This is a genomic window from Bordetella muralis (assembly GCF_965139205.1).
Lineage (GTDB): Bacteria > Pseudomonadota > Gammaproteobacteria > Burkholderiales > Burkholderiaceae_B > Bordetella_A > Bordetella_A muralis.
The window spans coordinates 1-57,671 of sequence record NZ_CBCSIU010000012.1; the positions used below are offsets into that span (position 1 = coordinate 1).

46 protein-coding genes and 3 pseudogenes (1 of these 49 running past the window's edge) are annotated in these 57,671 nt (G+C 58.1%); 29 read left to right on the forward strand and 20 right to left on the reverse strand.

Annotation, left to right across the window (positions count from 1 at the left end):
- Nucleotides 1–156: 156 nt before the first annotated feature.
- A complete protein-coding gene (locus tag ACNA0I_RS17035; RefSeq protein WP_415807192.1) occupies nucleotides 157–756 on the reverse strand; it encodes an RBBP9/YdeN family alpha/beta hydrolase in 600 nt (199 codons plus the stop codon).
- A gap of 330 nt (nucleotides 757–1,086) precedes the next feature.
- On the opposite strand from ACNA0I_RS17035, the gene ACNA0I_RS17040 reads away from it, so the two are divergent.
- The 3 genes from ACNA0I_RS17040 (at nucleotide 1,087) to ACNA0I_RS17050 (ending at nucleotide 11,919) form a co-directional block, all read left to right on the forward strand.
- A complete protein-coding gene (locus ACNA0I_RS17040; protein WP_415807193.1) occupies nucleotides 1,087–2,214 on the forward strand; it encodes a branched-chain amino acid ABC transporter substrate-binding protein in 1,128 nt (375 codons plus the stop codon).
- Between the two features lie 703 nt (nucleotides 2,215–2,917).
- A complete protein-coding gene (locus ACNA0I_RS17045) occupies nucleotides 2,918–10,558 on the forward strand; it encodes an SDR family NAD(P)-dependent oxidoreductase (RefSeq protein WP_415807194.1) in 7,641 nt (2,546 codons plus the stop codon).
- 2 nt (nucleotides 10,559–10,560) lie between these two features.
- Nucleotides 10,561–11,919 (forward strand): aminotransferase class I/II-fold pyridoxal phosphate-dependent enzyme, encoded by a 1,359-nt coding sequence (locus ACNA0I_RS17050; RefSeq protein ID WP_415807195.1) that lies wholly within the window; start codon nucleotides 10,561–10,563, stop codon nucleotides 11,917–11,919.
- Nucleotides 11,920–11,946: 27 nt separating this feature from the next.
- On the opposite strand, the gene ACNA0I_RS17055 is transcribed toward ACNA0I_RS17050, so the two are convergent.
- Nucleotides 11,947–12,849, reverse strand: coding sequence for a LysR family transcriptional regulator (locus ACNA0I_RS17055; protein WP_415807196.1), 903 nt, complete (start codon nucleotides 12,847–12,849; stop codon nucleotides 11,947–11,949).
- Nucleotides 12,850–12,982: 133 nt separating this feature from the next.
- Between ACNA0I_RS17055 and ACNA0I_RS17060 the strand changes: the two genes are divergently transcribed.
- The 12 genes and pseudogenes from ACNA0I_RS17060 to ACNA0I_RS17115 all read left to right on the forward strand — a co-directional run bounded on the left by ACNA0I_RS17060 (nucleotide 12,983) and on the right by ACNA0I_RS17115 (nucleotide 22,240).
- Nucleotides 12,983–13,714, forward strand: a complete 732-nt coding sequence (locus tag ACNA0I_RS17060) for a maleate cis-trans isomerase family protein (RefSeq protein WP_415807197.1) — start codon at nucleotides 12,983–12,985, stop codon at nucleotides 13,712–13,714.
- Nucleotides 13,711–14,526 carry a putative hydro-lyase gene (locus tag ACNA0I_RS17065; RefSeq protein ID WP_415807198.1) on the forward strand — a complete coding sequence of 272 codons (816 nt, stop codon included), beginning with the start codon at nucleotides 13,711–13,713 and terminating at the stop codon, nucleotides 14,524–14,526. The genes ACNA0I_RS17060 and ACNA0I_RS17065 overlap by 4 nt, the downstream gene beginning before the upstream one ends.
- Nucleotides 14,527–14,615: 89 nt before the next feature.
- Entirely contained in the window at nucleotides 14,616–15,734 is a 1,119-nt protein-coding gene (gene dctP / locus ACNA0I_RS17070) for a TRAP transporter substrate-binding protein DctP (RefSeq protein ID WP_415807199.1), read from the forward strand.
- Nucleotides 15,735–15,800: 66 nt separating this feature from the next.
- Nucleotides 15,801–15,951: hypothetical protein (locus tag ACNA0I_RS17075; protein ID WP_415807332.1), on the forward strand; the 151-nt coding region annotated here is incomplete at its 3' end.
- A 1-nt stretch (nucleotide 15,952) separates the two neighbouring features.
- Nucleotides 15,953–16,361 (forward strand): annotated as a pseudogene (locus tag ACNA0I_RS17080) (TRAP transporter small permease subunit); the annotation flags it as partial.
- On the forward strand, nucleotides 16,358–17,632 hold the full coding sequence (locus ACNA0I_RS17085) for a TRAP transporter large permease (protein ID WP_415807200.1): 1,275 nt from the start codon (nucleotides 16,358–16,360) through the stop codon (nucleotides 17,630–17,632). The pseudogene ACNA0I_RS17080 and the gene ACNA0I_RS17085, both read left to right, overlap by 4 nt.
- A 69-nt stretch (nucleotides 17,633–17,701) precedes the next feature.
- Nucleotides 17,702–18,370, forward strand: coding sequence for an RraA family protein (locus tag ACNA0I_RS17090; protein WP_415807201.1), 669 nt, complete (start codon nucleotides 17,702–17,704; stop codon nucleotides 18,368–18,370).
- Nucleotides 18,371–18,386: 16 nt separating this feature from the next.
- Nucleotides 18,387–18,674 (forward strand): amidase family protein (locus ACNA0I_RS17095; protein WP_415807202.1); only part of this gene is annotated, 288 nt, incomplete at its 3' end.
- A 1-nt stretch (nucleotide 18,675) separates the two neighbouring features.
- Nucleotides 18,676–19,787: pseudogene (locus ACNA0I_RS17100) on the forward strand (amidase); the annotation flags it as partial.
- Nucleotides 19,784–20,461 (forward strand): 5-oxoprolinase subunit PxpB, encoded by a 678-nt coding sequence (gene pxpB / locus ACNA0I_RS17105; RefSeq protein ID WP_415807203.1) that lies wholly within the window; start codon nucleotides 19,784–19,786, stop codon nucleotides 20,459–20,461. The pseudogene ACNA0I_RS17100 and the gene pxpB, both read left to right, overlap by 4 nt.
- Nucleotides 20,458–21,471 (forward strand): 5-oxoprolinase subunit C family protein, encoded by a 1,014-nt coding sequence (locus ACNA0I_RS17110; protein ID WP_415807205.1) that lies wholly within the window; start codon nucleotides 20,458–20,460, stop codon nucleotides 21,469–21,471. Before pxpB ends, ACNA0I_RS17110 begins: the two co-directional genes overlap by 4 nt.
- Before the next feature lie 10 nt (nucleotides 21,472–21,481).
- A complete protein-coding gene (locus ACNA0I_RS17115) occupies nucleotides 21,482–22,240 on the forward strand; it encodes a LamB/YcsF family protein (protein ID WP_415807206.1) in 759 nt (252 codons plus the stop codon).
- A 62-nt stretch (nucleotides 22,241–22,302) separates the two neighbouring features.
- Here the strand turns inward: ACNA0I_RS17115 and ACNA0I_RS17120 are convergent, their stop codons facing one another.
- The 4 genes from ACNA0I_RS17120 to ACNA0I_RS17135 all read right to left on the reverse strand — a co-directional run bounded on the left by ACNA0I_RS17120 (nucleotide 22,303) and on the right by ACNA0I_RS17135 (nucleotide 27,197).
- On the reverse strand, nucleotides 22,303–23,910 hold the full coding sequence (locus ACNA0I_RS17120; RefSeq protein ID WP_415807207.1) for an MFS transporter: 1,608 nt from the start codon (nucleotides 23,908–23,910) through the stop codon (nucleotides 22,303–22,305).
- Nucleotides 23,907–24,350 (reverse strand): DoxX family protein, encoded by a 444-nt coding sequence (locus tag ACNA0I_RS17125; protein ID WP_415807208.1) that lies wholly within the window; start codon nucleotides 24,348–24,350, stop codon nucleotides 23,907–23,909. Before ACNA0I_RS17125 ends, ACNA0I_RS17120 begins: the two co-directional genes overlap by 4 nt.
- Nucleotides 24,351–24,370: 20 nt before the next feature.
- The gene (locus ACNA0I_RS17130; RefSeq protein WP_415807333.1) at nucleotides 24,371–26,275 is read right to left on the reverse strand and encodes an amidohydrolase; all 1,905 of its coding nucleotides are present in this window, start codon (nucleotides 26,273–26,275) and stop codon (nucleotides 24,371–24,373) included.
- 232 nt (nucleotides 26,276–26,507) lie between these two features.
- On the reverse strand, nucleotides 26,508–27,197 hold the full coding sequence (locus tag ACNA0I_RS17135; protein ID WP_415807209.1) for a hydrolase: 690 nt from the start codon (nucleotides 27,195–27,197) through the stop codon (nucleotides 26,508–26,510).
- A gap of 280 nt (nucleotides 27,198–27,477) precedes the next feature.
- Here ACNA0I_RS17135 and ACNA0I_RS17140 point away from each other — a divergent pair, with 280 nt between their 5' ends.
- Complete coding sequence (locus tag ACNA0I_RS17140) at nucleotides 27,478–28,404, forward strand: LysR family transcriptional regulator (RefSeq protein WP_415807210.1); 927 nt, start codon at nucleotides 27,478–27,480, stop codon at nucleotides 28,402–28,404.
- Nucleotides 28,405–28,454: 50 nt separating this feature from the next.
- Here ACNA0I_RS17140 and ACNA0I_RS17145 read toward each other — a convergent pair whose 3' ends face one another.
- The 5 genes from ACNA0I_RS17145 to ACNA0I_RS17165 all read right to left on the reverse strand — a co-directional run bounded on the left by ACNA0I_RS17145 (nucleotide 28,455) and on the right by ACNA0I_RS17165 (nucleotide 33,664).
- Nucleotides 28,455–28,742 carry a helix-turn-helix domain-containing protein gene (locus ACNA0I_RS17145; RefSeq protein WP_415807211.1) on the reverse strand — a complete coding sequence of 96 codons (288 nt, stop codon included), beginning with the start codon at nucleotides 28,740–28,742 and terminating at the stop codon, nucleotides 28,455–28,457.
- Nucleotides 28,739–29,098, reverse strand: a complete 360-nt coding sequence (locus ACNA0I_RS17150; RefSeq protein ID WP_415807212.1) for a type II toxin-antitoxin system RelE/ParE family toxin — start codon at nucleotides 29,096–29,098, stop codon at nucleotides 28,739–28,741. The genes ACNA0I_RS17145 and ACNA0I_RS17150 overlap by 4 nt, the downstream gene beginning before the upstream one ends.
- Nucleotides 29,099–29,222: 124 nt before the next feature.
- A complete protein-coding gene (locus ACNA0I_RS17155; RefSeq protein ID WP_415807213.1) occupies nucleotides 29,223–30,176 on the reverse strand; it encodes a tripartite tricarboxylate transporter substrate binding protein in 954 nt (317 codons plus the stop codon).
- A 10-nt stretch (nucleotides 30,177–30,186) separates the two neighbouring features.
- The gene (locus ACNA0I_RS17160) at nucleotides 30,187–31,563 is read right to left on the reverse strand and encodes an MmgE/PrpD family protein (protein WP_415807214.1); all 1,377 of its coding nucleotides are present in this window, start codon (nucleotides 31,561–31,563) and stop codon (nucleotides 30,187–30,189) included.
- A gap of 4 nt (nucleotides 31,564–31,567) precedes the next feature.
- A complete protein-coding gene (locus ACNA0I_RS17165; protein ID WP_415807215.1) occupies nucleotides 31,568–33,664 on the reverse strand; it encodes a TRAP transporter large permease subunit in 2,097 nt (698 codons plus the stop codon).
- 150 nt (nucleotides 33,665–33,814) lie between these two features.
- On the opposite strand from ACNA0I_RS17165, the gene ACNA0I_RS17170 reads away from it, so the two are divergent.
- Nucleotides 33,815–34,852, forward strand: a complete 1,038-nt coding sequence (locus ACNA0I_RS17170) for a TRAP transporter substrate-binding protein (RefSeq protein WP_415807216.1) — start codon at nucleotides 33,815–33,817, stop codon at nucleotides 34,850–34,852.
- Between the two features lie 68 nt (nucleotides 34,853–34,920).
- On the forward strand, nucleotides 34,921–35,628 hold the full coding sequence (locus ACNA0I_RS17175) for a GntR family transcriptional regulator (protein ID WP_415807217.1): 708 nt from the start codon (nucleotides 34,921–34,923) through the stop codon (nucleotides 35,626–35,628).
- 76 nt (nucleotides 35,629–35,704) lie between these two features.
- Here ACNA0I_RS17175 and yihU read toward each other — a convergent pair.
- Together yihU and pcaC are read right to left on the reverse strand one after the other, a co-directional pair.
- A pseudogene (gene yihU / locus ACNA0I_RS17180) lies at nucleotides 35,705–36,654 on the reverse strand (sulfolactaldehyde 3-reductase); the annotation flags it as partial.
- Between the two features lie 84 nt (nucleotides 36,655–36,738).
- Entirely contained in the window at nucleotides 36,739–37,149 is a 411-nt protein-coding gene (pcaC, locus tag ACNA0I_RS17185; protein WP_415807219.1) for a 4-carboxymuconolactone decarboxylase, read from the reverse strand.
- 127 nt (nucleotides 37,150–37,276) lie between these two features.
- On the opposite strand from pcaC, the gene ACNA0I_RS17190 reads away from it, so the two are divergent.
- From ACNA0I_RS17190 to ACNA0I_RS17210, 5 genes are all read left to right on the forward strand, one after another.
- Nucleotides 37,277–37,453, forward strand: a complete 177-nt coding sequence (locus tag ACNA0I_RS17190) for a hypothetical protein (protein WP_415807220.1) — start codon at nucleotides 37,277–37,279, stop codon at nucleotides 37,451–37,453.
- A complete protein-coding gene (locus tag ACNA0I_RS17195) occupies nucleotides 37,450–38,241 on the forward strand; it encodes an SDR family oxidoreductase (protein WP_415807221.1) in 792 nt (263 codons plus the stop codon). Before ACNA0I_RS17190 ends, ACNA0I_RS17195 begins: the two co-directional genes overlap by 4 nt.
- A gap of 36 nt (nucleotides 38,242–38,277) precedes the next feature.
- Nucleotides 38,278–39,195 carry an NAD(P)-dependent oxidoreductase gene (locus ACNA0I_RS17200; RefSeq protein ID WP_415807222.1) on the forward strand — a complete coding sequence of 306 codons (918 nt, stop codon included), beginning with the start codon at nucleotides 38,278–38,280 and terminating at the stop codon, nucleotides 39,193–39,195.
- Between the two features lie 90 nt (nucleotides 39,196–39,285).
- Entirely contained in the window at nucleotides 39,286–40,263 is a 978-nt protein-coding gene (locus ACNA0I_RS17205; RefSeq protein ID WP_415807223.1) for a Bug family tripartite tricarboxylate transporter substrate binding protein, read from the forward strand.
- 203 nt (nucleotides 40,264–40,466) lie between these two features.
- The gene (locus ACNA0I_RS17210) at nucleotides 40,467–41,261 is read left to right on the forward strand and encodes an aminoglycoside 6-adenylyltransferase (RefSeq protein ID WP_415807224.1); all 795 of its coding nucleotides are present in this window, start codon (nucleotides 40,467–40,469) and stop codon (nucleotides 41,259–41,261) included.
- Nucleotides 41,262–41,292: 31 nt separating this feature from the next.
- Here ACNA0I_RS17210 and ACNA0I_RS17215 read toward each other — a convergent pair whose 3' ends face one another.
- Nucleotides 41,293–41,907 carry a hypothetical protein gene (locus ACNA0I_RS17215; protein ID WP_415807225.1) on the reverse strand — a complete coding sequence of 205 codons (615 nt, stop codon included), beginning with the start codon at nucleotides 41,905–41,907 and terminating at the stop codon, nucleotides 41,293–41,295.
- A gap of 162 nt (nucleotides 41,908–42,069) precedes the next feature.
- On the reverse strand, nucleotides 42,070–42,522 hold the full coding sequence (locus tag ACNA0I_RS17220; protein WP_415807226.1) for a glycoside hydrolase family 19 protein: 453 nt from the start codon (nucleotides 42,520–42,522) through the stop codon (nucleotides 42,070–42,072).
- 298 nt (nucleotides 42,523–42,820) lie between these two features.
- Between ACNA0I_RS17220 and ACNA0I_RS17225 the strand changes: the two genes are divergently transcribed.
- The gene (locus tag ACNA0I_RS17225; protein ID WP_415807227.1) at nucleotides 42,821–44,644 is read left to right on the forward strand and encodes a hypothetical protein; all 1,824 of its coding nucleotides are present in this window, start codon (nucleotides 42,821–42,823) and stop codon (nucleotides 44,642–44,644) included.
- A 157-nt stretch (nucleotides 44,645–44,801) separates the two neighbouring features.
- Here the strand turns inward: ACNA0I_RS17225 and ACNA0I_RS17230 are convergent, their stop codons facing one another.
- The 3 genes from ACNA0I_RS17230 to ACNA0I_RS17240 form a co-directional block, all read right to left on the reverse strand.
- On the reverse strand, nucleotides 44,802–46,313 hold the full coding sequence (locus ACNA0I_RS17230) for a hypothetical protein (protein ID WP_415807228.1): 1,512 nt from the start codon (nucleotides 46,311–46,313) through the stop codon (nucleotides 44,802–44,804).
- Entirely contained in the window at nucleotides 46,282–46,668 is a 387-nt protein-coding gene (locus tag ACNA0I_RS17235) for a hypothetical protein (RefSeq protein WP_415807229.1), read from the reverse strand. The genes ACNA0I_RS17230 and ACNA0I_RS17235 overlap by 32 nt, the downstream gene beginning before the upstream one ends.
- A gap of 245 nt (nucleotides 46,669–46,913) precedes the next feature.
- Nucleotides 46,914–47,183, reverse strand: a complete 270-nt coding sequence (locus ACNA0I_RS17240) for a hypothetical protein (protein ID WP_415807230.1) — start codon at nucleotides 47,181–47,183, stop codon at nucleotides 46,914–46,916.
- 300 nt (nucleotides 47,184–47,483) lie between these two features.
- Between ACNA0I_RS17240 and ACNA0I_RS17245 the strand changes: the two genes are divergently transcribed.
- From ACNA0I_RS17245 to ACNA0I_RS17260, 4 genes are all read left to right on the forward strand, one after another.
- Entirely contained in the window at nucleotides 47,484–49,094 is a 1,611-nt protein-coding gene (locus ACNA0I_RS17245; RefSeq protein ID WP_415807231.1) for a hypothetical protein, read from the forward strand.
- Nucleotides 49,095–49,509: 415 nt separating this feature from the next.
- Nucleotides 49,510–51,801 carry a glycosyl hydrolase family 28-related protein gene (locus ACNA0I_RS17250; RefSeq protein ID WP_415807232.1) on the forward strand — a complete coding sequence of 764 codons (2,292 nt, stop codon included), beginning with the start codon at nucleotides 49,510–49,512 and terminating at the stop codon, nucleotides 51,799–51,801.
- A 134-nt stretch (nucleotides 51,802–51,935) separates the two neighbouring features.
- The gene (locus ACNA0I_RS17255; RefSeq protein WP_415807233.1) at nucleotides 51,936–52,160 is read left to right on the forward strand and encodes a hypothetical protein; all 225 of its coding nucleotides are present in this window, start codon (nucleotides 51,936–51,938) and stop codon (nucleotides 52,158–52,160) included.
- Between the two features lie 384 nt (nucleotides 52,161–52,544).
- The gene (locus ACNA0I_RS17260) at nucleotides 52,545–53,492 is read left to right on the forward strand and encodes a Hint domain-containing protein (protein WP_415807235.1); all 948 of its coding nucleotides are present in this window, start codon (nucleotides 52,545–52,547) and stop codon (nucleotides 53,490–53,492) included.
- Nucleotides 53,493–53,598: 106 nt separating this feature from the next.
- On the opposite strand, the gene ACNA0I_RS17265 is transcribed toward ACNA0I_RS17260, so the two are convergent.
- A complete protein-coding gene (locus tag ACNA0I_RS17265) occupies nucleotides 53,599–55,020 on the reverse strand; it encodes a glycosyltransferase (protein ID WP_415807236.1) in 1,422 nt (473 codons plus the stop codon).
- A gap of 98 nt (nucleotides 55,021–55,118) precedes the next feature.
- A complete protein-coding gene (locus ACNA0I_RS17270; protein WP_415807237.1) occupies nucleotides 55,119–56,486 on the reverse strand; it encodes a capsule biosynthesis protein in 1,368 nt (455 codons plus the stop codon).
- 376 nt (nucleotides 56,487–56,862) lie between these two features.
- Between ACNA0I_RS17270 and pgi the strand changes: the two genes are divergently transcribed.
- Nucleotides 56,863–57,671, forward strand: the 5' portion of a protein-coding gene (gene pgi, locus ACNA0I_RS17275; protein WP_415807238.1) for a glucose-6-phosphate isomerase. Its footprint extends 808 nt past the window's final position; only the first 809 of its 1,617 coding nucleotides appear in the window; the start codon lies at nucleotides 56,863–56,865; its stop codon lies beyond the right edge, outside the window.

Genomic DNA, 57,671 nt, shown 5'->3' on the forward strand with positions numbered 1-57,671 from the left:
CGGTCACTGCCCCGCCTCGACGTCCAATAGCACTCGATCCCCCATCCTGCCCACACTGCAACGCTCAGCGCCCCCCTTCAGCAGGCCATCCAAACCAGCCACAACTGAAAACCTGAACTACTAAACACACGGTTATTCAAACCCGACTACCCAATATCAAGGCAACGCCACAGACTCCTGCACGCGCGAGACGCGAGGTAGCGGCGCAGCGACACGCCAGATGGCTCGACGGCGCAGCGCGGTGAGCAGCTTCAAACCGTGAGGCCAATCCCCAAAGCCGCTTTCTGTATTGATATGCCCCGCGCCAGAGAGAACCTCGAAACGGCTTCCCCACGCCGACGCAAACTGTCGCGCTCGGTCCAGTCCGCAGTACGGATCATCATCGCTGGCAACAACGACAGATTGGAATGGCAGCGAATGCAGTGGGACCGGGCCAAACACGCGTATGCAATCCGGCACGCTGTAGCGTTCAACATCAGGCGGCGCCACCAGCAGCGCGCCTGCGACCTTGGCTCGCAATGGAACCGGCAGGCTCACAGACGCCAGGCACCCCAGGCTATGGGCGATCAACAGCACAGGACACGCCGCACGGTCGACATACGCAGCCACCGTCGCATGCCAAACTGCCGGATCGGGATTGTCCCAATCAGGCTGCTGCACGCGCTGTGCATGCGGTAAACAATGCGCCCAGCGCGTTTGCCAATGGCCGGGGCCGGAATCTTTCCAGCCCGGAACGATAATCGGTTGGAATCTCATGGCGGATATGATGCCGCGCAGCCTTATGATGGCAAACGAATAAATTGTCTTTTGTATATATGCGGATTTGCATATAGCGCGGCCTTCACCGTCCCTTCATCGTCTTCTGGGCCCAGCGACTTTTTACCGGTACGGTGGTGGAGCGCGAAGCGAATACCGACGGATCGTTTTCGTTGATACGGGATTTCCCTGCCCTGCGCAAGGCGATTTACGCCCCCGTTCTCCCCTCAAACCAGTGCTTGTTTCAGGTATGCTTGCCCTGCACCGAGCGGGTGCATAGACACGATCTGCCCCGCCCGAATACGAAATACGAAGCCAAGGAGATCCCTTATGAAACAAACATTCCGCCTCAGCCCGGTACTGGCTGCGCTGAGCCTCGCGGCAGGCCTCACGGTGTCTGCGGGCGTACAGGCAGAGAACATCAAAATTGGCGTTGTCGGACCGACCACGGGCCCCGTGACCCAATACGGCGCCATGGTGCGCGAGGGGGTCGATACGGCCGTCGAGATGATCAACGCTGCCGGCGGCGTTGATGGCAAGAAATTGGAAACCGTTGTCATCGACGATGGCTGCGAGCCCAAGCAAGGGCCGGTCGCAGCCAACCGCGTTGTCAACGACGAAATCGGTTTTGTTGTTGGCCACGTCTGCTCGGGCGCCACGATCGCAGCGGCCGACGTCTACAACAATGAGGGTGTGGTGATGGTGACGCCCTCGGCCACGGCCCCTGCCCTGACCGACGGTAAAAACTACGAGTTTATTTTCCGCACAATCGGCCGCGACGACCAACAAGGCCCCGCCGCAGCGAAATTCATTCTGAATACGCTCAAACCCAAAACCGTCGCGGTTTTGCACGACAAGCAATCCTACGGCCAGGGTATCGCCACCGCCGTTAAAAACGATCTGGAAAAAGCCGGCACAAAAGTCGCGGTTTTCGAGGGTATTAACGCGGGCGACAGCGACTATTCCGCCGTCATCACCAAACTGAAATCCAATAATGTGGATTTCGTCTATTACGGTGGTTACCACCCCGAAATGGGCCTGCTACTGCGTCAGGCCGCCGAACAAGGCGTCAAAGCCAAATTCATGGGCCCCGAGGGTGTAGGCAATCCCGACATCAACGCTATCGCCGGCCCCGCTGCCGAAGGCATGTTGCTGACCCTGCCCGCCGATTTCACGCAAAATCCGGCCAACGCCGACGTCGTCAAGGCATTCGAGAGCAAAAAGCGCAATGCCAGCGGAGCATTCCAATTGACTGCCTACGCCGCCACTCAGGTCATCGCCGACGCCATCAAAGGCGCGGGCAGCACGGACCCGACCAAGGTCGCGCAGTACCTGCACGCCAATACCTTTCAGACCCCTATCGGCAAAACGTCATGGAACAAACAAGGCGATCTGAATGAATTCGAATTCCAGGTCTTTACCTGGCACAAGGACGGCAGCAAGACGGCCTATAAGTAATGTCGCCTGATCGCTCTTAGGTAACTCAAGCGTTCATTAGTATCAAAACCCGGATATCCGGGTCACATAAACGGGGCTCCAGGAGCCCCGTTTTGCTTTATCTCCGTACAATTTCCCCAGTCTTGACAATTATTTTCAAAATTTCGTATAGAAACCACATCACGAAACAAAAAATGTCCAACCGACCGTGAACTATAATTAGCTGCCGTTTTCGTTACATAATTTTCATTTATTTAATAACAAATGCAGCAATTACCGGCTAGATAACAAAGCAGATTTCGCCTATTTCCCAAGAAATAGCGATTTTCGTGCACGCATTGCCCACGACAAGGGGGCCAATTGTATCCATACTTTTCCACATATCGCCTTACGATCTTGCAGACACAATATAAACAGTAAAATTTGCGAACTCGAACTCTACGGATACTCCCTTCATAATGGCCGAGCCTCTTTTTTATGGCATAGGTATCAGTGTTTCAGCGGTTTGCCCCGCCTTGAGAAGCAGCGGGCACGCCGCCATCCACGTCGTCGCAAATAGTCTGGCTTTACCCGTCGGATAATCGGCGCGGCTTGGGCGATTACTGGCAGGCGCAGCCAGTATGCCCGGTGCCTGGTGGGCTGGTGTATCAGTTGTGCGGTTACTGGCTGCCAGCAAAACAAGATCAAAAGGCTCTCAAGAGCTGTTGTTGAAGGAATTTCATTCATGGCAAAACGTGTTGCCGTCGTAGGGCTCTCGTTCCGGTTTCCGCAAACGGATACCGAGCGATATTGGAATGACCTGATGGCCGGACGCGATCTGGTCACCCAAGTTGACGCCAGCCGTTGGCAACAAGACGCCTATCTGCATCCGGCCAAGGACCACCCCGGCACCGCTTATACCTTCTCGGCCGGCTCCTTGGGCGACATCTCGGGTTTTGACGCGCACTTTTTTGGCATTTCGCCGCGCGAAGCTTCTCTGATGGACCCGCAGCAACGCATGCTGCTGGAATTGTGCTGGGAAGCCATCGAAAGCGCTGGCATACCGCCCTCGCGCATGCGCGGCAGCGACTGCGGAGTCTATATCGGCATCGCCAGCGCCGATTATTCATATCGCCTTTCCGACGACATGGGGGCCGTCGACGCGTCGATGGCCACAGGCAACACGTCCAGTATCGCGGCCAACCGCCTGTCGTACCTGTTCGATCTGCACGGCCCGAGCATGGCCGTGGACACCGCATGCTCGTCGGCGCTGGTTGCCGTACACCAGGCCTGCCGCGCCATCATGACCGGCGAAACCACGCAAGCCATCGCAGGCGGCATCAGCTTGCACTTGCACCCCTATGGTTTCATCACGTTTTCCAAGGCCTCGATGTTGTCGCCCGAAGGGCGCTGCAAGGTTTTCGACGCGTCGGGTGACGGCTACGTCCGATCCGAAGGCGGCGGCCTGTTTTTGCTGAAAGACTACGACCAAGCTGTCGCCGACCGCAATCACATCCTGGCCGTCATCGCGGGCAGTGCCGTCAACACCGACGGCCGCAAATCCGGCCTGACCGTGCCCAATGCCAATGCGCAGATTTCGCTGATGCAGCAGGTGTACGAACGCGCCGGCATCGACATCACCGACATTGATTATCTGGAGGCTCACGGCACCGGCACCGCCGTCGGCGATCCTATCGAGACGCGCGCCATCGGCGCAGCGCTGGGACAACCTCGCGGCACGGGCAAGCCCCTGACCATCGGCTCGGTCAAAAGCAACCTGGGCCACCTCGAGGCTGCCTCCGGTGTCGCCGGCCTGGTCAAGGCCATCTACAGCCTGCAGCACCGCGTCGTACCCGCCACCATCGGCATCCAGACGCTGAACCCCGCCATCGAGTTCGACAACTGGAATATCTCCGTTGCCACCGAGAACTATGCCCTGCCCGCCAGCGGCACGCTGACCATCGGCGTCAACTCGTTCGGCTTTGGCGGCGCAAACGCGCACGTCATTCTGCAAAGCGCTCCCGAAGCCGACAACGATCCGGCCGACAAGCTGGCCAACACCGCCGCGGTACCCGTGATCGTGTCCGGCAAAACACCCGAGGCGCTGAAGGCCGCTGCCCGCGACTTGGCAGGTGTCCTGCAAAGCCAGCCTGGACGCGCGCTATACGACGTCGCCTATCACGCCGCCATGCGCCGCGAATGGCACGCCGAACGCGCTGTCGTCTATGGCACCGACAGTGAACAAGTCGCACAAGCCCTGGTGCAGTTCGCCGACGGCGACGCCCCTCGCTACAGCGTGGCATCGGGCAGCGCCGTGCCCGACGCACAAGGCGCAGTATTCGTCTATTCGGGAAACGGCTCACAGTGGGACGGCATGGGCCGGCAACTGCTGGCCGATCCGGTTTTTGCCGAAGCCGTCCACGAAATCGATACGTTGTTTGCGCCCCTGGCCGGTTATCGTCTGGGCGACGAACTCGCGCGCACCGACAGTGCCAACCAATACGCACGTACCGAAGTCGCGCAGCCCGCCTTGTTCGCGATCCAGGTAGGCATCACCCGCATGCTGGCGCAGCGCGGCATCTTGCCGACCGGCGTCATCGGCCATAGCGTCGGCGAAGTCGCCGCCGCCTGGGCATGCGGCGCGTTGACCCTGGCCGACGCGGTTCAGGTCATATTCCATCGCAGCCGCCTGCAGGGTCGCACCAAAGGCCATGGCTGCATGACTGCTGTCGGGATAGACGGCGGCTCCGCCCTCGCCTTGTTGACCGAACTGCAGCTCACCAACGCCGTGTGCGTCGCGGGCTATAACAGCATGCGCGGCGCCACCCTGGCAGGCGACCCAGCCGCTCTAGGCACCGTCGAAGCCGTGCTGGCCGAACGCCAGGTGTTCTACAAACGCCTGGATCTCGACTATGCCTTTCACAGCGCTGCCATGGATCCTATCCAGGCAGAGTTGCAGCAAGTCCTGGCCGGCCTCGCGCCGAGCGCGGGCCACACTCCATTCTATTCATCCGTAGACGGCAAGCTGCTGGACGGCAAAAACCTCAATGCAGACTACTGGTGGCGCAACGTCCGTGAACCGGTACGTTTTCACCAGGCCATTGACGCTCTCATCGCACGGGGCGACAACGTCTACATTGAAGTCGGCCCGCACCCGGTACTGCGTTCGTATGTCAATGACGGTCTGAATAGCGCCGAACGCAAAGGCCGCGTCTTGCTGACCGCCAGCCGTGGCAACGACGATCCTGCCCGCATTCATGACACCGCTGGCCAAGCCATCCTGAGCGGCGCGCAAACTGACTGGCAAGACCTGTTCCCCTGGGAAGGCCGCCACATCATCATGCCGGCCTACCCATGGCAGCGCGAGCGCTATTGGCACCCGACCAGCGCCGACTCGCTGGGTCAACTGCAGCGGGCCAAGGTCCATCCCCTGCTGGGATATCCGCTCAGCCAGCACGAAGGCATCTGGGAAAACCAGCTCGATACCAAGCTGTACGCCTGGCTGGCCGATCACATCGTCGGCGACGCCACCGTATTCCCGGGCAGCGGATTTGCCGAGATCGCCTTGGCCGCCGCGCAGCAATGGCAGCCTGCACCCTGGCTGGAAATCGAAGAGCTCGAAATCCGCGCCCCGCTGCTGTTGGCCGCCTCGCCGTCCAAACGCACCCGCGTGACGGTCGATACCTCTGACGGCAGCTTGCGTATCCAGGCCAAAGACGTAGGCAGCGCCGAGCCCTGGACTCTGCACGCTTCGGCCCGTATTCTGCGCGAGGCCAGCGACGCCTTGATCAGGGGCGTGCCCGTGCGCGCTCTCGAGCGCCCCTACGACTTCACCACCGATAGCCATGCCCTGCTGACTCGTGCGGTGGGCCTGGATTACGGCGATGCTTTCCGTGCCGTACGTCATGGCTGGAAAGAATCCGACGACACCGTGCTGGCCGTCCTGCAGCCAGCCACCGTGCTGCAAGATCAGCTGCCGCAAAGCCTGTTGCACCCGGCACTGCTGGACTGCACATTCCAGTTGATCATCCAACTGCTGCGTGACGACCCCGCCATGGGTCAGGGCGTCGCCTTCGTGCCCGCCAAAATCGGACGCTTGGCCGTGCGCTCGGAAACGGACGTACCGCATTTCGTGCGCGCACGCCTGTTGCGCCGTGCGCCGCATTCGCTGACAGCCGAATTCGACATCTACAACGCCGCCGGCGAACAAATCGCCGCCGTGCGCGAAGCCCGCTTCAAGAGCATCCGTCTATCCAAAACGGCCGGCGACACGCTGGACTTCGTAGACGACGCTGGCGTGCCTCGCCCGCACGCGCTGGATCCGCGCAGCCGCATCAGTGAGCTGGATACCGGTGCCGCCGCCGACGCCTGGACCACCCTGGCCGCCAGCGCCGCGCAGGACCAGACCCATACGCGCTACGCCCACGAAATCGAGCCCTTGCTGGACAGCCTGTGTGATCATTTCTTTGTCCGGGCGCTGACCACGCTGGCGCCCAACGGCCACCATCTATACAACGACGCTGTCGAGCGCTGCCGCCAGACTTCGCCCGACACCGCCGCCTTGCTGGACCACCTGTTGGCGCGGGCCACCGACACCGGCCTGCTGGAACGCTCGCCCTCGGGCTGGGGCATCCCCGCAGCGGAAGACAATGCTCCCGACGTCATCGACATCTGGAACAGCCTGTTGCGCGAGTACCCCGACTATGCACACATCGTGCACGCCGTCGGCCGCGTTGGCCTGCATCTGGGCCAATTGCTGCAGGGCCAGGTCACATTGGACGCAGTCTGCCCGGCTGATGCATCGCCCAGCGCATTGACGCACCAGATCCTGGGCACCGAAGCTCGCGAACGCATCGGCGCCACCCTGCAAACCTTGCTGGCCCAGGCGCAAAGTCAATTGCGTGCCGGCACCCGGTTGAACGTACTGGAAATCAGCGCCTACACGCCGGCCTTTGCCGTGCACTGCTGCACCACGCTGGATTTCGACCTGGCCGACTACCGCTACGTCTCCACCCAGCAAGCCGCCATCGAACAAGCCCAACGCCTGCTGGACGCCTACCCCGATGCCTCGTGCGGCCTGATCGACGACGCCTCGCAACCCGGCGAATCCGATTACTACGACCTGGTCGTCCTGCATGCGGACAGCGCCAACGCTGACGACACCCTGCGCACGTTGGAATATGCTCGCACGCATCTGAAATCCGGTGGCACCTTGCTGCTGCTCGGCCATCATCCCGTCGCCTGGCTGGACTTCGTCGCTGGTGCGCAAGCCACTTGGTGGACGCCGGCCGACGCCGATGGGCTGCGCGCCTCATGCCAGTATCCCGCCCGCCTGTGGCAGGACATGCTGACACAGCAGGGCTATACGTGCAGTCCGGTGCTGGAGTTCGTCCCCGAGTCTTTGTCAGGCCCCTATCTGTTGAATGCTGTCGCGACCGCGGCATCTGCCGGCACCCGGCCGGCGGCCCCGGCTGTGCAGGCGAGCACGCGGCCCGAGCAGCCTGGCTGGTTGCTGCTGACCGGATCCCAAGACGCGGACACCGCGCTGGCCCAGGCCATCACCACGGCCCTGACCGCAGCCGGTCATCGCACCGTGATCCAGCGCAACATCGACTCCGCCAATCTGGATGCGCTGCTGGCTCAAGCCACCAGCCAATTGGGCGCCATTCACGGCATCATCCACCTGGACGGTCTGGTCGCGAACGCCGCCAGCCAAACCGCCCAACTGCAGACACAAGTCCGCCGTTGCGCCCTGGCCGCGTCCCTCGCCCAGGCGCTCGAACGCAGCAACAGCAAAGCCACCCTCTGGCTCATCACCGTAGGCGCCGCGCAGCATCTGGCCACGTCCGATGCCTTGTCCACCGGGCTGAACGATACCCCGCTGTGGGGCTACGGACGCACGATGATGAACGAGGCCGCCAACTACGGCGTGCGCTTGCTGGACCTGCCCTGCGCCGAACCCACCGACATCCTGATCGAGGCCCTGGCGCGCGAGCTGTGCCACCCTGACACCGAACAGGAAGCCGCTCTCACGGCCAATGGCGAGCGCTACGCACCTCGACTGCATGCCTTGCCCCGTCCGTCCAGCGCCACCGAGCCTGACCACACGGCAGACCAGATCAGCCTGGGCTTTGAATTCCCCGGCCAGTTGCGCAACCTGCGTTGGCAAGCCGGCCCGGCGGCCGAGCTGGCCGACGACCAGCTGGAAATCGACGTCCACGCCACCGGCCTGAATTTCCGCGACGTGATGTACGCCTTGGGCCTGTTGTCGGACGAAGCCATCGAAAACGGCTTTGCCGGCCCCACGCTAGGCCTGGAATTCGCAGGTACCGTGCGACGCGTCGGCCCTCAGGCCGAAGGCGGCTACCAGCCCGGTGACGCAGTCGTGGGCTTTGGCCCGGCCAGCTTCTCCAACCGTGTCTTTACCAAAGCCAGCGCCATCTCCCACATCCCCGAAGGCATCTCCTTCGAGGCTGCGGCGACGATCCCCAGCACCTTCTTCACCGTCTACTACGCGCTGCACCACCTGGCCCAGCTCGAAGAAGGCGAAAAGGTCCTGATCCATGGCGCGGCAGGCGGCGTCGGCATCGCCGCCATCCAGTTCGCACAAGCCCGTGGCGCAGAGATCTACGCCACCGCCGGCTCTGAGGAAAAGCGCGACTTCCTGCGCCTGATGGGCGTGCAGCACATCTACGATTCGCGTTCATTGGCCTATGCCGATGACATTCTGGCCGACACCCAAGGCCAAGGTGTAGACGTGGTCCTGAATTCGCTGGCCGGCGAAGCCGTCAACCGCAACCTGCGTGTGCTGAAGCCCTTCGGCCGGTTCCTCGAACTGGGCAAACGCGACTTCTACGAAAACACGCGCATCGGCCTGCGCCCGTTCCGCAACAACATCAGCTATTTTGGCATCGATGCCGACCAACTGATGCACGAGCGCCCTGCCCTGACCCGCCGCCTGTTCGGCGAAATGATGGCGCTCTTTGCCCAGGGCGTGCTGCATCCCTTGCCCTATCAGGAATTCGACGCCAACGACATCGTTGACGCCTTCCGCTACATGCAGCAGGCGCGCCAGATCGGCAAAATCGTCATCACTTATCGCAACGGCATCCGTCACACGCATAACGCCGCTACGACGGCCGAGGCCGCCGCACTGACACTGCCCGAGCAGGCCACCTATCTGATCACCGGCGGTCTTAGCGGCTTCGGCCTGCGTACCGCGCAATGGCTCGCCGACAAAGGCGCCCGCCATCTGGCGCTGGTCAGCCGCAGCGGCCCTGCCTCCGAGACGGCACAAGAGGCCATCGCCGCGCTGCAGGCCCGCGGCGTCACTGTGCATGCCGCGCCCTGCGACGTCACCGACGCACAGGCCGTCAACGACCTGGTCGCGCATATCCAAACCACCATGCCGCCGTTAAAAGGCATTGTGCATGCCGCCATGGTCATCGACGACGGCCTGATCCGCAACGCCACTGCCGAACAGATCCAGCGTGTGCTCGCCCCCAAAGTCCTGGGCGGCCAACACCTGGACACCGCCACGCAGGACCTGACGCTGGACTTCTTTGTCATGTTCTCGTCTGGCACCACGCTGTTCGGCAACCCCGGCCAAGCCAACTACGTCGCCGCCAACATGTGGCTCGAAGGGCTGGCCCGCCAACGCCGCGCGCAAGGCCGCCCGGCCACCTGCGTACGCTGGGGCGCGATCGACGACGTCGGCTACCTGGCGCGCAACAAGAAAATCAAGGACGCCCTGCAAAGCCGTATGGGCGGCGCAGCGCTGGCCTCTGACACAGCCCTGCATGCTCTCGAAGACATGCTGCTGGCCAATGCCAGCGGCCTGGGCGTGCTGGAACTGGATTGGCGCGCCCTGCGCCGTTTCCTGCCCAGCGCCAACACGCCTAAATTCAGCGTCCTGGCCCGTCGCAGCAGCGACAGCGGCGACGACGACGGCGATGCCCGCGACATCTCGCACCTGTTGGCGACCATGGACGACGCGGCCCTGCATCCCGTATTCGTCGAGATGCTCAAGACCGAAGTCAGCGAAATCCTGCGCGTATCTGCCGACAAGATCAATCCCGACGTCTCGGTCTATGACATGGGTCTCGATTCCCTGATGGGCGTCGAGCTGGTCGTCGCCCTGGAAAACCGGTTTGGCATCCGCCTGCCCGTCATGGCGCTCAACGAGAGCCCCACCTTGTCCAAGCTGGCCGATCGCTTGATCCAACTGCTGCGCGGCGACGGCGACCATGCCGAACAGGACACGGTCCTGGCCCAAGTCGAGCAAGTCGTCTCGCAACACACCGACGAAGTTCCGGCCGACGCCCTGGCCAAATTCGCCGATGAACTAAAATCAGGGAACATCAACAGCAAACGCATGATCCACTGACCGTGACCCTCACCAAAAAAGGCCTGCCCGGCCTGTCAGCCAGCATCAAAGACAAGCTGATCCAGCAAGCCCTGGAACGCAAGCTGCGCCAAGCCGGGCAAGAGCCGCCTGCGCGGACGCTATTCCAGTCGTCCGCGCGCAAAAATGCCATCCCCGAAGAGTTCTATCGATTCGATCTGCATCCGGGATACCGTCAGCTGCAAATCATGAACGAAGGCGCCGCCCGAATGGGCGTACGCAGCCCGTTTTTCAAGCTGCACGAAGGCACGGCCGGGGCCGACACCCAGATCGGCGGCAAGTCCTACATCAACTACGCCAGCTACAACTATCTGGGCATGTCCGGCGACCCGGTCGTCCAGGCCGCGGCACGCCAGGCGATGGAACGCTACGGCACTTCTGTGTCCGCCAGCCGGCTGGTCTCGGGCGAGCGCCCCATCCATCGCGACCTCGAGCGCGCCCTCGCCGATATCTACGAGGTCGATGAGGCCATCGCATTCGTCAGCGGCCACGCGACCAACGTATCCACCATCGGTTACCTGTTTGGCCCGCGCGACCTGATTCTGCACGACGAATTCATCCACAACAGCATCCTGCAGGGTGCACAGCTATCCGGTGCCCGCCGCCTGTCCTTTCCCCACAATGACTGGGCAGCCCTGGACGACATTCTGACCGAGCAGCGCCACCAATTCGAACGCGTCCTCATCGTGCTCGAAGGCATCTACAGCATGGATGGCGACTACCCCGACCTGCCCCGCTTTGTCGAGATTAAACGCCGCCACAAAGCCTTTTTGATGGTGGACGAGGCGCATTCGCTGGGCGTCATGGGCAAACGCGGCTATGGCATCCGCGAGCATTTTGGCCTGGCTGGTAAAGACGTAGACATCTGGATGGGCACGCTTAGCAAAACGCTGGCGGGCTGCGGGGGATACATTGCCGGCGAACATGCCCTCATCGAGCATTTGAAATTCCTGGCACCGGGCTTTCTATACAGCGTAGGCATGCCCCCCAGTGTCGCCGCCGCCTCGCTGGCCGCCTTGCGCCGCATGCAGGACCTGCCGGAACGCGTTGCCACGATGCAGGCGCGTGGCCGTTATTTCCTGAAAACCGCGCAAGCCGCCGGCATCGACACCGGCAGCAGTACGGGTTATGCGGTCGTCCCTGCAATCACCGCCAGTTCGTTAAAGGCAGCGCGTCTGTCGGCATCATTGTTCGAACAAGGCATCAACGTACAGCCCATCTTGTACCCGGCCGTACCGGAAAAATCGGCGCGATTGCGGTTCTTTATTTCGTGCCTGCATACCGAAGCGCAACTCACGCGCACGGTTGCGGCGTTGAGTGCGTTGTTGCAGAACGGGCATTAACGCTGACCGCCACGGGCTGGCGGCAAGTCAGCCGCAGCCCTGAATCAGTTGCGAATCCAACAACGCCTCACACGCCATGTCTGCGATGCTCTCCGATATACGTATGTCGCCGATGAGCGGGAACGACGCATAGATAGCCAGCGGCGGCACCGGCCGGTCAACCGTCAGGATATCGATGCTGTCATCGGCCAACTCGCGTTCCAGAATAGCGCGCGGCAAAATAGCCACTGCCGTGCCAGACACGACCAGGCGCACCATCACCGCCAATGAATTGCACGAATTAACCCGCGGAGGCGAAACGCGTGCGCCAGCGAACCACGACATATTCAGTGCATGCAACGCAGACGGCGCCGGCACCGTCAGCACAGGCATGCGTGCAATATCAGCCGCTGTCAGGGGCGCGGTCTGTCTGACCTTTCCCTTTGCACCGACCCAGCACATTTCAGAATCGCCCAGCAACACATCGCGAATATGCGGATGAGCGCCAGGGTCGGTGGAAATAGCGAAATCCAATCCTCCCGCACACAATCTGCCGCGCAAAATAGATCCGACATCTACGCTCAATTCCACTTGCAGCGAGGGATAGCGCTCGCTGAGGCCGGCAAGAAACGCTCCCAAACCAGACAGCGCAGCGGACTCATTCGTGCCCAATCGCAGCAGACCGCGCATAGGCACCACGTCCTCGGTCAGCACGTCGTCGGCGAGCTTTAGCAGCTCAGTGGCCTTGTTCAGAAACGACGCGCCTTTCGGCGTCAGCGCCGCGCCCTTTGCGTCGCGCTCGAAAAGCCGGTAGCCCACCACGCCTTCGAGTTCCTGGATGCGTGTAGACACCGTCGGCTGCGTCAAATGCAGATGCCGGGAAGCCGCATGGAAACTCTTTAGCCGGGCAACCCAGTAAAAAGTCTCTATCTGGGTTAGGGATATCACCATGATAGAAATTGACCGCAGCCCCGTTAGGAATTTTGATTACCCTCACCCCTGACATGCCATATAGGATGGGAGTGGCAGTGACATAAAAGTGTACCAAAGCGGTCACAACACAGATCCGGGGAAAAGGAACGGCATGATTCCAAAGCGTATCGGTATTCTCATTCCATCGACCAACACATCCGTCGAAGCCGATTTTCAGCGGCTGCTATCTGACGCGGTGACCGTGCACAGCGAACGTTTGTACATTCCTGACGGCACGATGACTGAGGAATCGCTGGACCTGATGAATCGGGATCTGCACGAAAAAGCAGCGCTGCTGGCCACCGCAAAGATAGACGTCATCGCCTACGCCTGCACCTCGGGCAGCTTTTATCGCGGCGCAGATTGGGACGAACAGGTCAAGAACGCCATTGAGCAGCGCACCGGCATTCCATGCGTGACTACCAGTACTGCGGTATCACAAGCGTTCCGGTCCTTGAACGTGCGCACCATCTCCGTCATGACGCCCTATCCCGACTGGACGAACCGAAAACTCGCCGAGTACTACACGGCACAAGGCATGGACGTCAAAGATGTGCACGGTGATGTTCGGGCCGCTGCAAACGGCCATCGGGCCATCAACGATCAGTCCCCTGCGGAAATCGCGCAGTTCGCGCTCGAGCATTTCGACGGCAGCGCACAGGCGCTGTTCTGCTCGTGTACCGCGTGGCGATCACTGGAGTGCGTACAGACGCTGGAGTCCTCGTTGAACGTGCCCGTGGTGACGTCAAACCAGGCCACGATATGGGCGTCTTTACACGCCATCGACAGTCTCGAACACGCAACGCCGACAGGCCGTTTATTCTCGGAGCGCCCGACCCCATGACATCCACCGACACGCAACATCAACTACCACCGTGGGCCGCAACACCCGCAGGAGTTCGCGCGCAAGCGCGCCAAGGATCATTCAACGGCAACACCAGCGGCATGGCGCCGGGCTATGGCCAGGGCAACCTGGTGATCCTGCCCAAAAGCTGGGCCGAGGATTTCTATGGGTATTGCCAGGCCAATCCCACGCCCTGCCCCTTGATCGGGATGACTCGACCCGGTGATCCCGCAGTACCCATGCTAGGCACTGACATCGACCTCAGAACCGATCTGCCGCGCTACCGCGTCTGGCGCGATGGACTGCTCGTAGATGAAGTCGATGACGTGTCCTCCTTGTGGCAAGACGATTTTGTAGGCTTTGTGCTGGGATGCTCCTTGTCGTTCGAATACGCCCTCGAACAAGCAGGCCTGCGCGTCAGGCATGTGGACGAAGGAAAAATCGTCCCGATGTATCACAGCTCGATCCAGACCAAACGCATCGGCGCTTTCCAAGGACCGATGGTGGTTTCGATGCGGCCCTATACGCCTGAACAGGCCCGCATCGCTTACGAAGTCTGTGCTCGCCTGCCCGGTGCGCACGGCGCGCCCGTCCATATGGGCAATCCCGCCGAGATCGGCATCGCCGATGTCAATCGTCCCGACGAAGGCGAACCCACTGACATCCTGCCAGGCGAAGTCCCCATTTTCTGGGGATGCGGCGTCACACCGCAAGCTGCAGCGCTGCTCGCCAAACCCCCGATCCTGATTACTCACGCTCCAGGGCACATGCTGATCGGCGATGTCCCGGTCGAACAACTGCGTTTGATCTAGATTGCACAAGAGCCACTGCGGCTCCTGCTGTTATTCACTTGGTTCCGCCGCGTCGCCTCGCGCACGCGTCTACACAACAGAGGACTACCATGAAGCAGATCCATAAACAATTCCTTTCTGCCGCAGCGGTGATCGTCACCGCATTGGCGGCAACGACGGTGCGTGCGCAAACCGATACCAAAGCCGAGTTGCTGTCTCTCGCACAGGAAATGAAGCCCTTTTCCATGCGCGTGCTGGGGCCACCGGTGGGTACAGCGGAATGGGTATTCGTCGTCAAGCCCTTCTGGAGCGAAACCGTTAAAGAACTGGGCGCCGGCAAGGTCACTGCAACCCTGAACAGTGTCACCGACATCAACGCTCAACCATCGGACGCCCTGCAACTCGTTTCTCAGGGCACATTCGACATGGCCAACATGGTCGCCAACTATGGTTCCGGCGATGTCCCGACCCTGGACGGATTCGACCTCGCTGGTGTAGCCACGTCGGTAGATACCATCAAAAAAGTGCTGGCCGCCTACGAACCCGCGGCCGAAACTGCCTTGCAAAAGCGCTACCGCGTCAATCTGCTGGGCGCCGGTATGTCGGGCGCACAAACCTTTTTTTGCAGGGGCGACATCAAAACCGTCGATGACCTGAAAGGTAAGAAAGTACGCGTCAGCTCGAGTACGCTGTCCGAGTTGGTACAAGGCCTGGGCGCCGCCCCCGTCACCATGGCGTTCGGCGAACTGGTCCCGGCCCTGCAGCGCGGCGTCATCGATTGCGTGATTACCGGCACCATGTCCGGCAATACCGCAAAGCTCTACGAAGTCTCCGACACCATGTTCACGCTGATCGCAGGCTGGGCGCCCACCATTCAGGTCATCAACACCAAGAGCCTGGCCAGACTGGACGAGACCCAACGCGCATGGCTGACCAAAGCGATAGATTATTACTACCGCAACATCAGCGACACCATTCAAACCAAGAACGTCCAAGAAGGCATCTGGTGCAACACTGCCGACAAACGCTGCACCATGATCGGACAAGCTGGCGTCACGCCGGGCAAGATGAAATTGGTCGAGCCCAGCAAAGAAGACCTGGCCAAAGTGCGCGAAGTCGTTCAGCAGAAAGTGCTGCCCCAGTATGGCAAGGCGTGCGGCAAAGACTGCGCCACAGCGTGGAACAACACGGTCGGCAAAACCGTCGACATGACGATTCCAGTTCAATAATCCAACCTACACCCTGCCCGCCTGTCCCTGAGGTACGCGGGACAGATGGGCAGCACGGGAGAGAACATGTCTTATCTCGCCAGTGCCCGAATTCTGTTCGAGCGCCTGTCTCGCATTGCAGCCCTGACCGGACTCTACGTCCTGTTCGCCACGACACTGTTGGTCAGCACCGACGTCGTGGTCCGCAAAATATTCGGCATCGCATTCGTCGGCGCCGNCGAACTCGGCGGCTATGCGCTCGCCCTGGCTACGAGTTGGGCCCTCTCGTACGCCTTTTTCCAAGGCAGCCACATACGAGTGAATGTTCTGCACATGACGCTGCCGCCACGCGCCAAAGCCTGGCTTGACGTGCTGGCCGTCCTGGCGACGGTCGGCCTGATCGGCGTCCTGGCATGGCAGGTATGGATTCTCGCTTTCGACTCATGGACATTTGATGCGGTATCAAACACACCGTTGCGCGTGCCCATGTGGATACCTCAGTTCATTTTCCTGGCTGGCGTCTTGCTCTTTCTGATCTCTGCGGTACTGGTACTGCTGGAGAGCCTTGGCCTTGCCCTGCAAGGCAAGTACGAGGAAACGATCACGCTCATAGAAGAAAGCGAGCAGTCCGGGGAGTACACGGTATGACGATCGGCATCGCCTTCATCCTGGGCGCATTCATTCTTTTCTTTGCCGGCCTGCCCATTTTTTCAGTCATCGGCCTGGGCGCTCTCGCGGTGGGACTGATCTCTCCAGCCCCCATCGTAGATTCGCTCGGAATGACAGCCTGGGCCCAGTCGCAAAACTACGTGCTGATCTCGGTCCCCTTATTCATCATGCTCGGTGAGATCTTCGTACGTAGCGGCATTGCCGGCGAAATGTACGATGCCGTCGCACCGTGGCTGAACAAGATGCCGGGACGATTGATGCAAACCAATGTCGCCACCAGCGCCATCTTTGCCGCCACATCGGGATCCAGCCTCGCCACCGCTGCCACCATCGGTTCGATCGCCATTCCTCAAATCAAACTGCACAGCTATAACGAACGGCTGTTTCTGGGCAGCATTGCCGCAGGCGGCACGCTGGGGATTCTGATTCCGCCGTCCATCAATCTGATCGTCTACGGCAGCATCACCAATACATCCATCCCCGAGCTCTATCTGGCCGGCATTGTGCCAGGCTTGATTCTGACCGCCCTGTTCATGTTGGTGACGACCATTCTGTGCATCCTGCGACCGGAATGGAGCGGCAAACCTATCGAGACCGACTGGAGCATGCGCATTGCCACGTTGCCCAAGCTGCTGCCGCCCTTAGGGCTGTTCCTGGTGGTGGTGGGCTCCATTTATGCAGGCATTGCCACGCCAACCGAGGCCGCTGCGCTCGGTGTCATTGCGACCGTCGTGCTGGCACTCGTCAGACGCCGAATGTCTTTCAGCATTCTGAACTCGGCGCTATTTGCCACGGCAAAGACCAATGCCATTCTGATGATCATCATCATCTTTGCCGCGTTGCTGAACTTTGCTCTGGGCATGATTGGCTTTTCGCGCCTGCTCGAGAGCTTTGTGCTCGACCTGAATCTCAGCACCTACGCGCTGGTCCTGCTGGTCGTGCTCATCTACCTGATCCTGGGCTGCTTTCTGGAGGGGTTGTCGCTGACGGTCCTGACCGTACCCGTGCTCGCGCCCATCATGGCCAAACTGGGGTTTGATCCTGTCTGGTTCGGCATCATGGTCATCCTCGCCACCGAGGCCGGTCTCATCACACCGCCCGTCGGCATGAATTGCTACGTGGTGCAAGCCACACGCGGACGTGGCTCGCTCATGGACGTATTCATCGGCGTGTCCCCCTACTTGCTCGCACTGCTGACCTTGGTAGGGATCCTCATCGTCTGGCCTGAAGTCGCTCTCTGGTATCGATAGACCATCGTTTTATCAACGCTCAGCCGAACCGAACATCGGCTCCCACACCTGAATCTGGAGACAGTTCTCATGTACCTGTTGAAATCGCTTCCCGAACCCATCGCTCCCGAACGCATTGAACTGCTCAGCCGGGCAGAGCCCGCCACGATCGGCCATTTTCTGCACACGGGTTTCATGGATAGCGGTATCCGCGCGATGCTGCCGCCCAAACGTATCGCGGGCACTGCCGTGACCGTGCGCTACCCCGGCCCCGATGGCGCGATGGCGCATTACGCCGTGGGCCAGGCCCGTCCGGGCGATATCCTGGTCATTGACCGTTGCGGCGACCAGCGTCACGCCAGCCTCGGCGGCGCATTGGCCTATGCCGCGCGTGCAGCCGGGGTCGTAGGCATCATCGTGGACGGCGTCGTCACCGATATCGAAGAACTGCGACGCTATGGCTTGCCAGTCTGGTCACGGGGACTCACCACGATTACCGTAAAAACATTGGGCATAGGCGGGGAATTCTGCATCCCCGTGTCCTGCGGCGGCGTAGCGGTATCCCCTGGAGATGCCATACTGGCGGACGAAAACGGCGTCCTCGTCCTACGGCCCGAGCTCATCGAATTTGCCGCCAACAAAGCCGTGGGCCTGCAAACCGGGGAAAAACAAACCTTGCAACGCGTAGACGCCGGCGAGAAATACCCTGATATTCTCGGTACTTCGGCAATCATCGCACAACACTTGGCGCAGCATTGAACAGGGAACCCGTGCCATGTCATTATCCAACCCATTCGCGACAGTCACTGAACTCTCTGCCCAGCTCGAGGCAGGCACGCTATCATCCGCAACCCTGGTAGAGCACTATCTGCAACGCATTGCAGACCAGGACGACCGCCTGCACGCGTTTGTAGGCACCTATGCGCAAGAAGCCCGTCAGCACGCACAAAGCGCTGACCTCGCTCGCCAAGCTGGCAGCTCACTCGGTCCATTGCATGGCATTCCCATCGCCCTCAAAGACCTGATCGAGATCGAAGGACGTATCACCATGGGCGGCTGCGCCNCCCACCAGAACCGCCGCAGCATCGTCACGGCAGCCCTGGTGCAACGCCTGCGACAACAAGGAATGATCATCCTGGGTAAAACGCATACCGTCGAGTTCGCCACCGGCGGATGGGGTACCAACACTCGTCTAGGGACGCCTCTGAACCCGTGGGATCTGGACGTCCCGCGCACACCCGGCGGCTCGAGTAGCGGCTCGGGTGTGGCCGTCGCGGCGGGCCTTGCGCCCTGGGCCATCGGCACCGATACGGGCGGATCAGTGCGCTTGCCCGCCTCGTGGTGCAACCTGACCGCCCTGAAAGTCTGCACGGGGCGAATCAGTACCGAGGGCGTACTGCCGCTGAGCACCACACTGGACACCCCAGGCCCCATGACTCGTACAGTGAGCGATGCGCGCCTGCTCTACCACGCGTTACGCGAGCACGACGATTGCAGCCGCACCAATACCACACACCATGCACAACGTATCGTGCAGGCACGCCCGCGCAACGACCTGAAAGGACTGCGCCTGGCCCGTCTGCCAGACAACGAGCGCGCCGTTGCCACGGCAGAGGTCCTGGCCGCCTATGACGCCTCTCTCGAGGTGCTGCGTGCAGCCGGTGCCGACATCGTGGACATCACGCTACCCTATGGCTTTGCCGAAGTTGCCGAGTTCAACAGCCTGATCATGAATGCCGAGGGCTATAGTTTCTACGCCGAGCTCCTTGACAATCCGTCTCAGCCGCTGGACGAAGACGTACGCCCCCGTCTGCTAAAAGGCCGCACCGTGCGCGCGGCAGATTATCTGAACGCACTACGGCGCCGGCAAGCCATGCAGCGCGAGCTCGAACCCATTTTCGAACAGGTCGATGCCCTGCTGACACCCACCACCGCCACCGCACCATTACCGCTGACGGAAGTCGACCAGAACTCCACCCCCGCCTATTACACGCGGTTTGCCAACTTCTTCAATTTAGCGGCCCTGGCAGTGCCGAACGGTGCCACACAACACGGTCTGCCCCTGTCACTGCAGATCATCGGCCGCCCTTACAGCGAAGAAAGCATCCTCGACATCGGCGAAATCTATCAATCGCGTACACAGTGGCATCTGCGCACGCCAACGCTGCCCCAATGACTCATCCTGCCGTCAAACCGATCTGCTCCAGGCAAGGCGAATACGCCATCCTCTGCGACCTCGGCATTCCCACCGCATCTACCGCAGACCTCACCGTGCAGCAGAAAGTCTGGGGCATGTCCGCCTGCCTGTCGGCTCGCGAAGATGTGCTCGAAGTCGTGCCTGGCATGAACAATCTGCTGGTGATCTTCCGCAGCATCCAGCATGACTTCGATGCCTGCCAGGCATTGATTCACAACGCCTGGGAGACCGCCCCGGCCAGCGCATCACAAGGCAGCCAGATTGCCGTTCCAGTCGTGTACGGCGGGCCGGATGGAGAAGACCTCGAGCTCGTCGCGCGTCACGCTGGATTGTCGCCGCGAGACTATATCGATCTGCATGCGCGGGCCACCTATGTTGTCTATGCGCTGGGCAGCCAACCGGGATTCGCTTATCTGGGCGGACTGGACCCACGCCTGGCCGTGCCGCGGCGCGATGTTCCCAGGCCCCGTGTTGAGGCCGGATCCGTCATCGTAGGCGGCAACCAGGCCGCCATCCTGTCCCGCACCACGCCATCGGGTTGGCACATCATCGGCAAGACCGCGCTCAACTGCTTTGACCACACTCAGGAACGCCCCGCCCTGCTCACGCCCGGCGATACCGTGCGCTTCGACATCCAGGAAGTCCTGCCATGATTGAAATCAATCAGGCGGGCTTTTATACCTCGGTACAAGACCTGGGCCGCAAATCCTGGCGTCATCTGGGCGTCGGCCTCAGCGGCGCCATGGATCCTGTGGCCTTGTCTGTCGCCAACCTCATGCTGGGTAATGCCATTGACACAGCGGGCCTGGAGATCACCATGGGCCATGCATGCGTGACCTTCCACACCGACACTGAAATCGCGCTATCAGGCGCCACCGTCGATGCCTCCCTCGATGGTCGTCCATTACCCAACTGGTGGGCACTGAGCGTACGAGCTGGCCAGCAATTGAGACTGGGCACCGTCAACGCCGGCGTACGCAGCTATCTGGCCGTTCGCGGCGGGCTCGCAGTGCCCTCGGTACTGGGATCCGCCTCCACGGATTTGAAAGGCGGATTCGGCGGGATGCAAGGCCGTGCCCTCAAGAACGGCGACACGCTGGACCTGTGCCCCATGCCTGCCCTGAGGCATCGCAATACCGGTTTTGGCTTGCCCGTCATGCAACACGCACCCTATGCGCATCAAGGAGACCGGCCGGATCAGGCCGCCATCCCGGATGGCGAGGCTATCGTTCCCCTGGTGCATATTCTGCCTGCCGCGCAATGGCCTGACCTGACCGCAGCTGCACAGCAGCAATTAGTGAATACCACCTGGCAAGTCTCCCCCCAAAGCAACCGCGTCGGTTGCCGGCTGGAAGGCCCCACCCTGCAAATGCAGAGACGGCACGAGATGCGATCCCATGGCATCATGCCTGGCGTCGTGCAACTGCCCCCCGCAGGCCTGCCCATCGTCCAACTCTGCGATGGCAACACCAGCGGTGGCTATCCCGTTATCGCCACCGTGATCGAGGCCGACTTGCATATGTTCGCCCAACTGCGTCCGGGCACGCCCGTGCGCTTCGCGTTGTGCGATATCGCCTATGCTGCCGCGATCGCCACACGCCATCAGAAATTCCTGGACGACATTGCGCTGCGTTGCGAACTGACGCGCCGACGCTTTCACTAAGGAGTCCGACATGAAAACCATCGATATCAATTCCGACCTGGGCGAAGGCTACGGCGACTATGCCAAAGCCGACGACGCCGCCATCCTGGGTCTCATTACATCGGCCAACGTGGCTTGCGGCTTTCATGCCGGCGACTTCATGACGATGCATCAGACTGCAGTGCTGGCAAACAAGAACGGCGTCAGTATCGGCGCTCATGTCGGCTATCCCGACATCCAGGGCTTTGGACGCCGCCATATCGCCTATACCGCCAAGGAGCTGGAGCTGATGACGATATATCAGCTCGGCGCATTGAGCGCCATCGCCGAGCACGCAGGATCCCGGCTCACCCATGCGAATTTTCATGGCGCACTGGGCAATTTGTCCTTCGTCGACGAGGACGTTGCCTTTGCCACATTGAGCGCGGTGAAGGCCTTTGACTCGACGCTGAAGTTCGTCGCCCTGCCCCACACGGCCGCCTATCGCGTAGCGCAGAAACTGGACCTGGAGATCGTCGCGTCATTCCTGGCCGACCGTGCCTACACGCCCGAGGGCGTACTGGTCAGCCGCAAAACACCCGGCGCCGTCATTCACGATCCTGCCCTGATCCGCGAACGTGTACAACGCATACTGCAAGAAGGCAAAGTCCGCGCCATCGACGGAACGGATCTCGACATGCCGGTGGACTCCATCCTGGTGCACAGCGACACACCGGATTCCATCGAAATCGCCCGTACCATCCGCCAGGCCGCGCAAGATATCGGCTATCGGATCGCGGCGTTTGCCTGACTACAAGCGTCACCAAAGGCTCGCCGCATGGCCAAATCTGCTGTCACGCCCGCCGCCCCAGCCTACGCCCGTCCTTGATGCGGACGATTGAACGCCAGGAAATGGCGCACGACAGGCGGCTGTTCTCCTTGGTGGAAACGCAGGACCTCCCCTTGCACATCGGCGTCCGCCTTGGACACCCGCCTATGCTGGCGCAAATGCTCGGCCCACGACTCGACCTGGAACCATTCGAGCATCAGTTCGGGATTGGCAGAGTCTTCTGCCACGCCCCACGCATAGGCGCCATCGCGGCGGCGTTCTGCGGATAACCGCGCCAGCGCTTTGAGAAAATCCGCACGATCCGCAGGTGCAATGCGGTACTCGATCTGGATCAGCACCGGCCCGCGATCATGTTCGATGGGTGCCGCGGTCAGCGGTTCGGGCCAATGATTCGACGGCACCAAGTCGGCCTCACCGGCAGGCAGCTTGATACGGTGCGCGATCAGGCCAACCAACACGAGTCCTGCCGCGCCGGCCAACAGCGCCACCGGCACCGAGGTCCATTGCGCGACCGCGCCCCAGCTCAGGCTACCCACGGTCATCGCCCCATTGAACACGGTCAGATACACCGCCAACGACCGTCCACGCACCCAATTCGGCAAGATCGCCTGCGCAACACCATTGAGCGTCGTCAACGCGGTGATCCAAGCCATCCCCAGCACCAGCAACGCAGCCACGGCGGCCCATTGTGGCGGGGCGAACGACAGGAACGTCATGATCGCCGCAGTAACCAACGCCGCCGCCAGCAGCAATCCATCCGCATCCAGGCGCGCACGCAAGCTCGGCATGACCACTGCACCGCCAATCGCACCCAAACCGACCGAGCCGAGCAAAATGCCATAAAAACCGGCGCCGCCGCCCAACAACTGACGTGCGACCAAAGGCAACAAAGCCCAGATCGAGCTGGCGAGCGCGAAAAACAAAAACGCCCGCACCAACACCACATGCAACTCGCGGCTGGCGCGAACGTAGCGCAGTCCGGCACGAAAAGCGCCGACGAAACGCTCGGACAACTCATCGTCCGCCGCCTGCGGCCGCGGCCACCACAACAGCGCGGCAACCACAAACACATAGCTGATCACATCCACGCCATACGTGAAGGCCGCCCCAAAGCTAGCCAGAATCAAACCGCCCAGTGCGGGGCCGACCGCACGCGCGATATTGATGCCCAGCGAATTGAGCGCCACCGCACTCTTGAGATCTTTCTTTTGAACCAACTCAGGAACGATGGCCTGCCAGGTCGGCCCCATCAGCGCCGCACCGATACCACCCAGAAACGTCAAGGCCACCAGCGACGCCACCGATTGCAGTCCCGCAGCCGACAGCAGCATCAGCGTCACACTGACGCCAGCCAACAGGAACTGGATGCCAACCAGAAACTTGCGTCGATCCAGGACGTCGGCCAACACGCCCGCAGGAATCGCCAGCAAAAACACAGGCAACGTAGCCGCAGCCTGCACCATTGCCACCGCGGTGGGCGATGAAGACAAATCAGTCATCAGCCACGCGCTGGCGACGTCGCGCACGAAACTGCCGGTGTTGCCAATGACCGTTGCCACCCACAACACCGCAAACAGCGTCTGCCGTAGCGGCGCAAAGCTGCCTGACGGGGGTTCGTCCGTACGCGTCATGCCCGCCGCTCCCTCAAATCCAGCCAGGCCACCAGCAAAAAGCCGCCGACCAAGCCCAGATGTTCAAAAAACGAATTAGCGGCCATGAAACGCGCCTGCCCTGCCGGCAACTCCCAAAACCGCAGGGCCATACCGGTCGCCAGCAAGGTAAACCCTGCCAGAGCGAGCGCGCCCAGCCACCGTAGCCGGCCGGTGAGAATCATCATGGAAGCCCCCAATTCAAGCACAATCACCGCCCCCGCGAACAGCGGAGCCGGCGATAGGCCAAAATGGTTCATCTCAGCAACAGCACCGGAAAAATCGGTGAGCTTCACGAACCCGCCTTGCAGATAGGCCGAACACAAGGCCAGATAAGCAAGAAAACGCGCGGCGCGGCTGGCAAACACCGGCCGCACAGCGGCACTCAGACCGTGACCCGTCACAGAATAAGGCCTAGGCATGGACGCTCTCATATCGAGTATCAGACGGCCCAGCACGAGCAACCCAGTGCGCCGAAAAAGCCCTTCAAATCCGACACGGGCGCTTTCGATGCCCAGGCGTTCGCATGGTTATGCCCATGCATCCCGCATGCACTGGCGCAACCGCAACCGGCCACTGCCTGATAACGCCGGTACGACGAAGACGACAGCGAATTTTTGCCTGCACCCTCCGGATCCCCCCAGGCCGCATAGCCGCCAAACAAGCGCGTGGGCGACCAGTCGGGCATCGCCGGGGGCAGCGGATTATCGTCGTGTTGGGCAAACTCGCCCTCGCCGTAGACCACTTTTCCGCCCACGACGGTCAGGTGTGACGTCAAAAACGAAATGTCATCCTCAGGCACGCTGAAAAAATCCTTGCTCGGCACAATAAAGTCCGCCAACTGACCGACCGAAATACGGCCCCGCTTGCCTTCCTCATTCGAAAACCAGGCGACATTCTCCGTCCACATGCGCAATGCCGTCTCACGATCCAGCAAATTGCGTTGGGGATACATCTGCGTACCGCCCAAGGTCTTGCCCGTGATCATCCACGACAGTGACACCCAGGGGTTGTACGAGGCGACGCGCGTAGCGTCCGTACCAGCCGACACCTTGACGCCCTTCTCCAGAATGCGCTTGACTGGCGGCGAGGCCTCGGCCGCCTTTGCACCATAGCGTTCGATGAAATACTCGCCCTGGTAAGCCATGCGATGCTGCACGGCAATACCGCCACCTAGTGCGGCAATACGGTCGATGGACTTGTCGGAAATCGTCTCGGCATGATCGAAAAACCAATTGATACCCTCTAGCGGCGTATCCCGGTTGACCTTTTCAAACACGTCCAGCGCGCGCGAAATCGTTTCGTCATAAGTCGCGTGCAACCGCCATGGCCATTTGTTCTGCACCAAGACGCGTACGACGTCTTCGAGCTCGCTTTCCATCTGCGGCGGCATATCCGGACGCTCGACGCGAAAATCCTCGAAATCCGCGGCCGAATACACCAGCATTTCCCCCGCCCCATTGTGACGGAAATAGTCATCGCCCTGCTTATACGTGACCGACTTGGTCCAGTTCAGAAAATCTTCCTTTTCCTGCTTGGGCTTTTGCGTAAACAGGTTATAGGCCAGCCGCACCGTGATCTGGTTGGCATCGGCCAGTTGCTGGATGACTTCGTAGTCCTCTGGATAGTTCTGGAAACCGCCACCCGCATCGATCACTCCCGTGACACCCAGGCGATTCAACTCGCGCATGAAATGGCGCGTCGAATTGATCTGATAGTCCAGCGGCAGCTTCGGGCCTTTGGCCAGGGTCGAATAGAGAATCGTGGCATTGGGTTTTGCCAGCAGCAAGCCCGTGGGGTTCCCATTGGCATCGCGCACGATCTGCCCGCCCAACGGATCCGGCGTGTCCTTGGTGTACCCCACCGCCCGCAACGCCGCCCCGTTGAGCAGTGCACGGTCATACAGATGCAACAAAAAGACCGGCGTATCAGGCGCAATCGCGTTGATCTCGTCGATCGTCGGCAGCCGTTTCTCGACGAACTGCTGCTCGGTAAACCCGCCCACCACACGCACCCATTGCGGTGCGGGCGTGATGGCGACCTGGCGCTTCAGCATTTCCAGCGCGTCGGCCAGCGAGCGCACGCCATCCCAACGCAGCTCCATGTTGTAGTTCAACCCACCACGCACGACATGCGTGTGGTTGTCGAACAGCCCGGGCAGCACATGGCGGCGTTTCAAGTCGATCAGGCGGGTATTCGGTCCCGCCAGCCGCGTGACCTCTTCGTTGGTGCCCACCGCGACAAAACGGCCGGACTTGATCGCGATGGCGTTGACCACCGGCTTGGCACGATCCAGCGTCGTGATCTGGCCATTATGGAAAATAACGTCAGGACTGGCATCGGACACGGTTGAAGCTCCTTTCCGGAGTGCCTCGGCCGCCGCATTGCGGCCCCATGCGCCATTGAACGCTGCCGTAGCAGCCAGCGTCGTGGCCGCGCCGAGGATTTTTCGACGAGTTGACATTGTCATGCTTTTCTCCTGATTGTGGAGCTTTTCTTGATGCCGCCGGTAAACGCCGGCAGGCATGGCAAGCGCCCCAGACCGCGCAGGCCCGGGGCTGGTCTTGGCTAGATTCCGCTTACTTGGCCGGATTCGGGCCAATACGCTCGCCGTGCTTCACACGCTCGGGGGCCTTGTGCACCATCGTATAGGCATAGTCCACACCCATGCCATAAGCGCCGGAATGTTCCTTGACGATACCCATCACCGCATCGTACGAGTCACGGCGAGCCCAATCCCGCTGCCATTCCAACAACACCTGTTGCCACGTCACCGGCACAATGCCCGCCTGGACCATGCGGTCAATGGCGTACTTATGCGCGTCGACAGAGGTGCCGCCTGAGGCATCGGTCACCATGTAAATCTCATAGTCCGTGTCATGCAGGCATGACAGCGCGAACGTCGTATTGCAGACCTCGGTCCACAAGCCGGAAACCACGATTTTCTTGCGGCCTTGCGCAGCATGCGCGGCCAGTGCATCACGCACATTCTGATCATCCCACGAGTTCATCGATGTACGCTCCAGGATCGGATGATCCGGAAAAACGGCCAACAACTCGGGATACGTAAAGCCGGAGAAGCTTTCTGTTTCCACAGTGGTGATGGTGGCTGGGATATCGAACACTTTCGCGGCTTTAGCCAAGCCCACTACATTATTCTTTAACACCTGACGATCGATCGACTGGACGCCAAAGGCCATCTGCGGCTGCTGGTCGATGAAAATGATCTGGCTATTCTGGGGGGTCAGGACTTCGAGATACTTGGACATCGCATTGCTCCCTTCGTTGATGATCGAATAAAGTGCCGCAGCGCAGCAGTGTAGGGCTCCATAGATGTCATCAGAAGGGTCAAACTGGAAAAGCATCCTTTCCAAAATTGACATGAACTCGTCATTACGCCAAGGCCACGTTCTTCACGCGTGCCTGGAACGGCCTCTTTGCGAAGCAATCAGCAGATCCCTCTCACCTGGGCAAACGGACTGCGACACATTGCCCCCAGCGCCATGCGGTCAGTAGAATCCAGCACAACACTCTCTTTCGCCAATATCCATGAACAGACTGCCAGACCTGGAAGCCTGGGCGATCTTTGCCAAGGTTGCCGAAACAGGATCCTTTGCCCGCGCCGCCAGCGATTTCGCCTTGTCGCAGGCCACGGTGTCCAAAGCCATCACGCGTCTGGAAGCACGCATGAAAACCATGCTGTTTCATCGCACCTCCCGCCGCATGACCTTGACCGAGAGCGGACTGGCTGCACTAGAGCGCGCCACCCGCATCCTGCAGGAGGGCGAAGCCGTCGAGGCCGATCTGGCCGAACAGGCCACCGCCCTGCGCGGTCTCGTGCGCGTTGCCGCGCCAATGTCCTTCGGGCTCTCGCATCTGGCGCCCATCCTGCCTCAATTCATGGAATCCCATCCCGACGTGAGTCTGGACATCGAATTCAGCGACGAGCAAAAAGACCTCGTCGCGAATCGATTCGATGTTGCCGTGCGCATTTCCAATCTGTCTGATTCCAGCCTATTGGCCAAACGTCTATGCAACGTGCGCCTCCTGCTGGTAGGCTCACCCGCCTATTTCGAGCGCCATGGCCGGCCCCGGCATCCGAGCGAACTCGCCGAGCACCGTGCCCTGCAATATGCGTATTCCCACAAAGGGCCCAGCTGGCGCTTTCAACATGAACGTGATGGGGAATTCAGCCTATCCATGCATACGCCCTTGCGCGTCAACAACGCCGAAGCCCTGACGCATGCGCTGACAGCCGGCCTCGGCCTGGCGCTGCAGCCGGAGTTCCTGGTCTGGCAGGATATCGAGGCAGGCCGTCTGGAAACCGTGATGGATGAATGGCAGGTCGAACCCATCGCCTTGCATATCCTGACGCCACCAGGACGCAAACGCCCTGCCCGCGTGCAGGCTTTCATCGATTATCTGGCGCAATGCTACGCCAGTCAGCCGTGGGCTAGACGGGATGAGGGGGCTTGAGAGAACTCCGTGTCAGGGACGAACAGCCCCTTCGCGCGCTCTTCGGATTGTCAAGACTGCAATGCTTTTATCACTGCACCAGGATTACGTTCAATCACGTTCAACAATACCAACGCTGGGCCACGAGGCACTCTGTCACCGCGCTCCCAGTGCCGCAGTGTTGCTGTCGAAAAACCAAACCACCCAGCAAACTGTTCCTGGGTCATGCCCACCTTGGCTCGGACTGCCTTCACATCAACAGGCCGAGGTCGATGCACCCTGACACCAATCTCGTTACCACGAGCGTCATCAATGGCCTCTTGCAAGCCTTGCTTGATGATGTCGAATGCCTTGTTCATGACTTTCGTCCTTTCCAAATTTTTACCAATAGGCCAACCATATCCGCTAATTCATTACGTTCAGCTTTACTGAGATTAAGCTTGTCACCCTTGGCAAACAATGTCAGTAGGTAAAGCGGCATGGAGCTATTGTAAAAATAGTAGATAACACGAACCCCACCCCTCTTGCCTTGCCCGCCTCTGCCCCAGCGCAATTTGCGCACGCCGCCGGTTCCCTCTACCAAGTCACCCGCTTTGGGGTGCTCAGCCAGATATGTGATCAGAGCAGCATACTCATCATGGCAGAGCAGCTTGTCGGCAAGCCGAATGAACGAAGGCACCTCCACTACGCAATTCAAATTACGATTGTAATCCATTGGATTAGTTCCGTACAGCTGTATAGATCGTGCCTCCACTATCGATCTCAAGACACGCTATCGGAAGATGCAGTGAACGTTTATATCCATGCGCAGTTGCCGCAACGCGAATCAATCATCACGTCTACTGCACCTGCAGATTCGACTCCTTGACCAAGGCGCCCCACTTTGCGGCTTCCGCCCTCAGGAATTCTGAAGCCTGCGCCGGACTGTTCGCCACCAGGTCTACCCCGTCACGTGCCAGCATTTCCTTCATTGCCGGCGTACTCAGTGCCGTCCGTGCCGCTGCGTTCAGCTTGTCGATGACGGCGGGCGGCGTTCCGGCCGGGGCCGCGAGCACGAACCAATTACGAGCCTCGAACCCCGGCAAGGTTTCCGCCACCGTCGGAACATCCGGCAAAATGCTCATCCGTTTCGCGCCTGTCGTCGCCAACAGCCGCAGTTTTCCCGAGCGCACGTGCACCAACGAAGACGCAGGATTGTCGATCATCAGGTCCACCTCGCCACTGATCAAGTCGACGAAAGCAGCGCCAGCGCCCTTGTACGGAATCTTCGTGAAATCCACACCAGCCTGCTTAGCCAGCATTGCCGTTGCCAGCGCCTGAATCCCGGTACTCGCGGACAAGGCAAAATTGATCTTGTCAGACTGCTTGGCCTGAGCCAATACATCCTGCAGCGACTTTGCCTTGAAATTATTGCTGGCGACCAGCACTTGCGGCGCAGCCGCCATGATCATCACCGGGCTGAAATCCTTGATCGGGTCATACGGAACCTGCGGATAGAACGCGGGCGTCGTCCCGAAAGCCGCCGAACTCAACAGCAATGTATAGCCGTCAGCCGTCGATCGAGCAACATCGATTGCGCCGATCTGCCCCGTATTGCTGGCCTTGTTTTCGACCACGATACTCTGACCGAGAATCTCACCCAGTTCCTTTGCGAATGGCCTGGCCAATGTATCCACACCGCCACCGGCAGCGAAGGGAACAACAATGCGTATCGCCTTGTCGGGAAATTCCGCCCGGGCGGCGCTGCCCATCAACAACGCGGCCATCATCGCCCCGATGATTTTCTTTTTCATGCAATGTCTCCTATTTACGTGTGGCGGCCAGGCGCATAGGCAACGCGGCATCGCCAGCCGTCTCCAATGACCAGACCGAATCAATCAGACGATCGGCATCGACGTCCACGCCGGCATACCGCACCAAGTCACGCAGCTTCTGCTCGATGGCGTCGTCCTCCAGCGGACGTGCCAACGAGCCGCGCGGTTCGGTGACCTCACGCTGCAACACCGAGCCGTCGCTGAACTCAATGCGCAACTTGACCGCATCGACCGACATGGCGGGATCGTCGGTGAACACCAGCCGCTGACCGAGTCCGCGTAAAACAGGATCGGCCACCGCCTCATCCGAAAACTCCGTGAGACCGGCGCAGCCACGCACCAATGCCACAGCCACGGCATGTTGCGCGCACACTTGAGACTGGCGGCCGCTCGTGACATCGGGACGATCCGTCCGTTGGCGCAACAAGGGATGACCCGTCAACGCAATACGGGAAATACCGCGCCATCCGCCATCCTGGATACGCGGATCCGAGGACAGCTCCAGGCAGGCATCTATGACGGGATTCAGCACCACGCCGCAGGGATACGGCTTGTATGCGTTATTCAACAGCTCCCAGCTATCCCCGAGCCGTTCTGTCATCGCAGTCAGCCGCGGACTGTCGCTGACGACTCTCAAGAACCCGCGCTCTCCTTCCAACGGCAGCGCCGGCCCATCAAAACCCTCAGCAGCCAGAAACGCCGACAGCAACCCATTGCGTGCAGCATTGCCCACGCTGACGCTCTTGGCTCCGGTACCTAACGCCTCCACCAAACCACCCGCCTGCACCGCAGCGACGCCTAATGCATGCACGTTCTGCCGCACATCCAACCCCAGCGATTTTGCCGCTGCCAGCCCTGCGCCAAACACGCCGCACGTCGAGGTGATATGCCAGCCACGCGCATAATGTTCCGGCGAGATCGCGTTGCCGATACGGCAGGCCACCTCGACCCCCAGCACAAAGGCATGTAGCAATTCCTGTCCACTCATGGGCCGCGTCTCTGCCAAGGCGAACAACACCGGCGCAATCGGCGACGAGGGATGAATAATGGTCGGATGATGCGTGTCGTCAAAGTCGAACACATTCGCCGCCATCGCATTCAATGCGGCAGCGCTCAACACATCCACACGATCCGGCCGGCCCGCCAGACTCGCCTGCGGTCCCGCCGAAAAGCGCGCATACGTACGCACCGCAATATCCAGCGACGGCGTGCGTGCCGCAGAAATCGCCACGGCGAAAAAATTCAGAATCGCCCGGCGCGCGGCATGTCGTACCTCTGCCGGCACATCCTCCCAACGCGAGCCAGCGACGAAACGCGATAGTTGAACAGACGGGGAAATCGCATCGGAATCAGCGGTTTGAGTCATGGTTTCATTTCACTTGTTCAGGAAGCCACATTACGATCTGCGGAAAGGCGTAAATCAGGCCCAAAAAGAGCAGGATGATCAGCACGAACGGCAACGCGCCGCGGAGAATGTCACCGAACCGGGCCTTATCATTCATGCTGCGCAACACGAACAGCACCATGCCGAGAGGCGGCGTGATCAGACCCACCTCGATCATCAGCACCAGAAAAACACCAAACCAGATCGGATCCAGCCCGAGAGCCATGGCGATCGGATAGGTCACCGGCAGCGTCATGAGCATCATCGCGATCGACTCCACGAACATGCCCAGGACCAGATAAATCAACACCATCGCCCCCATCACGACGATGGGCGAGAAATCAGCTCCCTGAATGAGGTTGACGACTTCGCGCGGCAACCTCAGATAGTCGAACACCCAACTGAAAATACCCGCGCCTACTACGATCAGCAGCAACAAGGCTGTGACTTTCGCCGCGTCATAGGCGATCTCCACCAGCGCTCGCCAATTCAGTTTGCCGCGCAGCAGGCAGAGCACGAACGCACTGACGGCGCCAATGGCGGCAGCCTCGGTCGGCGTGGCGATCCCCGCATACATAGAACCCAGTACCGCGCCGATGATAATCACGAACGGCACCATGCCGCGCGAGGCCGTGAGCTTTTCACGCATGGTGTAGGCGCGCGCGGGCGGCGCTGCCCCCGGCACCGCCAGTGCCCATACCAGCGCACCCAGCATAAACACGCCCATCAGCAACAGACCCGGAATCATGCCGGCGAGAAACAGGTGAGTCACCGAAGCCCCCACCGTCGTCCCATAGATGATCATCGGGATACTAGGTGGAATCAGAATACCCAGCGTCGCGCCCGCGGCCGCGACTCCATACGTCAACCTCGGGCTATAGCCGCGCTCGATCATGTCCGGGCAGGCGACTTTCCCCAACGTCGCGGCTGTGGCCAGACTGGATCCGGACACGGCAGCGAAGATCGCAGACGCCCCCGCAGAGGCATGCGCCAGGCCACCCGGCGCGCGGCCGAACCAGCGCACCAATGCGTCAAACATGCCGGACGTAATCCCACTGCGCAGCAGCAGTCCGCCCATGAAAATAAACATGGGAACGGCCGTCAACGTAAAAGTATTCGTACTGCTCCAGGCCCGCTCGGCCAGCAATGAAAGCTGTGGACGCGACAACAAAAAGTACACGCCCAACAACCCCACCATGCCCAGCGCCACACCGATACGTACGCCGAGAAACAGCAGCAGCATCATGCTGCCGACGAGCAACGCAGCCACCCAGCCCAGCGACTGTCCACGGACCAAGGCATACAAGGCGGCGCACCCGCCGATGAGAATCAACGACTGCACCAGCGTGGTCTTGCCGCTCCACGCCCCCATCGCGATGATGAACGCCACGGCGATCACCGCCATTCCCCAATCGATCCGGCTGCCGGCAATAGACACGGGATTGGCCCCTAAACCCACGAGCGCGAGGACCATGATGCCCAAAACAACGGGCGCCAACCAACGACGCCAATGCTCTGCGGGCGGACGCAAACGATAGATATCCACCAGGATAGACAGACAGAAAGTCAGCATCCCCAGCGACACAGACAACTGCGGTATCCACTGCGGCGTCGACAACAGGCCCCAATCCCGCGTGTCATTCACATACTCGCGAAAATTAAAGCTGGCCATTTGCCATCCCAGCACTACGCTGAACAGCAGCGCCAGCCATTGCCCCAGCAGTTCGAGCTGCACCCGCGTCGATGACGACACCCGGTCGATCCAGAGTTCCACCTGGACATGCGCATTCGCCGACTGCGCCGCGGCCAATCCAAAAAACACCGTTGCCACCAGCAGATAACCCGAGATTTCCGTCGCCCACGAAGTCGGCGAATTAAACACGTAGCGCGAAAAAATCTCATAGCACATCGACAGCGCCATCAACAGCAGTGCTGCCGTCGCGAGCGCCCCGGAGCATCGGGTAATACCAACCATCCCTCGAATCAGGCTGAAATCTGCGCTGCCATCCAATGGATAAGGCGACGCGCCTGGCGATATGGCCGCCTCTGCCGGCGCCTGCATCGGCATATCAATGCTGCTCATGTTTGTCTCCTCGACGCTTTGTGCGCGATGGTGTTTTCCCTGAGCGAGACCGATCGCCCGAGAAATGCTATGACGATATTATAGGCATATTGTATTATCGAATGATCACAAATTCACACAGCGCACCGCGCACCATCCAGGAGGAGCAACATGAATCACCCCACTCGCCCGCCCTCGCGGCTACGGTCATTAGCGCTCTCTGCCGCCCTCGGTGTCACCCTATGGGCCGGCGCCTCGCAGGCACAGACCTATGACCTGACCATGGCTGTCATCACCTCGCCCGGCGACGGCTATTCCATTCTCACCGCGTCCGTTCCCGATCGCGTCGCCAAAGCCACCGGCGGCAAGGTCAAGGTCACCGTCAGCGACTCGCTGGTGCCGCCCGCCCAAATGGCGACCGCGGTTCGCGAAGGCCGCGTGGACATGAGCGCTGCCCTGCACACCTATCTGGCTGCCGACGAGCCACGCATGGGCATCTTTAACCTACCGGGGCTCATCAACGACATCAAAGAGTACAAACAGGTCTGCGACGCCTTCTGGTGCGAAGACACCCGCAAAATCTGGAAAGACAAATGGAACGCCATCGTGCTCGCCGAGGGCACCTGGTGCACCCAACAGCTGTTTTCCAAGGACCCCATCCACAAGATCGAGGACTTCAAGGGCAAACGCCTGCGCGTGCACAATCCCCAGACCGCCGAAGTCGTCAACGCCCTGGGCGGCAAGCCGGTCGCCATGCCCACCACCGAGATTTTCCCGGCGCTGGAGCGTGGCGTCATCGACGGCCTGTTTATCTCGATGTGCGTGGGCGGATCGCTGGAATTCTGGCGCATCGCCAAGAACGTCCAGAACTGGAGCCTCGGCCCGATCAACGGCTGGGCCATACTCGTTAACCCCGACAGTTGGGAAAAACTGCCGCCCGACGTGCAGAAACAGGTCCAAAACGCCATGGACGGCGTACAACACGACGCCTTCAGCCAATACGACCAGTTTGTCGCCAACGCACGCCAAGCAATGGAAAAGAACGGCGTGACCTTCTGGGTCGCACCGGATGAAGAAAGGGCTAAACTAATGCAGCCGCAATATATAGGATCCGCATACGATGCTTGGAACAAACGTGCCCAGCAAGTTGGATTCGATGGCCCTGCCTACCTGGATCGTGTTCGAAAGGTATTAGGCAAGACGCAATAATCGACGGGCGCACCCAACGGTATCCGGGGCGCTCGAAATATGCTCTGGATACCTTTTGCATTACGCCCATGACTGCCCACGTAGAGCCACAAGACGATTTCAAGGTCCAACGCGTCGCTTCAGTGCTGAGGCACAGCGTGACAGAAAATATACGCAACGCCATCCTGGTCGGCAGGTTCCGGCCCGGTGAACGATTGCCCGAGCGTGACCTGTGCGAGATGACCGGTGTCAGCCGGACCTTGGTGCGCGAGGCCTTGCGCCAGCTGGAATCCGAGGGCCTGATCCTCGTCATTCCTCATCGCGGCCCCGTCGTCGCCCGGCTCTCGCCCGAACAGGCGCGCGGCATCTACCAAGTCCGCGAGGAACTCGAAGGCCTGGCCTGTGAGCTTTTCGCCGAGCATGCCACGCAGGCGCAACTGATCGCATTGCGCAAAGCCCTGGAGGCGATGAAACGCACCCTGCCCCGTGGCACCGCGCTGCAGCAGCTGGCCGCGAAAAACGCCTTTTATCAGCAATTGCTGGATGGGGCGGGCAACGAGGCGCTGACCAACAGCCTGCACCTGCTGAACTCCCGCGTCATGCTGCTGCGCTCGACCTCAATCCAGGCCCCTGGCCGATCCAAACACAGCATCGCCGAGCTCACCGAGCTGCTGCAGGCACTAGAGGCGCGTGATGGCAAGGCCGCACGCGCAGCGGCGCGACGCCACGTGCGTAATGCCGCCGACGTCGCGATCAAAATCCTGCAGGAATCGCTACAGTCCGAGAGCGCGGACTAACCAGCCGATTAACCAAGCCGAAAACGATCAACGCCCACGAACGATGATCGCCCCGAAAGTCGCCGGCGCCACTCANCGCGCCGCCGACTTTCCAAAGGGATCCGCATTGACCGGCGTATCCACGATATATGGCAGCGCCTCAGGCAATCCTGCCAGACTGCGCATCAAGGGATAAATAGCGCTGTAATCCTGCGCGCCCCTGCCTTGCGCCCGCGCAGCAGTATACGACTGATACGCGGCGCTACCCATCGGCACACACGCACGGCTGCGCGATGCCAGCTCCAGGGCCAGGCCCAGGTCTTTATGCGCGAGGTCGACCTGAAAACCTGCCGACAAGTCGCCGCGCAACACCTTGTTCGGATACGTGATATTCATATGGCCCTGGCCTGCGATCGTCCCACGCATCACCTGCAACGCCAGCTCCACGCTCAGCCCGCATGCCTCGGCCAGCGTCAATGCCTCGGCCGTCAAGGCATTGAGCGAGATCCCCATGAAGTTGTTGATCACCTTTACACGAGAACCACCGCCCACCTCGCCACAATCAATGATCTGATTGCCCATGCAGAGCAATGCTTCCTCTGCGCGAGCCTTGTCGCCGGCCGCGCCACTGGCCAGAATCAGCAAGGTGCCTCGCTCTGCCTCCATCGCAGATCGCCCCACCGGGGAATCCAGCATCCTCAGGCCGCGCGCCTCCAACAGCGCGGCAATGGCATCCGTCTCATGCGGCAGGATGGTCGACATATTGATCAACAGCGACGCCTCCGAGAGCGATTGCAACGCGCCATCGGGGCCCTCCAGCGCGGCACGAATGTGCGCCGCCGTGGGCAGCATCGTGATCACCAGCCCTGCACCAGCCACCGCCTCGCGCGCACTTGCGGCGCGCTTGCCACCCGCCTGCACCAGCGCATCCAGCGCCTGCGGATTCAAGTCATATCCCGTCACCGCAAACCCGTTCTTGACGAGATTACGCGCCATCGGCAGGCCCATCGCCCCTAGACCGATAAACGCGATCGAATCGTTCTTCATACTGATGTCTCCTCGTTATGGCGTGCCGACAGCTCTTCGCCATCGGCACGCATCTGGCATATCTGCAGCAGCGCCGATGATGCTTTACGGCAATACGCCTTCTTTTTCCATCTCAGCGATTACCTCATGCGCCGCCTTCATGGCATCCAACGACGCCGGCACACCGCAATAAATAGCCGCCTGCAGAATCACCTCGACAATTTCATCCTTCGTCACGCCGTTATTGACAGCGCCACGCATATGCAACCGCAACTCGTTCGGCCGATTCAGAGCGATCAACATCGCCAGATTGAGAAAACTACGGGTTTTGCGCTCCAGCCCGGGCCGGGTCCACACATCCCCCCAGCAGTACTCCGTCACCAGCTTTTGCAGCGGCGCGCTCATGTCGTCGGCGCTGTTTAGCGACTTGTCGACATAGGCGTCACCTACAACAGCTCGACGCACCTCCAGCCCCTTCTGGAACTGCTCGGATTGGAATTCGGGCCTTAATGCCATGATAGTTTTTCTCCACAAATTAGATGCGGCGCCGGACCATCCTCTTGCCACCGCATGATGTATTACTATAATACAATCCTATTGTATTTGAATAAAAACCAACACCTCGACCAGGAGGAGACAGACATTGGAATACGCTTCTTTCAGCGTGTGCGCGATTCGCTACGCGCGCCGCTCCGGCCGAACCTCAGCCGGCAACCACCGAGGCAACGTGGATTTTCATGATGCAGCGTGCGACCTGGACTATTACATCCGGCTGGTGCGACATGCCATGCCGGCCAAGGCCGCCGGGGACGTCGCATGAATCCGCCGCTGAAAGGCCGCCACGCACTCGTCACCGGCGCCGAAGCCGGTCTGGGATATGCCATCGCCGATCAATTGGCGTCGGCCGGGGCGTCGGTTGTCATGCATTGCCTCAACGCCAACGACCAAGCACGCCAAGCCCGCGATGCCATCGCAGACCGTCACGGCGCCAAAGTCGAGCTGTTGCAAGCCGACCTGCGTGACGTAGACCAGATCGAAGCCATGGCGGCCCAGGCATTGACCCAATTTCCCCGCATCGACATCCTGGTCAACAACGCCGTGATCCGGCATTTCGAGCCGGCCCATCAATTGCCTCGCGGCCACTGGGACGAAGGACTCGCCGTCAATCTCTCGGCCCCCTTTCACCTGGCACGCCTCACCCTGCCCGGCATGCTCGCCCAGCAGTGGGGCCGCATCATCAATCTATCCTCGGTCTATGGCAGCGGCGCCGCGCCGAACCGCGTGGGCTACATCACCACCAAGACCGCGCTGCTGGGCATGACCCGCGCCCTGGCCATCGAGACCGCCGGCAGCGGCATCACCTGCAACGCCGTCGCCCCCGGAACCGCCCCTACGCCCGCCATCGTCAGCAAGATCGCCGCCATCGCCAAACAGTCGGGCCAAAGCGTCGAGGAAGCCGAGCGCGACTATCTCGCGGCACGCCAACCAACCGGCCGGTTTGTGGCCCTGGAAAACGTGGCTGCCCTGATTTGTTTTCTCTGCGCCGACACCGGCAGCGATATCACCGGCGCGACCTTGCCCATCGATGGCGGCTGGACGGCCGCCTGAATCCCCTTCCCCTTTTGCACGAGTGACAGACACATCATGACAACGGAAAAACATCTAGGCTTTATCGGCATCGGCCGCATGGGCACCCCGATGGCAGAACGGCTGCTGAATGCAGGCTACACCCTGACCATCTACGACACGCAACCCGAGGCCTTGCAAGCGCTGAAAGACAAAGGCGCGCTCATCGCAGAGTCCCCCAAAGCCGTGGCCGACAGCGCCGCCACCGTGCTGGTATCGTTGCCCACCCCCGATATCGTCATCGCCGTGGCACTGGGCGAACAGGGTCTGGCGCGCGGCAAAGCGGTGCGTACCGTGATCGACCTGTCCACCAGCGGCTCCGCCGCGGCGCGTACCCTGGCCGATGGCCTGGCAGCAGCCAATATCCAGAGCATCGACTGCCCGGTCAGCGGCGGCGTCACAGGCGCCACACGCGGCACCCTGGCGCTCATGATTTCCGGTCCGCGCGAGCGTTTCGAGCAACTGCAGGACATCTTCAACGTGCTGGGCAAACCCGTTTACGTCGGTGAAAAGCCCGGCATGGCCCAGACCATGAAGGTCATCAACAACCTGATCTCCGTGACCGCACTGAGCATCACCTCCGAACTGATGGTGATGGGCGTCAAGGCTGGCCTCGATCCAGACGTCATGGTGCAAATCATCAACTCCGGTTCGGGCCGCACCAATGCGTCGGAAGACAAAATCCCACGCTTCGTGCTGACCCGCAGCTTTGACTTCGGTTTTGCAATAGGCCTGTCCACCAAAGACGTACGCCTCTGCCTCGAAGAAAGCGAGCAGCTCGGCGTACCGCTGCGAGTCGGCGATGCCGCGCGCAAGCTGCTCAACGACGCACGCGACAAACTCGGCAGCGACGCAGACCTGACCGAAATCATTCGCTACGTAGAAGACACCGCAGGCGTACAAGTGCGCGGCAAAGCGGCGGCAAACCAGGCATAGGGCGTCAGCTACCGCACCTACGCCGGCGGCGTTCCCGCCACCAACACGCCATAAGCCAACACATTACAAAAACAACACAGGAGACATCTCATGCGCAGCATTTTCAAGACGTTCGTACCAACGCTGGCTATCTGTTTCGCCGCACTCGGCGCCACCCGGACCGAGGCGGCCTACCCCGACCGCCCGGTCAAGGTCATCGTGCCCTTCGCGGCTGGAGGTGGTGCGGACATCGTGGCACGCCTCGTATTTAAAGGCGTCAGCGAACAACTAGGCCAGTCCTTCATCATCGACAACCGTGGCGGTGCCGGCGGCATCATAGGCACAGATGCCGTCGCAAAAGCCGCCCCCGACGGCTACACCCTATTGTTAGGGCAAAGCGGACCCAATGCGATCAATCCCTCGGTCTATAGCAAACTGCCCTATGACGCACGCCGGGATTTTGCAACCATCACGCAGTTGACCAGCTATCCCTACGTCGTAGCAGTGAAAAAACAACTGCCCGTCAACACCCTCGCAGAACTGATCGAACTCGCCAAACGTCAGCCTCGTACGCTGACGCTATCCACGGCGGGCCAAGGCAGCTCTGCGCACCTGGCGGTCGAGCTGTTCATGCGGCAGGCTGACATCTCGCTGATTCCTGTGCCTTACAAAGGTGCAGGCCCTGCCCTGCTCGATGTCGTAGGCGGAGTCGTGGACATGACATTCGGCGACGCTGCATCGGCCTCAAAACAGGCGCAGGCGGGTAACGTAAAGGCCGTGGCCGTCACAGGTGCGCGCCGCTCGCCGCTGCTGCCTGATGTGCCTACGGTGGCCGAGGCGGGTGTTCCCGGCTACGAGGCCTCTGCCTGGCATGGCGTATTAGCACCACGCGGCACGCCCGAGCCGGTCATACAGACGCTGCAAGCCGCTATCGTCAAGGTCCTGGCCGATCCGGCATTAAAGGAACGCCTCGCTCAAGACGGCATCGAAACCGTAGGCAGTACGCCAGAGGAATTCAATCGCTCGCTGCAGGCGGAGATTGAGAAATGGCTCAAGGTTGTGAAGGATGCGGGGATCAAGCTTGAATAGCAGGCGCTGATGCAATATGGCTTGTCCAGATCTTGCGCCGATGAATGCTTGCACACAAGAACAGCTCGACATCACGAGCTGACAGGAAGACCTTGGTGTAAAGCGCGAAAGCCTACCTCCCTTAGAACTTTTGTAGAATTGGCCCTCAAAACGTGGGATTTTCGGGGTAGAAGCGTTCGGTCACATCGTTGGAGATCACGTTCATGGATTATGAACATGTACTGCAGACAATTAGTTCATGGGCCAAGAGTAACGACAACATTCGATGTGTGATCCTCACGGGCTCAGCTGCGGCATCAGGCGCACATTCACTTTCTGATCGCGACATAGAACTTCACGTTCGCGATCCTAAAATCCTGGAAACTGACGATACGTGGTGGGAAACACTAGGCAAGGTACTTGCAGTTGAGCGCTTGGAGAACAGCAGCGGCCAAACGACGCGGCTTGTCTATTATGCCGGCGGAAAGCTCGATTTTACGCTCGTCAGTATCAATGACGAGCGTGGAACGTATGATCGGCCTTTCAAGGTATTGCTCGACAAGGACGGGGATGCGTCCGGCTTTCAATTCTCCAGCAAAGTACCTGAGCCTCCGAGGCAAGAAACGTTCAACGAATGTGCGAACTGGGGCTACGCAGCAGCGTTGATGGCTGCCAAGGCCATCGTCAGGAATGAGCCTTGGTCGGTGAAATTCCGTGACAACGATCTAAAAGCAGAACTCCTGCGAATGATCGAATGGGACCATATCATCAGGTATAACGGTAAGCGGGATGTCCGGTATCTTGGAACCAGAATGCGACAATGGATGGATGCGGATATCCAGACAATGCTAGAAGAGTGCTGGGCCTCCTTCGACCTGTCGGACAGCCGTCGAGCGCTATTGGCTTCACTGGTTTTATTTGAAAAAACTGCTTCAAGAATTGCCAGCTTGACCGATTTAGTCGATTTCAATCACCGCGAGGTCCAGTCGGAAATTCACCGCATTCTTGCAAATGCCTAGCAACCGCAGCCATGATTCCAGCCAGGTGCCATCAGTCCTTGCGCGCCAATTCCTGAACGGGAACGCTGCAATACAGCTGCTTCACGCTGTATTTGGCGATCGGACCCGCGCAATCGGTGCTGCCGGCGGCCACGGTCAATGCAGTCAACACTAACGCAATGGCAAACAGGATCGCTCCGATCATCGACACCGCAGAAACGATACGATGCCCCACGGCATCACGCAGCAAACGATGTGCCGGTTGCCCCTGATCGAGGGCTTCCTGGATCCGGCGCGCGCGTTTGTGGAACCAGGATTGGCGCATTTGCAGATTGGCAACGCAGCACAACACCGACGCGAGAAAACCCAGAATCAACACACGGACACCCATGGCGCCGATGATTTTCAACTCGCCCAATGCAACCACGCCAGCGATACCGGCCAATGACAGCGTCGAGATCAGTTTTGCCAATTCGCGTTCCGCCGTCACTGCGTTTTCCTGAGCCTGGCTCCACAGCTCGAACTGACGCTGCCCCCAGCCCAGCGCAGGGTCGTGGGGCAAAGCCGGATCGCGCTCGTGGTCCTGTTGGACGTAAACGCTGAGCTTGCCCATGCCGTAGGCGATGATACCTACGAGGATTGCCGTTATTCCTATCGAGAGCGTCATACGGGCTTTCCTGGAAATCGTCTGCGAATCCGGTGAGGGACATGTGCCAGATGCAACAACTGGCAGTACGCCGACCTTTCTTCAATTGTCTAACAAAAGTCCGCAGCGTGCAGAGAGGGGAATTTCTGATGCAATGATTGTGCATCCCAATGACAGTCAGCGTCACACGCCCAGTGCCATGCAGGCCGCGGCATACCTGCGGTTCCGATCGTTCCATCCGTTAGGCAGGCCCCTGGCAGTCCTGCCATTGACTCGTATGGACAGGCGCAAAAAATCGCCGCTATCGGCGATCTCGTTGCAACCCTTGTTCAGCCACCACCAGCCGCTGCCTCTGGCGGCGTCCGTAGGGCGTTCGAGCCATTCTGGATGGGTAATGTAGTCAACGTCTAGCCCATTCGACACCGCGCGTCCGGTGATCTGGATCAGGCCGCGTCCTCGGTATCGGAATCCGTCGCCGGGGTGGGTATTGCCTAGGCTAGTTCGGCCCTCGTAGCGCCGTTGCGCCACTGTGGGGCCCCAGATTTCCCGGGTGTAAGTGAATCCGCATGATTCGTGGCCCAGGGTGGCGATATACATCGCGGCGCGGAGGGGTGAGATGATTCCGAACTCCATCATGGATTGTTCGATGGGGTGGTACCAGCGGGTGGCTCGGTACGGGGGTAGTAAGGCTGCGTTTGCGAAATCGGATTTGCGCATGGGGATTAGGTACGTTGGTGGCGCTGAGGGCTTGCTTGAGGGTGTAGTGACGTAATTTGGGATTACGTTCCAACGCAGTCCAAGAAACCAATTCCTAGCCGTTCTATGCGGCAGCTGTGCCATCCAACGCCCCGCATTACCCGTTACGCAACTGACACGCTTCGGTGCTATAACTGGCCGAATCCGGATCTGCAACGAGTTCTATCGGGAGGCTGAAATGGCTGATGATGCACTACGAGGTGATCTTGCAAACGCGACCGATCCTGCAAAGGGTGCGGCACTGGTCGGATATAAACACGCCACGGCGGCCGCAATTTTCCGCACCGTTCCGATTCCTGCCAATTACGGAATTGTGGGTAATGGCAGCAATGAGACTCAAGCGATAAACGCGTATCTTGCTGATATGGCGGCTATTGGATATCCAGCCCGATTTGAGCGAGGCGCGGTATACGGCTTCGATGGTTTGGTAATCCCGGCAGGTGCGATCCTAGAGGGGCACGGAGCTGAGTTCAAGGCGTTAGGTAATACCTCGACTTACACTTTCAACATCGGCGAGCATGCCTGCGTGGAAGACTTTTTGGTGACCACAGACCGGACGAATATCGGTTCCATGATGATGCAGGTGGGTGCGTCCCTTAAAGGTGGTCGAATTATCAGTAGCCTTCCTGCTATTGACGGAACTCTGTTTATACATCCTAGTGCAGCTTACATAGATTGCGAAGCTGTAAATGTGGATCGTCCATTTCACGTACAAAATCGCACAAATGTATTAGCGGGAGGGACAGGTCTGAACGGCCGACTAAAGGCGCAGAATTACATTCGAGCATTGCGGATAGACGCCGCTGACGATTGGAACTTGGAATTGGATTTTTCGGGGAAATCGCCTGACGCTAACTTTGAACCGGCGCACAACGGAGTGCTGATCAACGGATGCCAGAGATTCAGAATACCTCGTGCATCCATAGCAGACTCGGGAGAACACGCTATCCGATTTGGCGGCGACATAGACAGAGAGTCAACAGATTGGTTCTTTGGGGATGTAAGAACCAAGCGAACCGGAGGCTGCTCCTTTAAAATCAATCCCGGAAATACATTCCCTACGCGCCGGGGACACGTAGACACTTTAATTAGCGAGGATGCCGGCTACAACACAGCGGGGCGCAATCGAGAATTCATTCGACTATCGGGATGCCAAGACATCTCTTTTGGGTACGGCTCACATAGATGTATAGAAACCAGCCTCTTGACTTGTGCCGTACAGCTCAATGGCACTGAAAACGTTCGGATAAATCACATAAGCATCGACAATTGCGGAGAGTTCGTTCGGTTTGTTGACGAAGGCGATGGCCCTGGCGATGTGACTGGGCTTCAAATTCTAGACGGATCAGCGCAATGCAGTGCCACAGCCGCCATCCAGATTCAAAAGACTTCATACAACGTGGGAGACGTGTATATCCGCGCCACGTTATCCGGCAGCTATACCTATTATGCGCAAGGGGCCTCTGACGGCACTACGAAGCTAAATGGACCCGTTTTCCTCGATGTATGTGCAAGAGGCGGAGCGGCGCAGCGATATTTCTTGGAAACAGATGACGTACAAGTGCGTGTAAGGGTTGGCGCTAGGATTTATGAAGGTCACGTCACAGGCAGAATCGCGTCGTACAGAGCTACAGGAACCCCCGTATTTGATCCCGGCAATGTCCCAGAGTCCAGTATGACCACGGTATTAACCTCACCTGATAGCGTGGCTGGACCGGGCAGTTTCGGCTCAGCATTAGAGTTCGCGCGCCCTGGAAGCACAAGACGAGGCGCAGCCGTCGCGATGGAGCAAATTTCTACCTTTGCTCCCTACACCGGCCTGAGCGTATGGGCTGGAGGGGATCAAACCCCAACCAGCGCCATGCGAAAAATTGGCACGTTCCGATACGATGGTTTCCTGGAGCTGACATACGTCGGAGGTGGACTGATCATGCCAGATGCGAACGGGAACAAATACAGAGTGACAATTGCAAACGGCGCACTATCTGTAAACCCTATATGACTACTGAACTAGACATATCCATCGTAGCTACGAACACGCTTTGATGCAGAAAGTCTGCCATGAAATGACCCGACTCATGTTCTCTATATGTGGACACGAGTCGGCTCTGAAGAAATGCCTTGTCTCGTTGAATTGACCTCACGCAGCCGCCGTTCAGTCAGGTCGCGAGCGTTCCCGCGGCCTTAAACACAGGCGGGACGAATGACACAACTCCGCCAGTGACCGATGTAAGCGCATTATTGGCGACGGTTACAACACTTCCTGTCGTCGCAAGAACACGGGTACTCATTACCCCGCCATTGGCACCTGCCCCTGCAATGGAAATATAGTTTCCAATCGATAAGGCCTGATTGCTCAGAGTCAGTTGATTGGTACCTGCGGAAATAGACCCTGTCGTACCCACCACTGTTCCAATAGTGCCCGCCGTCACGCACACCTGTTCGACTACTCCACCAGCAGACGGACCATATTCACGTAAGCGTGCGCCGCGTGAATACGTCGCATCAGAAAACCCTATGGTCGTTGGCTGAATAAATCCTGCCAGCGTAATATCGCTGTCATTATCTCGGCGAGCTATGTTCTCTTCTAGTCGAGGCTCGATGGCGAATCTCAGACTGCTGTCGAAAGCCTTTCGACTGATGTGAATTCCACTTGAAAAGGTCGACTTGGATAAGTAGTTGCGAACAATACGTACGTTCCGCCCAAACCATCCACCCTCGCCGGCCTGACTCGAGCCAAGCTCAATATCCTGATTCACCGTATCGTTGAAGTGGTTTCGTTCGATGATGACGTCTTCAGCGGGCGTTTCTTTAGCGCAGCCAGATATTATGACGGCCTTCGGGAAACCGTTTAAGACATTGTCTGCAATCACTAGCCCGCGGATTTTTTTGGTGGCATCCGCGAACGGATTGTACTGGACAATACCCAGTTGCGCGTTTGACACATTAGTATTCGAATTGAACACGTTGCCAGTAATGAGCGCATTTCGAATCACTTTTGAATGGAAGCCGACTGCGTACTCATAGATATCAGAAAAGGTATTATCTTTAATAAGCATCGAATCAAATTGAGCGCTGACAGACACGCCGTTTGCCCCGGAACCGCGATTGCCGATGATCGTCACTCTCCCGGCGGTTGGGCTCTCTGTGTACGTCATATCGTCCGGGGCCTGCCCGACGCCAATGACCGTGCCATACACTCGACCGACGGTATTCCCGATGATGGTCACGTTGTAGCCACGTGAACCGATGCCATGTACACAACCGACCCCGGTATTTCCTATGATCGTGATGTCGACGGCAAAATGTCCGCCAATCACGTTCTGACAGCGTACCGACGTATTGCCTTCAATGGTGATAGAACGCGTCGGTATGGTGTACCCTACTCCAGCCTCGAAAGCACTATCCATATCGCACGGACGACGCATGTTGGTAGCAGTGTTGCCTCGAATGGAAACGGATTCACATCCTGATAGATTGATGCCAGTAAACCAAACTGTTCCCGCTGGCCTATCTCCCTCGAGAGCCAAATTCCATCCATGCATCCTGTTGTTATGCCCTATGACGTTCAGGCAGTTGCTCGCTTGGCCAAAAAATCGGCTAAATCCCTCGCCATCGTTATCGCAGACGGATAATCTATCAACTAGTTTGCATAAAAAAACGAACACCATAGGCATTCTGGGCTTGATGCTCAGGCGTGACACCACTCCCTTTGCCCTTCAATCCGGCAATAGCGCAATCGGTGATGCGCGTTACCTTTCTGATCCTTAAGGTTTCACCGTCTCCTATTACGTACGTGTCTTTTAAGTACTCACTCAAAATCACCGTATTGCCCGACACGGACTGAATGACATTGTGCTCACCTTTCGGCTTGATAGCGTATCCCGACTGCCCTGCTATTCCACTAAAGTAGTTGGATGAGAGAATCTCAACTTGGTCGCCTGGCTGAAAAGACGTCGCTACCGCCGTTGTCAGCGTACGGCGACCTTCATTAAAAATGTTGGATGGTGCTGGAACAGCAGTCACCTCATACCATTGACCGGGAGCGACTGGAGACTCAAATCGAAAAAAGCTTTTTGGCTGGTGTTTGGAAATCTCGTAATGATTTTCCCGCCTGTGCCACGCACGGTAACCCCACTAACTTGGATGACCACCTCGTCGTCCAAGTGATAGAGATATCCATCGCGACCAGCAGGAATGATGATTTCGCCATACCCGCCACGCTGATTGAAATAGTTCGCCGCCGCTTGGAAGGCGGCCCAGTTGACACTCTATGTGAGCGACGTCACATGGGGATATGCAGTCTGTAAATCCGCAAACGAGGCAAAACGAGGCTCCGTGCCGCTCAGCCAAACGGATACAGGATCAAGAGCATTATTCGGACGCGCACCAAAATCCAGAACGGAGACACACTCGTTGAGCTTGTCGGAAACCGTATTTCCAATGGCCCCCTGCCCTGATGACAAATACCCTACCAGGGCCGCGCCTTTTGCAGCGTCGGAAACGTTGGCAAGGTCACCTCGTAATGCATCGTCCGCCATTTGAGCTCTCCTAATGTATCTTGACGCTATAGAGGTCGCGAAGCCCATTTAACAAGGCAAAACGACCCCGTCGGACAGTGAGCCAATTCTTGTAGTAGTTTGCCTTAACTTCACTCCGCGGTATATAACCGTTCGATGAAAGAAGCATGCGGGCATGTGGGATCAGTTGCGATCCCTTAACTGCCCAGTCCTTCAGCTTCCCAGTAACGACAGCGTCACCGTAAAGTCACCTCAAGATCTTTTTTTCAGCGCAATAATTAACCGCCCCACGACAGCGGCCGCAAATTGGGAGATTGAAAAATGGCAGATGACAATCTACGCAGTGATCTCGCAAACGCCAGTGACCCAACTAAGGGCGCAGCATTAGTGGGATATATTCCCCCACTCAACGGCTCAACCGGACGTACGACCGCCGACAAACTCCTTGAACGAGTTAGCGTTCTTGATTTCGGAGCTATCGGTGATGGTGTTAGTCGTCCTCTGTCAACCATATTCGCGAGTCTAGCGCTTGCCCAGCAAGTCTATCCACATGCCACCGCATTGACTGATGAGCTAGATTGGGCAGCATTCCAGGCTGCCTTGAATCTGGGCAAGACAAAGGGAGGCCTGACCATATATTGCCCAGGTACCGACTCGATCTACATATTCGGCGAAAATGCATTGTCATTTGGCTCCAATGCGAAAGGCATTCGCTTCATCGGAGATGGTGGCGTTCTACGATTTCGTAGATACGGGGGCACTACAAATTTAATCAACGGTGCCAATCCCAACGGCGTAGAGCTTCGCGACTTCAGGATTGAGGGCGGACAGCTTGGGTTAACAGGCAATGCTGCCGCGACGGATGGGCAGGGTATCTCATTCGCAAGTCCTAAAAACTGTGTTGCCGATAAACTAATTTTTACAGACACACGGGGGTTTGCTCTCCTCTGGTACAACAATAACCGAGACTCTGCTGCAGACTGCAGCAATAACCTCATCATCGATTGCGGCACCGATGGAGCAGGAGTTGCTAGCTCATCGTTCCTGTTTGCGAACCTCTCCGACTCCATGATGATTCGGCCGACAGCGAAGAACAACACCGGGACCTCTGACGACACTGCCTATACATTCGACCTGAAAAACAATTGCATCAATTGTTCCATCATTGATTTCATCGCCACAAATTGCCGGATTGCCGTTGTCCTATCAGACGATAGCAGCAGCGGTGTTGGCATTGGCGCCAAGAACTCCAGAATTACCGGAACGGCGTATAACTGCGGTGCGGCCATGAGCACAAACAAGGCCAGTGGGACTTATGCGTCCATCACCATGGTTGGGTGCGGCTCTGGGACAAGTGGTGCTCTGGCAATTGCGGGGTTCAATACACGGTGTACATATGACTTGGTAATTCACGACACACCAGCTGATGCTAACGCTATCTATAGCAGCTCTCCAGATCAACAATTCAATATCTCCCGCTACGACAACAGCGGTCTGTGGCTGTTCTCTAACAATGGATCTGCGGCTCGTAACGAGATAAACATTATGGGCGGGCCGAATCGAACATCTGGCCTTGCCAATATTCAGGCCCGAATAAACTCCACCAACGAGACCTTATTCCCGCGTGTCCTGGATATGCGCGACTTGCCAAACCCTGTTTGGAACGCTGCCAATTCCCGGTGGGATTCGACACTCTGCTTCCCTATGCCTGGAGGAAGCAGGACCGCTAACGCCTTAACTATGCGGTCAACCGGAGATATCGTTCTCCAATCTCAGGCCAACGCTAAGCTCTTATACGCCCACGCCAGTGAGACATGGCGTATTCCGAACGGCATTCCTGAGTATGCCGACGATGCTGCAGCAAGCGCTGGCGGGTTAGCAGTTGGCAGTCTGTACCGCACAGGTAGCATTATCAAAATCCGCGTGACCTGACCGAGTATCGATGAAGAGAAATGTCGGCTATCTCCTCTACTCGCAAAGAGGGGCAGCCGCAATGACATCATCTCAAATCTGCCCAATTACTGACTATCCAATCCACGACACACCATAACCGGGAGGCTTCAATGGCCGACGATGAGTTGCGAAGTGATCTTGCGAACGCTACGGACCTGACTCTGGTAGACGCTCTCAAATAATTGTCCCGAGGAACGATGGCCCCCGAGCCCTCGCTGTCGCGAACAACCCACCCGCGATTCGCCTAAACGCGGCGTTTAATCACGCGGCTTCAGGCTCCACACTCACTCCCCCTGATATCTGTCAGCAGCACGGGCAGGCAATGGGCCCAATCATCTCGGATGTTCGTATCCTGATTCCCATGTCTACAACGACTGAAAGCTAGGAGATTTCCATGGCAGACGATGCACTACGCGGCGACCTCGCTAACGCAACCGACCCAACGAAGGGTGCTGCATTGGTTGGATATTATGGCGGCACAGGTTCATCGCCGGATGACACGGTGTTTGCCCAATTGAGCAGCACCCCCTTACGAATCGAAGCCTTTGGCGCAGTAGGTGACGGCGTTACGGACGACACCGCAGCGTTTCAAGCTGCCTATGCCGTCCTAGCTGGCACACCCCGTCCTTTGTGGCTTGAGCAAGGTAAAAACTATCTAGTTACGCAACGGCTCGTACCTCTACCTGCAGGTGTGACCCTTTACGGTAACGGTTCAACGATTACCTATGCGCGCTCTGATTCAAGTGACACTACTCAGTTCAGCTTCGGCAACTATACACGTGTCCTAAACCTGGCCCTGCATGTTCCCACTGGATTTGTAATTCAGCGGTTTGCATCGTTCGGAGAGGGTGCTTCCGCCGATGGACTCACTATCAGTAGCGCAGACCAGCAGCCGCTCGGGGGCGACAACCAAGACGCATGCATCTGGGCATTCCGCAATAACGTTCGCCTACGCAACCTACAAATCCATAACTGGGAGCTTCCTGTCAGGATTTATCACCCTAATTTCGTCCCTGATAATGTGGAAATAGACGGATTCAAGATCACATCCTACGGAAAGGGCATCATCTTTGCGAGCGTGACCAATGCCCGAATCCATTCAGGTTCATTTGTCGGAAAATCCCCCACGGCCAAACAAGACCCAGGCTATAACGCCATCGGTGGCGCCCCCGGAAACGGGTGCAGTATTTCAGACATCTACATCAAAGAGTCCGGAGAACATGGCATCTATTTCTCAAACCCGGCCGCACAACCACGTGGAGTGAGGATAAGCAACATAACCTTGGAAAACACGGGTCGATGTGGCATTAAGATCAGGGGATACCACGCGCTAAACATCCATGGCATCGTTGTCAACGACTGCGCCTCCGGCAACAGGACGGGCCCGAATGAAGACGGGTTGCGGCTCGAACAATGCGTTGATGTACTCGTGTCCGGTTATCGAGTCATGAAGACGTTGAAAGATCAATCATGCAACGTTGGTGCCGTAATAGCCGGATGTTCGAATGTCTACATCAATGGATTTTATGTTGATACCCCGGCAGAGCACGGGACTGACATCACGACTCAACTCGTCGTCGACAAGGAAACCGGGATCTCGACTCCGGTCCCTTGCCACAACATCTACTTTAACGGCTTCACTCTCCGAAATTCGGTTGGCAGCTGCATCAATGTCCGCGACAGCAACGATATCGGCATCGGAAACATTCACGTCTCTGGTGTGGACATCGATGCGCCCGCGAGCAACACCCTCACCGTGGACGTGCCCTCTGCACTTACAGGCCCCATCTCAGTCAACGGGGTAGCCAGAACCAGCAATGCCTACATCAACAACGTGAATAACACGCCCGGCGTCAGTATAAGTCTGCTGGCAAAAGATGCCACACAGAATCCGGGGCTAGTGAATCGCGTGGCGGTTCTTGATGCAAACAATTTTGTACCTGGTAATGGCGGAGGCTCTCTGGGAACATTGGCGCTGCGTTGTGCGGGTACTACCGGACAGGGGAACTATGGCGGCTCGATCTCGTTTCGAGGTATCGGTGTAGAGCGCCGTAAAGCAGCGATTGCCTCAGTACAGAACGGTGCCAATGCCAGCCAGACCGGGATCGCTTTTCTGGTAACCGATGCTTCGACCATCGCGACGGACGAAGTATTTGAAATTGCTCGTATAACGGGAGGAGGCTTTCGCCCTGGCGTCGACAATAGTCGGCAACTAGGTTCCGCCGCTTATCGCTGGTCTGAGGTATATGCGGCCACAGGTGCTATCAATACATCTGATGCGCGACTAAAGACGGAAGTCACCCCACTCTCATCCGCAGAAATCGTCTGCGCCCAGGCGTTAGCGCGTGAGATTGGCTGGTACAAGTGGCTCAAACAGGTCGCAGACAAGGGATCCGACGCCCGCCGTCATTTTGGTATGACAGTTCAACGTGCGATCGAAGTGTTTCGATCTCATGACCTGGACCCATATGCTTACGGGGCAATATGCTATGACGAATATGAGGCTGAGCCTGAGGTGAAATACACCGATGACGAGACAGGAGAAGCTACTGTCGTACGCCCTGCCCGCCCTGCTGGTGATGTGTATTCGTTCCGCTGGGACGAGCTTGGTGCATTTATCATGCGCGGCGTCGTGGCAGCGCAGGACGATCTGGCATCTCGCGTGGCGGCGTTAGAGGCAAAATAGAAGTTGCGGGGGATCTAACCATAGCCCTTATTTTTGGCCTAAACTCGTACACTGCAAGTATAAAAAACCTTCATGGGAGCGTTTAAGCTGCGCTCCTTTGAACAACGCCGTAGATTCCTACCAAGGACACGACGATGGAAAAGAATGATGATAGAACGCGGGATTCTGATCAATTCGGCTTAAGTGCGGAAGATCTGTCAGCTTTTGCAGAGGCAGCTGGTATTGAAGATATTGAACCAACGGATCTGATGGCTTTCGCTCTATCAATAGCTGAGGAATGCGCCGAAATAGGAGACCGCTATTCGTTGAATGGGCGCAACTGCGGCGATGAAATCCGTGCTCGATTTGGGCTAGGCTAGTTGCGTTAAACAGCGTAAGCCTACCAGCAGGCTACCCATGAGGAGGTTACGGCACAGCGAGCTGCGAGTGCGGCGGACTCGGACAAAGCCTGTGCTGCGTGTTTCGCAATCCGATCTTGACTCACCTCGGTGCCCCACTTTTTATTTCATTTTATTTAAAATAGCAACGAACGCCCTGCTTCTAAGAGCCAAGAGTTATTAGCCTCACGCGGGAGAAAAGTAGAACGCTGTCCAGTGGTGAGTTCGAATCCCTCACTAGCAAGGACAATGGACGGGGCACGGACGAGCACTCATCGAGTTTGAATCAAAATAGCCGCACAAAACATACAATATTTAGTACAAATAGAGAAATTTTAAAGTCAATCATTCATACTAGGGTTGGTCATGATCCAATTTGTCGCTTCAAAAGCCTATGCATTAGAGCTCGGGGAAGATGGGCAACTAATCGTCCGCAATGGTTACACCCCACTCCAGGGCAATTATCTCAGAAGTGAAAATGAGCAATTCTTTACAGCGGGGGAGCACGTTCAGGTTTGGGACGTAGTGGGCGGCGGAGAATTCGTCACTGGGAGGATAGTGGGTTTCGTTAATGAGGGCATAATCTATCATTATCAGGACGACGGGGATCCCGAGAATCCGGATGCCTACGCCTTGGTGCTTACCGATTCCGCCGATGAATATGTTCCCCGCCAGGTAGTGACTTACAATACGGATCCATTCCCCGGTACTCCTGTCTGCTTTCTCAAAGGAACGCTGATTGAGACAGATAGTGGTCCAGTCGCCGTTGAGTGTCTCGCAATTGGCGACAAGATAGTCAGTAGTACGGGGTTGCGGACAGTTAAGTGGGTGGGCTGGCGTAACTACAAGGCCATCTCACTGTGCACCCCAGAGCAACGGTCGGATTCCTTACCTGTACGGATTTTGGCAGGGGCGCTGAGCGATAACCTGCCTAGCCAGGACTTGCGCGTCTCTCCGTGGCACCATCTGTTTATCGATGGCGTGCTGATTCGCGCAAAGGACTTGATCAATGGCAGATCTATCTTGCAGGAAACGAACGTAACTACTTTCGGCTACTACCATGTAGAACTGGATCGGTTTGATGTGATCCTTGCTCATGGGGTGTTTTCTGAGTCCTGGGCCGATGGAGGGAATCGCAGTTTCTTCCAAAATGTGGATGTCACTACTCTACGCCCCGAAGATATGCAACGCCGCAAGGCTCGTCGACCAGGGTTTAAGGCGCTGAGAAAAGCTGATGACATCGCCGTCATTCACGAACGAATTGCAGCACGCGCCGCAGCCTTGTTTATCGAACCGACATCAAAGGCTGCTTGACGTCGGCCACGAACCTTTGCCGCGGGCCCGCTACCCGGCCAGCCCCACTGTGCTTCAAAACCTTCGGCCATGACGACGCTAGCACTCACATCTGCCCGGACGCTAACTACCCTTCGTCTTTCGAGTGTAGATCCAACCGACCTAGAATGTCTGCGTAAAGCTGTACGGCATACACACCATCCAGCTTGGCTCGCTCCGTCGCCAGCTTATTAGCATCTTTTACGCCGTTTGAAATCAGCTCATCCGAGATGCCCGCTCGTACATTACCGATTAATGTGGCCCTAACAAGTTCGAGTGCAAGTTGCGCGTTGGAAAGCGTAGTCGAGGCGGCGTTAGGGCCACAAGTCGCTTCTGGGCCATTCTCCAAAAAAAAGTGAAACTGAGAGTAGGCACGAGGCCCCATAATGACGTCGTCAAGGCCTTGGGGCCAAAAACATCTTGGCCCGAGCGGCTCGCTACTATCAGTGAACCCCAATAACCCGTCATATATCTCGCCTAGAGTATTGCTAATTTCTTGGGGGTGATAAGAAAGAGCCTGCCCGATGTAATCCCTCGCTATTTTCTGACGCGTTTCTATAGGCATATTTACAAGCGCCAATACTGCCCGACGGAAATCTTTCGGGGAGCGCGGGTTAAATAATAAGTGATGCGAAGACTCTGGAAACAACTCCCTCATTGCAGAAGTGTTAGGTGCAATTGTCGGAACACCCAAGGTCAACGCAAGCACCGTCACACCGGAGGTAAGCACATTGTGATAAGGAATTACTAACCCGGCGTTGGATCTTAATAAGTCTGCCACCTCATCAGTAGGCACTGTATCAAGACTATATTTTATCTCCGGGCGATTGCGACTTTGCTCGAGTAAGTCGGCCAAAAAGGAGTCTGCGCGCAAAGGCTGACCACAAATATGCAGCGACAACTTCTGACTTACCATAAATTCTCGTGGCAATTTCCGCACTAGGCTAGGAATACCTTTATATGCACGGATCAGACCAAAATACAACAACGTGCGTGGATTCGCTGGCGGCGCTCCAGCGAGAATCATGGTTTTATCTGCAGGTTCGTAGATATCAAAGTACGCGGGATGCGGTAAAACAGTGACTTTGGATAAATCGCTCAGCCCTGTTTGCTCTTGCAATATTGTCAACGCTGACCGATTGTGGACCAGAATACGATGGGATAACACTGCAAGATCTTTGCGCAAAGACAAAAAAGTCTGGGTGAAACGTCCTTCATGAGGCCGAATATTGTGCAAAGTCCATACAACTTTGCCACCAAAGGAAACGTACTGACCCAACGCTTCTATGAACTCACGCCGCACTCGAACTGCCTGCGCGACACTCCTGCACTTCGCAAAAAAGGATTCCTCCCAATGGATATGGTATACGGAGCGCTTAGTTAATAATTGTTGTCTAATCGCCTTGCTTAAGGTGCCCGACGCTATTTGGTATCTTGATCCAATTGCGGCGTAAAGCAGCTTTTGATACGGATTACCGTAGACTCGTGAATTAATGACATTGATCTTCATGTCGAACCAGTCAGCACCTACTTATCTGTTGTCGTCATTCCTGCAACACCGCATCTTGAACTAACGCAAGGCAATAAATATCAATACCATCCGCGTGATCAGGACTTAACCATTGGTACTGTCGGTTGAAGAGAAATGGTTCCGCTCACCTGCACCCCGCTGTCCTTCAACGGACTGAAAATTGGCACATTGCGCTCCAATGCGCTGGCCAAGCGTGGCGGTGGATCCACAAAGGCTTCCGGCTCATTCACTAGATCGTTCATCACTCGATGAACGATTTCTCTACAAGCATACAGCCTCCCTTCTGGGTGATAAAACGACCCATGCACTTGAATCGTGGCTGCTAGCGCACTCACCAGTGCGTTACGCAGTGTCTTATCGACTTTCTGCGGTTTGCGCCAGAATAAATCAAGCGATCCCTGATGTGTTAAACCGGGAATGTCATAGACCGCCACCCCCAACACCTTTACTGGAGTACCTGCACGCAAGCTATGCAACCCTACGGTCGAATTGATGGTGATAACCCCGCGGCTCCGCCGTATCGTACGTTTCAAATCACATTCGCTAACCGCCAACACACGATCATCGACCCCGTGCCGCTCTGCCAGCCGTTTAACCAAACGTTCCCAACGCTCAATCCCATTGTCCAGCGGATGCAGCTTCACAATGAGATGCCCCTCAGGGTGTGCGTGTCTTGCAAAGGACTCAATCACCTCGGCAATCATATCGGCCTGACGCCGATAAGCCGCGTTCGTGCGCAGTTGGTAATCAGCCTGAATCTGCAAAGCCAGCATCCAATAACGCTTGCGCTCAAGACGTAATCGCAAAGCTGCTTCGGAACGTTTGCGTTCTGTGATCACTTTGCGCAATGCACTGGGTAACCAACTTAAATAATCCACCAACGGATGATAATACTTATCCGCTCGGTAAAACGGATACCCATAAGGTACCAACGCCGTCAACAAGTTATAGACAACCTCGTTGGTAGCTTCTTGGGCAAAGCGATGCGTAAAGTGCTCCTTGGGCTGCACAAAACTGCGCACCTGTCGAGCAATGTGTCGGATAGCTTCCGGGTCGTTGGGAAAATGAGATAAAGCCCCCATTGCACCGCGCTCAAGAGTCAGCCAATCAGGCCGCAAATACCCAAACTCCACAGCGTAAGTACGTACCCCTAAAGACGCCCCAATCTCCCGCGCTACCGCGTGATATGGCAACCGATCGGCGTAGTACAGGATGTCAGTAATTTGGTGCTCAACCAAATACTTTCGTAGAAACCCTCCCCACCGACTGAACCGCCCTCGATAATTATCCGCTCCCGACTTGCGCCAATAAACCCAGTCTCCCATCGAAAAATTGATGCGGCGCGTAATGGCGCCTGACGACTCAAAATGATCGCAAAGCTGACGCCAGAATGTGGATGGGGGGCCCTGCAAAAACAGGATTCTACGCTGTGTATCAGCTATCATTCGCGACTGCTAACCAGGGCACAAATGCCAACAAGAAAAGCGGCTGATTATACTCGGTAGCATACAAGATCAACACTGAAAATGCCTGTCCCCAATGCTATCGGGTCAGATGAATGTTACTAATTTTTTTCATGGCATATATTGCGTTGCAAGATTTTATGTTCCCCCGGCTCTTCTATTTATGTATCATAATCTTGCAACGAGGTCGTCTATTTCAAATCCAGCCTGATCACAAAGCCATACAAAATGGTTACATTACCTTCATAGAAAGGGCGTAGTGTCTTAGCCTGATATCCTCGCCGCGACGCCGCCGTTAGCACGCAGCGAGCATGACTTGACTTAGGTTTCACCCCTCCCGCGACTGCAGCAAATACCGATGAAAGACTCAGCCTCTATCTTGACCCCTGTTCCTGCAACTGACTTTCCTGCTCTGCCCACGATGCCCGAATGGCAAGCTTTTCAAGAAGCGGCACAGCAAGCGGACCGCAAGGGGGAAACACTGCGCATCATTGAAGCGGCCGGCCTTAGTATCGATCTGAGCGCTCAGCCCACATCGGAAGCCTTTACCGAGGCGTCTCATGCGTTGCTGCGGGCTCGTAGCTTCAAACAAATGCGTCGCCAGCTGCTAGAAGGCGGCGTTGTTAATCACACAGAAGACCGCGCTGCATGGCACTCCATGTTACGCGAACCTTCCCCGACGCCGGAGGTAGCACACGAACGCAATCGCCTGCTGCAATTTGTGCAGCGCGCCGACAACGAACGCCGATGGCGCCATGTGTTGCATATTGGCATCGGTGGCAGCGACTGGGGATTGCGGTTGACCGTCGCGGCCTTCGGCTACACCGGGACATGGCGTGATATACGCTTCGTCGCCAACATTGATGGCCATGCCATCGAGGGGGGCCTATCAGGCCTGAATCCACACGAGACAGTGGTGGTGATCGCATCCAAATCGTTCACCACCGCGGAAACACTAGAAAACGCCCAGCGTGCGATCGAGTGGTTGCGAGCCGCTGGTGTAAAACACCCAGAACGCCAACTGGTAGCCGTTACTGCCCGTCCGACGATGGCGCGGAAATTTGGTGTGCCCAAGGACCAGATTTTCCCATTCTGGGATTGGGTAGGTGGGCGATTTTCGTTCTGGTCTTCGGTCTGCGTGTCTACTGCACTGACCGTAGGCACCGA

What these genes read in the sequence shown, in the direction of transcription:
- ACNA0I_RS17035 (WP_415807192.1), bottom strand. Translation starts at nt 756, where the DNA reads ATGAGATTCCAACCGATTATCGTTCCGGGCTGGAAAGATTCCGGCCCC.
- ACNA0I_RS17040 (WP_415807193.1), top strand. Translation starts at nt 1,087, where the DNA reads ATGAAACAAACATTCCGCCTCAGCCCGGTACTGGCTGCGCTGAGCCTC.
- ACNA0I_RS17045 (WP_415807194.1), top strand. Translation starts at nt 2,918, where the DNA reads ATGGCAAAACGTGTTGCCGTCGTAGGGCTCTCGTTCCGGTTTCCGCAA.
- ACNA0I_RS17055 (WP_415807196.1), bottom strand. Translation starts at nt 12,849, where the DNA reads ATGGTGATATCCCTAACCCAGATAGAGACTTTTTACTGGGTTGCCCGG.
- ACNA0I_RS17060 (WP_415807197.1), top strand. Translation starts at nt 12,983, where the DNA reads ATGATTCCAAAGCGTATCGGTATTCTCATTCCATCGACCAACACATCC.
- ACNA0I_RS17065 (WP_415807198.1), top strand. Translation starts at nt 13,711, where the DNA reads ATGACATCCACCGACACGCAACATCAACTACCACCGTGGGCCGCAACA.
- dctP (WP_415807199.1), top strand. Translation starts at nt 14,616, where the DNA reads ATGAAGCAGATCCATAAACAATTCCTTTCTGCCGCAGCGGTGATCGTC.
- ACNA0I_RS17085 (WP_415807200.1), top strand. Translation starts at nt 16,358, where the DNA reads ATGACGATCGGCATCGCCTTCATCCTGGGCGCATTCATTCTTTTCTTT.
- ACNA0I_RS17090 (WP_415807201.1), top strand. Translation starts at nt 17,702, where the DNA reads ATGTACCTGTTGAAATCGCTTCCCGAACCCATCGCTCCCGAACGCATT.
- pxpB (WP_415807203.1), top strand. Translation starts at nt 19,784, where the DNA reads ATGACTCATCCTGCCGTCAAACCGATCTGCTCCAGGCAAGGCGAATAC.
- ACNA0I_RS17110 (WP_415807205.1), top strand. Translation starts at nt 20,458, where the DNA reads ATGATTGAAATCAATCAGGCGGGCTTTTATACCTCGGTACAAGACCTG.
- ACNA0I_RS17115 (WP_415807206.1), top strand. Translation starts at nt 21,482, where the DNA reads ATGAAAACCATCGATATCAATTCCGACCTGGGCGAAGGCTACGGCGAC.
- ACNA0I_RS17120 (WP_415807207.1), bottom strand. Translation starts at nt 23,910, where the DNA reads ATGACGCGTACGGACGAACCCCCGTCAGGCAGCTTTGCGCCGCTACGG.
- ACNA0I_RS17125 (WP_415807208.1), bottom strand. Translation starts at nt 24,350, where the DNA reads ATGCCTAGGCCTTATTCTGTGACGGGTCACGGTCTGAGTGCCGCTGTG.
- ACNA0I_RS17135 (WP_415807209.1), bottom strand. Translation starts at nt 27,197, where the DNA reads ATGTCCAAGTATCTCGAAGTCCTGACCCCCCAGAATAGCCAGATCATT.
- ACNA0I_RS17140 (WP_415807210.1), top strand. Translation starts at nt 27,478, where the DNA reads ATGAACAGACTGCCAGACCTGGAAGCCTGGGCGATCTTTGCCAAGGTT.
- ACNA0I_RS17145 (WP_415807211.1), bottom strand. Translation starts at nt 28,742, where the DNA reads ATGAACAAGGCATTCGACATCATCAAGCAAGGCTTGCAAGAGGCCATT.
- ACNA0I_RS17150 (WP_415807212.1), bottom strand. Translation starts at nt 29,098, where the DNA reads ATGGATTACAATCGTAATTTGAATTGCGTAGTGGAGGTGCCTTCGTTC.
- ACNA0I_RS17155 (WP_415807213.1), bottom strand. Translation starts at nt 30,176, where the DNA reads ATGAAAAAGAAAATCATCGGGGCGATGATGGCCGCGTTGTTGATGGGC.
- ACNA0I_RS17160 (WP_415807214.1), bottom strand. Translation starts at nt 31,563, where the DNA reads ATGACTCAAACCGCTGATTCCGATGCGATTTCCCCGTCTGTTCAACTA.
- ACNA0I_RS17165 (WP_415807215.1), bottom strand. Translation starts at nt 33,664, where the DNA reads ATGAGCAGCATTGATATGCCGATGCAGGCGCCGGCAGAGGCGGCCATA.
- ACNA0I_RS17170 (WP_415807216.1), top strand. Translation starts at nt 33,815, where the DNA reads ATGAATCACCCCACTCGCCCGCCCTCGCGGCTACGGTCATTAGCGCTC.
- ACNA0I_RS17175 (WP_415807217.1), top strand. Translation starts at nt 34,921, where the DNA reads ATGACTGCCCACGTAGAGCCACAAGACGATTTCAAGGTCCAACGCGTC.
- pcaC (WP_415807219.1), bottom strand. Translation starts at nt 37,149, where the DNA reads ATGGCATTAAGGCCCGAATTCCAATCCGAGCAGTTCCAGAAGGGGCTG.
- ACNA0I_RS17195 (WP_415807221.1), top strand. Translation starts at nt 37,450, where the DNA reads ATGAATCCGCCGCTGAAAGGCCGCCACGCACTCGTCACCGGCGCCGAA.
- ACNA0I_RS17200 (WP_415807222.1), top strand. Translation starts at nt 38,278, where the DNA reads ATGACAACGGAAAAACATCTAGGCTTTATCGGCATCGGCCGCATGGGC.
- ACNA0I_RS17205 (WP_415807223.1), top strand. Translation starts at nt 39,286, where the DNA reads ATGCGCAGCATTTTCAAGACGTTCGTACCAACGCTGGCTATCTGTTTC.
- ACNA0I_RS17210 (WP_415807224.1), top strand. Translation starts at nt 40,467, where the DNA reads ATGGATTATGAACATGTACTGCAGACAATTAGTTCATGGGCCAAGAGT.
- ACNA0I_RS17215 (WP_415807225.1), bottom strand. Translation starts at nt 41,907, where the DNA reads ATGACGCTCTCGATAGGAATAACGGCAATCCTCGTAGGTATCATCGCC.
- ACNA0I_RS17220 (WP_415807226.1), bottom strand. Translation starts at nt 42,522, where the DNA reads ATGATGGAGTTCGGAATCATCTCACCCCTCCGCGCCGCGATGTATATC.
- ACNA0I_RS17225 (WP_415807227.1), top strand. Translation starts at nt 42,821, where the DNA reads ATGGCTGATGATGCACTACGAGGTGATCTTGCAAACGCGACCGATCCT.
- ACNA0I_RS17230 (WP_415807228.1), bottom strand. Translation starts at nt 46,313, where the DNA reads ATGGTGTTCGTTTTTTTATGCAAACTAGTTGATAGATTATCCGTCTGC.
- ACNA0I_RS17240 (WP_415807230.1), bottom strand. Translation starts at nt 47,183, where the DNA reads ATGGCGGACGATGCATTACGAGGTGACCTTGCCAACGTTTCCGACGCT.
- ACNA0I_RS17245 (WP_415807231.1), top strand. Translation starts at nt 47,484, where the DNA reads ATGGCAGATGACAATCTACGCAGTGATCTCGCAAACGCCAGTGACCCA.
- ACNA0I_RS17250 (WP_415807232.1), top strand. Translation starts at nt 49,510, where the DNA reads ATGGCAGACGATGCACTACGCGGCGACCTCGCTAACGCAACCGACCCA.
- ACNA0I_RS17255 (WP_415807233.1), top strand. Translation starts at nt 51,936, where the DNA reads ATGGAAAAGAATGATGATAGAACGCGGGATTCTGATCAATTCGGCTTA.
- ACNA0I_RS17260 (WP_415807235.1), top strand. Translation starts at nt 52,545, where the DNA reads ATGATCCAATTTGTCGCTTCAAAAGCCTATGCATTAGAGCTCGGGGAA.
- ACNA0I_RS17265 (WP_415807236.1), bottom strand. Translation starts at nt 55,020, where the DNA reads ATGAAGATCAATGTCATTAATTCACGAGTCTACGGTAATCCGTATCAA.
- ACNA0I_RS17270 (WP_415807237.1), bottom strand. Translation starts at nt 56,486, where the DNA reads ATGATAGCTGATACACAGCGTAGAATCCTGTTTTTGCAGGGCCCCCCA.